This is a genomic window from Terriglobales bacterium (assembly GCA_035561515.1).
Classification (GTDB): Bacteria; Acidobacteriota; Terriglobia; order Terriglobales; family Acidobacteriaceae; genus DATMXP01.
In genome coordinates this window covers 1-57,671 of record DATMXP010000027.1, presented here as the reverse complement: position 1 = coordinate 57,671, position 57,671 = coordinate 1, and the positions used below count along the sequence as shown (strand labels likewise).

Here is a 57,671-nt window from a genome sequence, read left to right as displayed (position 1 = left end):
GCCAATTGTGTGCCGACTACTACAGCGACAACGACAAACCCCGCGCCTGTACGGCGTCTCTGAAATCGTCCGAAGGTAATCCCGGGACATTCTCCAAGTCAAGGGAAAATACAAACTTTTTGCTGTTGATACCGATATCAAGAGGGTACCGAGGCCCGCTGAGAACCGCCGGATGCCCAGTGCACGTTGCAGTGAACTGGAGCCAAAGAGTAGCGATAAGCGTGCCGAAAGGCGATTTGCCTTCATCGTTACGGCGATGTACCGAGGTACCGCATTCCGCACTTGGGGATATGCACTATCTCGGGGATGGCCGCAAACTGATATCGATATCATTGACATCCGCGCTTTGGCTATGAGACCTTTCGAATCTCCGAGCCGTAAATTGAAAATTTTGATCCACGCGAGGTTTGCAGATGATCCTCGGCTTACCGCTCGGCAGCCCTCGTGCTGCCCTGAAACGACTCGAGCTTCCAGCCTGCCTGTTGATCTTTATGATTTGCGTGTGCACATTCGGTATCGCGGCGGTGCAAAGCCGCACAATTCATGAAGGCTGGAGATTTCGCGCACTATCCGAGGAAGTACAACCGGCGTTCCGGGAATGGCGCGCTGCGTCGGTGCCGGGAGTGGTGCAAACGGACTTGTTGGAGAACAAACTGATCCCAGATCCGTTCTATCAGACCAATGAGTATCAATTGCAATGGATTGGGCTGACGGATTGGGAATACCAGACTGAGTTCACGGTGGACCAGACAACACTCGGCCGCGAGCACGTTGAGTTGGTGTTCGACGGACTGGACACATTCGCCGAAGTGTGGCTGAACGGTCATAACATTCTGAATTCGGAGAATATGTTTCGAACCTGGCGCGTGGAGTGCAAGAAGGACCTGCAAGCGGGAGCAAACACGCTGCGCATTGTCTTTCGTTCGCCGGTGATGAAGCTGCTGCCAAAACTGGAGAAGCTTCCCTATCACCTGTTGTCCGTTAATACCGCGCAAACGGGCGCGGAGAGAGGCATCCCTACAGATCCGTTCACGAGAAAAGCTCCTTATCACTACGGATGGGATTGGGGACCGCGGTTCGTGACATTGGGAATCTGGCGGCCGGTACACCTGGAATCGTGGGACGGGCTTCGTATTAGCGACGTGTACATCCGTCAGGATCGGATTCGAACGGAAGAAGCGCAGATAAGAGCTCAGGTTGAGGTGGAATCTTCTGTTCCACAGGTGGCGAAGGTCACAGTCGAATATGGCGCCCCCGGAGTCTCGACCGACACAGCCTCGGTGAGCACGAAGTTGAACGCGGGAACCAATGTCGTGGATGTTCCTATCAGGATTGCTTCGCCGAAATTGTGGTATCCGGCCGGTTACGGGAATCAGGATCGCTACAAGTTTTCAGTGGTGGTCCGGGGCTCGAAAGAGCAAGACCGTCGCGAAGTACTGAGCGGATTGAGGTCCGTGGAACTCCGTCGCCAGAAAGACCAGTGGGGGAAGAGTTTTGAGTTTGTGGTGAATGGAATTCCGGTGTTTGCCAAAGGCGCAAATGTCATTCCGTTTGATAGTTTCCTGCCGCGAGTCACACCGGAACGGTACCGGAAGATACTCCTCGATGCGCGCGCCGCACATATGAATATGATCCGCGAATGGGGCGGAGGCGCATACGAGAATGACGTGCTTTACGAACTGTGCGATGAGCTTGGAATCCTGGTTTGGCAGGACTTCATGTTCGGCGGCGCGCTCGTGCCGGGTGATGCCGAATTCCAAGAGAACGTGAGGCAAGAGGCGATCGATAACATCAAACGGCTTCGCAATCACCCGAGTGTAGTTCTCTGGTGCGGCAACAACGAGACCGAAACAGGGTGGAAGAATTGGGGAGACCGGATGTACTTCAAGAACTCCGTGCCTCCAGAGGAGCGCGAACGTATCTGGCAGGACTACGTGGTCCTATTCCGGGACATTCTGAAGAGTGCGGTGCGGGAATATGCACCCGATCTTCCATATTGGCCGAGTTCTCCGGGTTCCAACTTCGAGCCAAATCCTGATGGGCAGAGCAACGGGGATGTGCACTATTGGTCAGTCTGGCACGCCCTGAACCCCATCGAGGATTACACAAAACAACTTCCGCGTTTCATGTCGGAGTACGGGTTCCAGTCATTCCCAGAGATGGCGACGATTCGCACCTTCGCACAACCCGATGAATTTGCGATCAACTCGCGTACGATGCAAGGACACCAAAAGAACACCGGCGGCAATGAGCGGATCCTGGCCTACATGCTGCGCGAATACCGGGAACCGAAGGATTTTCCGTCGTTTGTCTACATGAGCCAGGTGTTGCAGGCAGAGGCCATCAAGACAGCTGCAGAGCATCTGCGGAGGCTGCGTCCGAGGAACATGGGATCTCTTTACTGGCAGTTGAACGACTGCTGGCCGGTCGCATCGTGGTCGAGTATCGACTACACGGGCAGATGGAAAGCACTGCATTACTACGCCGTTCGCTTCTATGACGATCAGATTGTTTCGCCCTTCCGTCATGATGGGAAGATTGAAATCTTTGTGATCAACGACAAACTGCAGCCGCTGAAGGGGACGGTTCGTCAGCGGCTCATGGCATTCGACGGGAAGTTGTTGTCGGAATCTGTACACCCGGTCGATGCACTGGCGCAGTCCAGCACCGTGATCGGCACCGTGGAGGAAAAGACCCTCCTGGGGAATGCCGACCCACGCCAGGTATTCGCAGTGTATGACTTGGTACGGGACGGAAAAGCAATAAGCCGGAACGTGGTGCTTTTCGGAGTAACGCGAGACCTTCAGCTTCCTCATGCGAACGTGGAAGCTAAACTCAGCCAGGTAGACGGAAAACCCGTGCTGAGCCTGAGTGCGCCTGTCTTTGCCAAGGCGGTTGGATTCACGTTTGGCGATTTGATGGTGCAGGCTTCAGATAATTACTTCGATCTGCTGCCGGGAGAAACACGGACCGTCACCTTAGAAACGACGGCATCCATTGACGCGCTGCAGAAAGCCTTGACCGTGAATAATGTAACTGATGCATCCGCGCCGGCCGTAACGGCGCGTACGGCGCAGTAGAGATGAACCTGGGTTCGGGAGACTATGTGCAGTTACTGACCTTCGATGTCGGCGGAAGTCACATCTCGTCGGCTCTCTTTGATTCGAGTTCGGAAGAGATCGGGCCGGTACAGTCCGTGTCGATGGAGGACACCATCACTCCCGACGGCTTCATGGCGAAGCTGAGCGAGCTACGGAACGGACTCGCTGGCAGGATCCAGGAGAGGGCAGATGTAGAAGCCATTGCAATGGCCCTGCCGAACCCGTTCGATCATTTGAGCGGAGTTTGTCGGTATCGTCACAAGTTGTCGAATCTGTACGGTGCAAACTTCCGCACGGGGATTTCTACTCAGTTTGGGATTGATCCTGGCAACATTCACTTTGTAAATGACGCTGAGGCATTCCTGCTCGGCGAACTCAGCCACCGGAAGCTGATGAACGGCGACTACACACGCGTGATCGGTGTCACGCTCGGAACCGGAATTGGGGCTGCATTCGCAGTGAACGGGATTGTGCTCAAAGAGGGCGAGGGAATTCCGAAAGGGGGAGAGATCTGGAATCTTCCTTGGGACGGGCGCATTGCGGAGGAAGTTGTCTCTACTCGCGCAATCCAGCGGGCCTACTGGCAACGGACAGGAGAAACCCGACCGGTTTATGAAATTGCACGATTAGCAGGTGAACATGCTGATGCCACAGCCGCGTTCGCTGAGTTTGGTGTTGCGCTCGGGCAAGTTCTGGCGGCTGTCAGCGGGGCATTTCGCCCGAAACGCATTATCGTGGGCGGTTCGATCGCACGGAGTTCCAAGTTATTCCTGCCTCATACCAGGAGATGCCTTCCTGCGACGTGTTCCGTTGAAGTTTCGGCGCTGTTTGACAAGGCTCCACTTGTCGGCGCCGGGATCAGTTACATGAATTCCAGAGAGCACGCAGCAGCACGGTGAAGCGGCGCTTCCGTTGGCAATCAGTTTCCTGCTGACACTGCTCCGGGTTTCTTGGGAGAAAGCGCCAGAGCTTTTACGATTCCCGTATCAACGTTCGTCTTTCCGTTCTCGCGGACGACCACTCCAAAGCCTCCGGCGTAATCCCAGATCGTCCATCCGATGCCGTTCTTCTCGAGTGCTGTGCGGACGTCGGATAACCACTTTTCGCGATCCACCGGCTCGGTGAAACGGCGGTAGACTCCAAATTCATTACAGGTCAGAACAACATGGTTGAGGCGAGTCCAGTCGGCAGCAACTCCGATCTCCTGGCTGATGCGGTCGAATCCCCACGAATCGAATCCATAATGAATGACGCCCAACTTCCCTTCGAGCGTTGGTTGCGCATCAGCCAATTTCTTCTGATCCTGAACAGCCGGATAGCGAAGACCCCGAAGCGGAATGAGCCACTTCATGGACCAAGTTGCGCCCTGATGAGTGAAAGTATGCGGGTCATAGTAATGAAAGTTGTAGATGACGTTGCCGTCCTCGGAGGGCGTTATGTGCAACAGCTCCCACATCCCAGACCATTTAGCCCCGCCAAGAATCAACGTATGCTGACGGTCTACTGCGCGAACGCCCGAGACGATCTGATTCTGATACTGGGACCATTCGTCGGAACTCTCAAATTCGGGCTCGTTGAGCAGCTCAAAAAAGACTCGCTCTGGATCTCTGCGAAGTTCGTGCAGCGCGAATTTCTGCCAGAAGATGACGAATGCCTTCCTGCTGGCGAAATCGACCGAGAGCCGCTGCTTGAACGGGCTCTCCGGATGGGCGTCCAATATGACGTTTAGACCGTTTGCCAGCACGGTATCAACCGCGGCATCCAGCGCCTGGAGCATCGCAGGCTCGAGCTCTCCGTTTGGCAGCATCAGCGGCTCAGGGTTAAACGTGAGCCGAACATGATCGAATCCTGTCCTTGCGATAAGTTCGATGTCTTTTGACGTGTTGTAGGTACCGAAGTGCCTGGCGTCGTACGGAGTTTCGCTACCGAGTTGGGCAAACCAGTGGCTAAGGTTGACCCCGTGTCGGATCCGTTCCAGCCTGCGTGCGGCAATCTCCGTACCTGGTCTTGGGAATGATGGGTTTTGGGCGAAAAGGAATGGAGCCGCGAATAAAAGTACGAGGAAGAATTTCCGCATAATTATCAGTACCCAATACTTGTAAAGTCTCTGCTCGAAGAAGACGAGCAGAGCATCATACCCGCAAAAAGAAGGCTTTGGGAACGATATCAACTAGGACATAATGTAGGCTCGATGAAATCGCTTTTGCGTTTTGAGCGCCTAACCCAACGGTCATTCGTGTTGTGGTGCCTCGTCCTAATTGCTTTGGCTGTTCCAGCCTTAGCGGATGTCACCGTTCCTGCCGTGCTCTCGGACGGGATGGTCTTGCAACGAGATCTGCCCGTGCACTTCTGGGGCATGGCCAACGCGAAAGAGCGCATCACCGTTGCTTTTCGAGACGAGGAAAAGTCAACCGTAGCCGATGAAATCGGTCATTGGAACATATATCTCAAAGCTCAACCGGCAGGCGGACCATTTGAAGCAGTTATTCGCGGTGCGAACACCATTGTCATTCGTGACATCCTTGTCGGAGACGTTTGGGTCGCATCGGGCCAATCTAATATGGAATGGCCGTTGATCAAGGCGGCAAACGGACCGGCCGAAGTGGCCAATGCGAATTGCCCGAACATTCGGCTGTTCGAAGTAATCAAAAAGTACGCGGATACTTCCCAGGAAGACGTGGCTTCCAAAGGCTGGCGTGCCTGCTCACCGGAGTCGGCGCGAGACTTCTCGGCTATTGCCTACTACTTTGCGCGCGAGACTCAATCATCACAGGGCGTACCTGTCGGAGTGATCGGCAGCTATTGGGGCGGCACGATCGCAGAGGCGTGGACGAGTTTGGCGGCATTAGCATCCGAACCAGCACTTAACCCCGTAATGTTGAGCTACGCCCTCCGGATGGAGCAGCAACCAGACTGGGCGCGTCGGGCGAAGCTCGAATCGGTCCTTATCGAAGCAGCGAAGGCAAAGGGTGCCCCGTGGCCGAAGGTTCCGTGGCGACCAGACCTGCACATCTGGCAGCCTAGCGCTCTATTCAATGCGATGATTGCACCGTTGACGCCTTTCCCGATCAGGGGAGTGATCTGGTACCAGGGTGAGAGCAATTCGAAACTCGACAGATACCCGCAGCTCTATGGCCGAGTGTTTGAAACGCTTATCCGAGACTGGCGCCGCCGCTGGGCTATCGGAGACTTTCCTTTCCTGTACGTTCAGCTTGCTAACTACACCTCAACTCCGGAAGAGGACTGGCCCACAGTTCGCGAAGGCCAGCGCAGCGCCCTTGCACTGAGAAACACCGGTATGGCGGTTACGGTGGATGTCGGCAATCCCGATGATGTCCACCCGCTGGATAAGAAGACCGTTGGCCACCGCCTGGCATTAGCTGCTCGCGCGATCACATACGGAGAAAAACTGGAGTTTTCAGGCCCGCTGTTCAGCCAGATTACTCGCGAGCCGAATGCCTTGCGTGTGACATTCGATCATGCAAAAGGATTGAGAAACACCTCGGAGGGCGTCATCGGGTTTGAGATAGCGGGACAAGACGGCAAGTTCTTCCCTGCCGATGCCCGAATTGAGGGACCATCTGTAATCGTAAGCAGTTATGCCGTTGCGGAACCAATCTCGGTACGATACGGTTGGGCAAACAATGCGCAATGTAATCTTGCGAATCAGGAGGGGTTACCTGCGTCGCCTTTTGTAGCGGAGCTAGAGTTGCTGCACTGAAAGGCGCGCTTCCCGGCAACCGATTCGCCCCAAGAAGATCGGAGCGGACCAAAGAGTTTTATGAAACGAACGCCGACAATGGGTGATGTCGCACGACTGGCACGCGTCGGGAAAATGACAGTGTCTCGCGTGTTGAACGATCATCCTCACGTCACAGAAAAGACAAGACAACGCGTCTTTTCGGCCATCGCGAAACTTGGGTACAGACCGAATGAGGCTGCTCGAGCTTTGCGCTCCGAACGATCGAAGTGCATTGGACTGATCGTTCCCTCCCTGCTTGATTCTTTTTTCGGCATTTGCGCACACGCGATCCATGAACTGGCCCGAGAACGCGGCTACACGGTTATGACAGTCGCATCAAGCGACGACCCCGAAGTGGAAGCTGCCGAGGCAGAAATCATGCTTCGCCGGAAAGTAGATGGAATCGTAGTCGTGCCTGCTAACCATCGTCGCAGTTCCCTTACCGGCAAACAATTCGGACACATCCCTATCGTCTGTTTTGATCGTCCTGTGCTTCGTAGTTCCGTGGATTGCGTTATTGTCGAAAACGAAGTCGGGGGAAACCTCGCCGCCCAGCACCTAATCTCTCACGGGCACACGCGCATTGCTTTCGTCGGACCTTCGGCAGACCTGTTCAGTATTCAGCAGCGCCAGCAAGGATTCCGCAAGACCACGAAGCGTGCCGGCCTGATTGCGCAAGAAGTGAGCGGAATGGATTCGCGGCAGCGGGCGGTTGAACTTCTAGGGCCACTTCTAAGTTCTAAAAAGGCGCCTACAGCAATTTTCACTCCGAATAATGTGTTGACCAAGTTCGTCCTGGAAGCGCTACAGACGTTGCAGATTTCCGTGCCGGAGCAGGTTGCACTGGTAGGCTTTGACGATTTTGAACTCGCAGATGTGCTTAAACCAACGCTGACCGTGGTTCGCCAGCCGGCAGAAGATCTAGGACGAACAGCGGCGAATCTGTTGTTTCAGCGACTGGATTCAAAAGACAAGAGCGCACCGCGCCATGTAACGCTTCCGGTGGAGCTGGTGGTGCGGAACTCCTGTGGATGCGGCGCGGGCCGTCATTTCACAGCATCTGTACGAGCATAGTTTTTGTTTGAAGTTATACACATCTCAGCCGAGCATGATCGGCTGTACGTAGGGGAGTTTTCCTAAGCATGCCTTCCATCAATACCGCAGCAGCTCCGCAGTCTGCGACTGTGGCCGCTCCGCAGACGAATCGCGGCGCAATGGCGATGGTGACCTCGCTGTTTTTTATGTGGGGGTTCATCACCTGCCTCAATGACATTCTTATCCCGCATCTGAAGAGCATCTTCGACCTGAATTACACCAGAGCGATGCTCGTCCAGTTCTCATGGTTCGGAGCGTATTTTCTCTTCTCATACCCTTCGGCGAAGATCATTGACGCCATCGGCTACAAGAAGTCGATGGTGACCGGACTGGTGGTAATGGGCGCCGGCACACTGTTCTTTATCCCAGCTGCGCAGGCAGCATCGTATGGACAGTTCCTGGCCGCAATCATTATCGTCGCCGCGGGAATGACGCTGCTGCAGACGTCGGCAAACCCATACGTTGCCATTCTGGGTCCGCCGGAAACAGCCTCCAGCCGGCTGAACCTGACGCAAGCTTTCAACTCGCTGGGCACGACGGTAGCTCCGATGTTTGGTGCCATTCTGATTCTTGGCGCAGTCGCCGAACCCGTTGCCGTCGAAGTTCTTCGTGCCATGACACCGGACCAATTGCAGGCCTACCGGGTGGCACAAGCAGCGTCTGTGAAGGCCCCGTATATCGGTCTTGGAGTGGCGCTGATGGTGCTTGCGACTGTGCTCGCACTGTTCAAGTTGCCGCGAATTCGCTCGGCGGAAGCGCATGAAAAGGTTCACGACTCGATATGGCACCATACCCATCTCGTCCTCGGTGCTCTCGGAATCTTCGTCTATGTGGGCGCGGAAGTTTCGATCGGCAGTTTCTTGACCAATTACCTTAATCGGCCAGAGATTGGGAATCTCTCGCTGAAGGACGCTGCCGACATGCTCAAGTACTACTGGGGCGGCGCCATGGTAGGACGATTTGTCGGCGCTTACATCATGCGACGCGTTCCTGCGAGGAAGGTGCTTGCGTTCAACGCCGTCATGTCAGGTTCGTTGGTTTTGGTCACGATGATGACAAGTGGACACATCGCGGTCTGGTCGGTGCTATTAGTGGGACTGTTCAACTCCATCATGTTCCCCACCATCTTCACTTTGGCTATCGAAGGGATGGGGCCCTTAACGGGCGACGCATCAGGACTGCTGATTGCTGCCATTGTGGGCGGAGCAATCATCCCTGTCGCACAGGGATTCATGGCCGACCACATCGGTATCCAACCGGCATTTATTATCCCGGCGGTCTGTTACGTTTACATTGCTTACTATGGGCTGTTCGGCAGCCGGAGAAAGGTGCCGGTCGTGGGATAAGTGGTGCGAATCAACAAACAGGGCTGCCGATTGGCAGCCCCTTTTTACTGCTCGCAAACTCTACCGCAACTTGACGGTCACTTCCCTGCCCGAATATTGGATCGTCTTATCTGCTTTTACTGTGGGAGCAATGCCGGCTCCCTTCTTCTCACTAACGAGAACTATACGTAATTCACGCTGGGTTACCATACCCGGGAAACTACCGGTACGCGGGCCTACGGTGAGAGTGCCAGTTGAGTCGTTCCAGTGCATACACACCAAAGCGTGCTGGCCTTTCTCGTACCGATAGCTATCGCCCTCATCTTCGTACAGCGTAAAGTCGCCATCAGCGCCGGCATATACACGGATTTCCAATGGCCCACCAGGATTTTGCGCTGCATACTCGATTTCCGGTCCCATCGTGAGAATGGAACCGGCACGGATTAATAGCGGCATCGTTTGCAGCGGAGCAGACATTTCGATCGACTTTCCGCCGTCGATGGTCTTTCCCGTCCAAAAATCGTACCAACGAGTTTTGGGCAGATAGACTCTTCGGCTGGTTGCTCCTGCTTCAGTTACGGGTGCGACGAGGATCGACGGACCGAAAAGAAACTGATCTCCTATATTGAGCACGTTGGCATCAGAACGGAAATCCATCAGTAAAGGGCGCATGGGGGTGTAGTTCTCGGTCGTAACCCGCCACGCAGTGGAGTAGATGTAAGGCAACAGCCGGTAGCGCAGACGGTCGTAATCGACGAGGATCTTCTGCGCCTCGGGACCGTACGACCAAAGCTCGTTCTGGTTCGTTGTCCTTGTTCCATGAACGCGGAAGATAGGCGAGAAGGCACCGTACTGGAACCAACGGACAAACAACTCCCGGTAGGCCGGATCGTCCGGATTTCCGGATACGAATCCGCCGATATCCGTGGTCCAGTAAGGCATTCCAGACAGAGCGTAATTGAGACCCGCCGGGATTTGACGTTTATAAGACGCCCAGTCTGAAAGGATGTCGCCCGACCAAACGGCCGCTGCATTACGTTGCGAACCTGCAAATGCCGAACGCGCCAGAATAAACACGCGTTTGTCATCTGTAACCGATCGCTGTCCTTGGTAAACGCCACTAGTCGTCATCAGCGGGTAGATGTTCGCGTAACGGTCGCCGCTGCCGATACCTAGTTTGTGGCCGAGGAGAATGCTTTCTTCCTGTCCTTCGGTCTCGGGTTCCACGGTATCGAGCCACCAGGCATCAATGCCAATGCTGAATAGGGCTTTGTTCATCAACTGCCAGTAATACTTCCGAGCCTCCGGATTCGTTGCGTCGTAGACCGCCATTCCTGCGCGATGATAGGGCAGTTTGTCGTACTTAAACTTCTCGATGAACCAGCCCTGGCGATCCATGTAGTCGTATTCCTGTGAACCTGGCTCGAAGAATGGCCAGACCGAGATCATCAGGTGCAGATTGTTTTTGTGTAGTTCCTCGACCATTCCTTTGGGATCGGGATAGTTGGAGTTGAAGATGTGCTCGCCTTTGCGGTTCCACCAGAACCAGTCCTGGACGATGTTGTCGATTGGGATGTGGAGATCACGATATTTGCGTGCGACGCCGAGCAACTCGTCTTGAGTTTTATACCGATTCTTGCACTGCCAAAATCCATACGCCCACTTCCCGAAGAGCGGGACACCGCCGGTAAGGTCGCGGTAACCGGCAACGATATCGTCCATTTCAGGACCGAAGATGAAGTAATAGTCGAGAGTGTCGGCGACTTCTGAACTGATGTAGAGATAGTTCGGAAAACGGTTATTTACCTTCGAACGTGACGCGTTGTTCCAGAAGATACCGTAACCATTGCTGGAGACCAGAAGCGGGATCGCTATGTTGGCGTTCTCCTGCGAAAGATCTACGGATTCTCCGCGGTAATTCCACACGCCGGCCTGATGCTGGCCCAGCCCATAGAGACCTTCGGGCGAACCATAAATGTTGAAAAAGCCCTCGGAACGATAGGTCTGCTCGCCGTTGACGGTGGCCGGAGTCAGCCAGCGATTCTCATCCTGAAGCAATTTCCGCTCACCCGCAAAGTACTCAATGATTCCGCTGAAACGCGTGACGACCACCCGCAACTTGGTGGTGGAAATCGTAATATCCTTCTCCGTCTCATTGACGTTGAATACGACTTTCGGCCACTGCTGCCTTATGACGACGTAGTCGGTCTGCTGGGGGAAACTGCCAGTTGGAGAAAGCGTTACACGAATGATGGAATCGGAGCACAGTTGCAGCCGCAGTGCTCCGTTCTTGAGAGTCAGTACTACAGCGTCAGGCTGCTTCTCGACGCCAGTAACGCTGTTGAACTCGCGCCATTGCGAAAAGCTGTTTATTGAGAGAGCGAAGAAGACGAACGTAACGATAAGAAATCGATTGCAGAATCGCATAAGGATTCACACTCACGCGGAGCCCGAAAGAGCGGCTCATGGATTCAACAAACACAAGCCTTCAGTGCTGATGAACTGAAGGTTGATAACGATATCATAATTGACATTAGATTCCGCCCCTCCTAGCATTACGCCCGAATGTCCAGTGCGTTAAGACGCGCTCTACGGTGACCATGTTTAAAACAAGAATTCCCCTCGCACAATTGTTGCTTGTTTCGGTTTTGACTGGGATTGCGATCGCACAGGCATCCCCATCCAACAGCAGCCCGAAATCGACCCCGAACGTTCAGAACGTTTCTGTTTCGCCACTCTTTATTGGCGTTGCATGGTACCCAGAACAGTGGCCAGAAGAACGTTGGGAAAAAGATCTGGCACTCATGCAGGCCGCAGGGATCACAATGGTCCGCGTAGGCGAATTTGCCTGGAGCCGCATGGAACCAGCCGAAGGCAAGTTCGATCTCGACTGGCTGGATCGCGCGATCAAGATGGCGGCTGCGCGCAACATCAAGGTAGTTGTTGGTACGCCCACTGCCGCGCCTCCCGCATGGCTCACCAAGAAATACCCGGAAGTGCTGCCGACGTGGGAAGACGGTCGTCGGGCAACACACGGGAATAGAGGCCACTACCGGTTTACCAGCGAGCGATATCTTCAGCTATGCCGGCGCGTTGCAGAAGAAATGGCGAAGCGCTTCGGACATAACCCGAACGTGATTGGATGGCAGATCGACAACGAATACGGCCCTGTTTCCTATGATGACGAAACGAAAGTGCGTTTTCAGGCATTTCTTCGGCAAAAGTATCAGACTCTCGATCGCTTGAACGGTGCGTGGACTACGTACTACTGGAGCCAGACCTACGATTCATGGGACGAGATCCCGATTCCCGTGGGCTATCACAATCCCGGGCTCATGCTGGAGTGGAAGCGCTTTATCTCCGTTACATTCCGCGATTACCAGCACAACCAGATTTCGGCTATCCGCGCGAGCAGCGACCCGCGACAGTTCATCACTCATAATTTCATGGGTTTCTACCCGGGTTTCGACCACTACACCGTTGCTGCCGAACTGGATTTCGCTTCCTGGGATTCGTACGTGGGGCAAGGGCAGCTTGATTATATGTGGAATGCGCAGACTCACGATCTGACGCGCGGCTTCAAGCGCCGGAATTTCTGGATCATGGAAACGCAACCGGGCTCGGTAAATTGGGCGGGCATCAACAATACTCTGGACCGCGGAGAGATGCGCAAGCTTGCCTGGCAGGCAATTGGTCACGGTGCCGACACGGTTAGTTACTGGCAATGGCGTAGCGCATTGGGAGGACAGGAGCAGTATCACGGGTCGCTTGTGGGCGCCGATGGCAATCCTCGTCCGGTTTACGAAGAGATATCTCAGATCGCCCGGGAAGTGGCCAAAGCGGCCTCTGCGCTGAAAGACACCACGCCCGCACCTGAAACGGCTGTATTGTTCGATTATGACAGTCGCTGGGCGGTTGATTTCCAGAAGCACAACCGCAACTTCGATCCAATCGGATACCTCTCATCTATTTATCGCCCTCTGCGCGAACTCACCCAGGATGTCGACATCGTTCATCCTTCCGCTCCGCTCGATAAATACAAACTGGTTGTTGCTCCGGCGCTGAACCTTATGCCTCGCGAACGAGCGGAACATTTGGCAGCTTACGTTCGCGGAGGTGGTCACCTCGTCCTTGGTGTCCGCTCCGGCATGAAGGATGAGAACAACGCACTGCTCCCGTCGCGCCAACCGGGAACCATCCTTTCTGAGCTCCTTGGAGGAGATGTCGTCGATTTCTACGCGCTCGATAAGGACTTCTCCGTTACGGGCAAGGTGGGCAGCGGTCAGGTTAAGAATTGGGCAGAAATGCTTGAAGCGAAGCAACCGGGCGTTGACGTTGTATTGAAGTTCGGCACCAGCAACGGCTGGCTCGACGACAAGCCAGCCGTTATCACCCGTAAGGTGGGCAAGGGCAGCATCACGTACATCGGTGCATGGCTCGACGAAAAGCTGACCAGGGACGTGCTTGCATCGGAAGTATCTGGCAGCGGCGTGAAGCAGATCCTGCCGGGACTTCCGAGCGGAGTGGAAGTGAGCCGGCGTGTTTCTACCGATGGAAAAACCGTCCTGATTGTCATCAACCACACGCGCCAGCAGCAGCAGGTGACGCTGCCGCGGCCGATGCGTAGCCTTTTGGACGGACAGCAGAAATCGAGTCTTGACCTACCGCCAAGCGAAGTTGTCGTTCTCGCAAGCGAGTAAGTAAACGAAAGGGTGAGCCCGTGGGCTCACCCTTCACTTTGGTCCGGAGATTTACTTCGCCGATTTCTGCGCTGCACCCTCCAGGCTGTATTCCATTGCCCAAATCGCTCCTGGTCTCATGTACATGCTCGCCCGATAGAAGCCTTGGGCGTTATATGCCTCGGGCGTTCGGAACCAATACCCGCGATCAACCCAAACGACATTGTTGACGCCTTTTGCCGTCGCGAAGCCTTGTTCCTTTAGACCCTCGGAGATCATGTGGGAAGCAACGCTGAAGGTGGTACCAACCCAGACTTCTTCGACCTGCTCATTTTCCTTCAGGCCCTCACCGTCGGCTCCGATTCCATTTACGGCACCCATCTTCCCGTTCTGAAATTTCATGACGTTGTAGTCGTAAACGCGCTGCAACGCTGATTTCCGCATTTCCGGCGGTACGAGGTCACCGAGTCCGGTCAGACTTGCGTACCACTGCCCCGCCAACTGTTCCGCCATGATGTCCTTCTTATAGGGACTTGCCGTGTCGTAGTCGAAGTAGCTGTTGTTCCAGAGTTTCTTGATGAACGCTGCCTGTACTTTCTTGAAGAGAGCATCGTTGCTGTTAGCTATGGCATTGTCACCGACAATGCGCGCCATCTCGGCCGTGGCACGAAGGGCAGCGACATAGAGACTTCCTGAATACGAACTCTCGCCACGAGCCACCCAATTATCGTAGGTCTGGTCAGGGAAGCCACCGTTCTCGATCAGGCCGTCGCCGTCTGTGTCGAACTTCAACAGGTGCTGCATCGCCAGTTTTACGGCCGGGTATGCATAGCGAAGGAAGTCGATGTCCTTCTTACCGCTGAGGACATAATCCCGCCAGATGAGCAATACGAACTTGCTGTTGAGATCGCGCCAGTCAGTTACGTTCTGGTAGTTGTACTGGTTCACATTTGTGAACGCGTCTTCGAGCGGCGAGCCCAGGTCGTGCGGAGCGACACCAGCAGCCTTGCGCGGCATCAGTACCAACTTGCCTTCCTTCGTGCTTTTCCAGGACCACATCGTGTTCTGGTTTAAGGACTCGCCGATGGTGTCTGCGAACTGGCGCATCTCCTGTTTTTCCAGATCCGGCCAGAATTTAATGAGCGGGAAAGAACCGTAAAAGCGTACGTCAAGGGTTCCGTAATAGAGGTAGTCAAAACACTCGAGGAAACTGAAGGTGTCTGCCAACTGGGCTGACTTGTGCTTCGGATTAGAATTCCCAGAAAGTTCGTGCCCCCAAGCAGTTCCACCATCAGCCAAAATGTAGAGCTCATTGAAGAGCTCGCTGCGATACCAGGCAGGTTTTGATTCGTCCCCCAGAATGGGCTTTTGCCAAGCGTCAATCTCCGCACTCCACTTTTCCCCTTGTTGCAACGCGACTTTGGCGATGTTCCACGCGTTCGTTCCGGACTCGTTGAAGAACTTCGTGTAGTGGCGCACCCACTTTCGCCCGCTTCCAAACTGGTAGATCGGCAAATCCCACGAGAGTGCCATGGGTATTACCTTCTTCCCTCCCGCAGGGACTGTGATCTTCACGGCGATGGCACCCGCAATGGTCTCTCCACTGCTTTCAAAATCCAGCGCTGTGTTCGGAAGCGTACCGTCCTTCGAGAACGTGTTCCAAGTATCGGCCCCGGGACCACTTGGATCATACGTAGCAACGTAGCTGACCTGCGCATCGGCGCCAGCTAGCGTGGCAATCGCAAACTGTCCATCCCATTCATCCTGCACGGGAGAAAAGCGCAGGCGATCGAAGACGATTCCTTGCATGCTTCCGTTTGCGAGCTTCTCGCTGCGGTATGCGTTCTTGTTCAGCGTGCTGAGACCCGCTCGAAAATCCCGTGAAAAGTCACGGAACCAGCCCACCATGTTGGTCCACGAGAAGAGGACGGACACGGTCACCGGCTTGCCGGTGGGATTCTCGACATACCAGTTGAACACTGCGACCGGATAACTGGATTCGCGATAGTTGTTCGGAAGCACCGGCGAAAATTGCTCAAGTGTGAGCTTCACTGGTAATTGCTGCGAGTTGTATACGTACCAAGCCTTCGGATAGACCGCGGCGTATTCGCCCTTTCCTGCGGGGTACGACCAGTTCCAAGACGAGAGTTCACCGTGCTCCGGCTTGCTGGTGGACAAAACCTGTGCGACGGCAGGTTGACCTTCCGCCTGTGCGAAAACGGCGAACTGATTCGCCGGCACATTCTGATACTTGTGAACGCCGGCCTTCAGGTGCCAACGCTCGAAATTGCCTCGGGTTGTTCGAGAGAAGGTGCCCGCGCCAAAGCCTCCGACGGGAGCCCCTTGGAAGGGCCCATCGTCGATATTGGTCACCAGTTCGGGCTTGCGACCTCCGACTGTATCGGGGATGGTACCCAGGGGAATGCGCCAAGCGGCGTTTGGAATTTGATCACCTGCCCAAGCGGTACAGAGCAGCGCAAAAATGGCGAACAGCCGAAGAATATGACGACTCATCAGGTCAGACTCCTTGTCGCCACAATGTACTCGTGCGTGCAATTCCTGTAAACGAACTTTTGATATCGATATCATTACGATTAGTCGCCTCTGCGTTACAATGGCGGCCTCGCAACGGCGGCCGACTTTTACGGGCCGTGTCAGGAGCTAAATCGTGCCGATCTCACGCAAATTAGCGCTTCTGTTCTGTTTCGTCCTGTTTTGTTCAGCACTGTGGGGAGAAGGATCCGAACCGGTATCCAAAGCACGCCTTGAAAGCCGGCAGCGGTTCCAGGACATGAAGTTCGGGATGTTCATCCACTGGGGTATCTACAGCGAACTGGCGGATGGCGAGTGGGTGATGGAGACCCGACATCTCCCAATTCGAGATTACGAAAAGCTTGCGCCGCAGTTTTACCCGATTCGCTACGACCCGAAAGGATGGGTAGCGCTGGCGAAAGCGGCTGGGATGAAGTACATCACCATTACCTCCCGCCACCACGACGGCTTTTCCATGTTCCAGACGAAGCAGACCGACTGGAACATCGTAGATCGCACGCCATACAAGAAGGACGCTCTCAAGATGCTCGCTGACGAATGCCATCGTCAGGGCATCAAGGTCTTCCTTTACTACTCGCAACTTGATTGGCATCATCCGGATTATTTTCCTCGCGGCAACACTGGCAAATCCGCAGGACGGCCCGAAACCGGCAATTGGAACGGTTATCTCGATTTCATGAATGCTCAACTCACCGAGTTGCTCACCAACTACGGCAAGATCGACGGGATCTGGTTTGACGGCATGTGGGATAAACCAGATGCCGACTGGCAACTAGAGCGCACTTATCAGCTCATCCACCGTTTGCAGCCGGAAGCGCTGATCATTCCGAATCATCACAAGAAGCCCCTACCCGGCGAAGATGTTCAGACATTTGAGAAGGATTTGCCCGGCGAGAACAAGGCGGGGTTCAGCGCAAGCGCCGAATTAGGAAATTTGCCATTCGAGACGAGCGATACTGTGAATAAATCCTGGGGCTTTAACCTGACCGACAATGCCTGGAAATCGCCGAAAGAGATCATTCACTACCTGGTGCGGGCGGCCGGAAGAAATGCGAATCTGCTGCTGAATATCGGTCCGATGCCAAACGGTGAGATCCCGCAGCCAGCGCAAACTAACCTGCGGGACGTTGGCAAATGGCTACTGAAGAACGGGGACTCTATCTATGGGACTCGAGGTGGACCCGTTCCGCCGACAAATTGGGGCGTAACTACACAAACCGCCGATCGCATCTTCGTCCACGTGCTCGAACCTGCTTCCACAGTGACCTTATCGGGGCTGACAGATGCTTGTTCACCGATGCTGCTCGGTACCCAGACGCCTGTTGCAATGAAGGCAGGAGGAAGCGGATTGGAGTTCGACCTTGCTTCCGTACCGCGCGATGAGATTGACACGGTAGTTGTTTTGCAGAGGCACTGCGAACACAAGTAGCATCAGCGGCCAGCGAGCCAACGGCCGGAGACGTAGCCAAGGGTAGCGCCAACCAGAATGTCGGAAGCGTAATGTTTCCTTGCCGGCTGCCGAAGTACCGCAACTGCAAAGGACGAGGTGAACACTGCAACGGTAAGCCATCGATGCCTGGGATTCCGTCTCGCTATGGCACTTGCCATACCGAACGCGGCTGCTGAGTGCCCGGATGGGAACGATTTACCGCCGCCCCAAAACTGGCCGTGTCCATTCCACTTATCGGGATATTCGCGGTTGAATGCGGCCTTCAGAAGCAAGTTGTTACCCACCGCGTATCCCATAGCAGCCAAAGCTGAAAATGCGGTGTCACGAAGGCCGTCGCGGTTAGTGGCACAACCCACACCATAACTTAGAATGGCCAGACCAACTTGCGCACCTAGAAGCGCATTGGCTGCTGTGTCTGTTCCTTTCACTGTCGAGGGGGATAAAGGTGCAGACGGCATCGGACGATCGACGGCTGCGATCAGCACTCCGGTCGTGGCTGCAACGGGTATTTCCCACTTTAGATTGGAAGGCCGAACGATCCCGGCGGGAGCGCCCTTATAACCCTCCCATCCGCGCACCAGACTACGACGCAGTTCCTGGACGGTTCCTCGCAGGCAGCCACCGTCTCGTGACTGTTGGGCCGTTGTGTAGGTACTCAAGAGTCCTACAAAAAAGAGAACCGCTGCGACGCGCATGGCGACGAAATGAATCTTCAAGTGGTGACGGCATCCGAGACCTGGCCGTACCAGTTCAGCCATCAGCGCCAAGGCGTGCATAAATTTGACTCCTTCGTTAACCAGCGGTAGGTTGAGCTACTTCAGGTAGTTTGTCACAGACACAAGCGTATTGTTGAGGATAACGTTTCGGCTGCTTCATCTGCTTTCCTGGAGGCTGTTGTCATGGCCGGCTGTCGTATTTTGGGATGCGCTATTTTTCGTTCCGCGACTATCGTTTGCGCGGCACTCTTGCTGTTCCCTGTTTTCGTGCCTGCTCAACTGCAACAAGGTAGCAGCGCTCCGCAACCGGTGAGAACTGAAGCTCCCCCTGATCAGCCTCCGACGGCGGCGCTGAGGACCATCTTTCTCGAAGGGTTGGTTCTCATCGATGATCCGGATTGGCAAAAGGCAGCTACCCTGCGGCCGCTTATCCAGGCAAACTGCGGCGGAGTTCGCGCGAGCAATTACGCCGGAGATGATGGCACATTTTCGCTCACCGTTGATATGAAGCAGAACATGCTGCACACGCAGGATGTTGCGTCGGGAATTGGTGACATTGGCCTTCGCGGCACACCAGTTCGGGAAGGCTTCACTACTTGTGAGTTGAAGGCTCATCTCGAGGGCTACATCTCAAACGTGCTGGAAGTCTATCGGGCGGAAAACAGAGACCCCAAAGGAGTCGGCACGCTAATTCTTAGTCGTGTGGGCGCTCCCAAGAGGAATGACGGAACAGTTAGCGTCACGACATTGAGCGCTCCGAAAAAGGCAACGAAGTACTACGAGGAAGCACTGAAGCTCGCCGCGAAGGGTGACTTGGACGGTGCAGAGGGAAAATTGCGTAGTTCCGTAAAAGAAGGTGCGACCTACGCGCTTGCGTGGGTGGCCCTCGGAGAAATTCTGGAACGGCGCAACAAATTGGCCGAAGCTCGTGACTGTTACGAGAAGGCCAGTGCCGCCGACCAGTATTTTGTCATCCCCTACGTTCGGCTGGCCGCCCTTGCGATACGCCAGCAAGACTGGAAACAGGCGGTCAAATGGTCGCAACAGGCTGTCGCAAACGATTCGTTGCAGTTCCCCGCCGCGTATCTCTATGGTGCGGTCGGGCATATGAATCTACGCGAGTTCGACCAGGCGCAGAAAGAGGCGCTGCACGGGGTATTCATTGATAAGCGCTCGAAAGAACCTCGTCTTTTCTTGATTCTTGCTCAGATCGCTTACAACACCGGCAACCAGGCGCAGGAAGAGCAGCAGCTTCGGACATATCTGAAGCTCGCGCCTGGAGCGGCAGATGCCGATCGTCTTAGAGCGCGACTTTCCGAACTTGAATCACAGCACGCCGCTGCAGGAAAGTCGCCGGAGAACGATCAAGCAAAATAACGCGAATCTCATGCCTGGACTGGATGGCTGCGCATTGCCGACAGGTCTGACGGCACAAATAACTCAGTTTCTCAATGTGGTTTCTGCGTAGGCTGCACATTTCTATCCAGAAACTGGAATACCTGCTCATACGCACTTTGGTAGTCCGCATCGGAAAAGCCACCGTGCTTGCCGCCTTTGATCGTGATCAACTTGTTGGTCGCGCCAACCTTGTCCAGCGCGGCATGCAGACGCGTAGCGTGCGAGTACGGGACGACATCGTCCGCATCCCCGTGGATCGTGAGAATTGGGGGCAGGTCTTTTCGGACGTACGTCAACGGAGAAACGCGCTTGGCGACATCCACACGGTTCGCCTGTGTCCCAAGCCACATGTCCGCATAATTCTTATAGTTCGGGCCAAACAGCAGGTCGGTCACGTCGCTGATACCGTACCAGTTCACGACGGCAGCAACCTTGAGCGGTTCAGTCCCTGGACAATTGCTATCAAGCCCTGCGGACTGATCGAGCATGGCGGTAATGAGGGACAGGTGTCCGCCGGCGGAGTGCCCTGTCAGCACGAGGCGGTTGGCATCAATTCCGTACTCTTTTGCATGCTGGATAACCCAGCGTAAAGCGCATCGGCAATCCGCAACGGCAGCAGGAGCAAGCGAAACATTCGCCATCCGGTATTCGACATTAACCGCGTTCCAACCCTTCTCAAGATAGGGAAGGAGTTGCGGAACTGCACCGGTGCGATCACCCCAAATCCACCCCCCGCCGTGAATGTAGATGACAGTCGGCAGTGGTTCCTTGGCATTGTGCTGTTGCCACACGTCAAGCTTCAGTTGATAGTTGTTCGCAACACCGTAGACGCGATCCGGATGGACCCAGTAATCGGCGCTCGCTTTAACGGCCCATGCCGCCGGGGTCTGTTGCTGGGCCAGCGCAAACGTCGAGGCAAGAATTAAGAGAAGAAATGCAGCGATACGAGCTTTCATCATGGTTCCTTTAGGTCAACTTCATTGTTCTGCGAAGGTGTTGCGCTACCTCGGCTAGCGGAGTCGTCACGGGCTTACGTGGTGAGAACCCGCCAAGTTCGTCATCGTGCCAGCGCGGCACCAGATGAACGTGGAAGTGAGGCACCGTCTGCTGAACGACGGTGTTCGAAGCAATCAGCATTCCCTCCGCGCCCATGGCCTTCATCAGGGCCATGGCAAGCGTTTGCGTCCGGGTGAATGTAAACGCCAGCAGGTCTGGTGGCATTTCCAGAAGGCTTTCGAAATGCTTACGTGGAATCAGCAAGCAGTGGCCTGAGGTGAGCGGAGCGTGATCAAGAAAGGCGACCAAGTTATCGTCTTCGTAAACGACTTCCGCGGTTGCACTCCCCTGAACGATTTCGCAGAACCGGCATTTCATAGAGTCGTACATCACCACTCCCACCAGCGATGAGAACGTGTCTTGCTCTCGTGCGGAATAGTGAGTCTTAGCGTCAGAGTCTGGTGCGGCTTGATCCGGAGGCGGATCGGATTGGCCGCGAACGACCGAATGACTTGGTCCTCCGTCATCGTGGTCTCTTCCACAACCGTAGGCTTCAATGGTGAAGTGACGGTAACGTCTGATTCCTTGCCGGAGATCTCTTGCAGCCGAAGCATGAAGTGGTTCGGATCGCGATCATTGCTCGGCTTGAATGCGAGCACTTGGACATTGGGAGCATCGAGCGAAATGTATGATCCAACGGGTTCCGATGGCCGGGTTCCGGGGAGCGGGCTTGATACCAGCAGCGGCACACTTTGCTCCCAGCCCGCACGATATGCCTGGACAGGGTCAAGCGGACCTTCGCCAGATGTAAGCGCGATTGAAAACTTCAGCGGAGTATCCAGCCCAGGTTCGACAGTTTCGAAGTTCACCATACCGAGATCTTTGGTGTCTCCCTGATCTTGTTTGCGCAGGGCGGCTACTCGAACCTCATTCATGAAGGCGCCGGTAGCTCCCTTGCTGCCGGGCATGCCGATCAGGTAATTGAAGAATGACTCTCGCTCACTGATCACAACGTGGTGGATTCCGTTCTTGTCTGCCCCCGAAAGAACAAGCGAATGCTGCGGCACGGCGCTGTCGGTTCTCGCACCATCGAGATAGTCGTCAGGGATTCGGTGGAATCCGATGCCGCTGTCGAGCCACACCTGCGCTGAGCCGTTGAATTGGAACGGGAATGAGAAACTATAGTATTCACCCGCCTGAAGACTCGCGACGAAGGGCATCCGTGAGCGGTCGAGAGTATTTGTAATTCGGATCGTTTTCTTGTTCGCGGGTAGCTCAATCACCGTCTCCGGCCAATAGCTTCCGGGGCGAACAACGCGTAGAGAGTCGGTTACAGATCCTTGTCTATGAGTAATGTTGACCGTTCCGACCCCGTTTGGGAACGCTTCGAACAGAGTCCAACGCATCAACTCGCCCGCGGCGCGCGGGTTCTTGGGGTCAAGTAATTCCTTTTTTGACTGCTTATCGAGAACTCTTGTTATGGATCCATCCGACGGACGTATCTCCACTCGGTAGAACTGGTTCTCGAGTGCAGTCCCCGGAGCGTCCGTTGCCGATACTTTTTGCATCGCCGGTTCCAAGACGAAATGCCGGTAGCCCAGCGATGGCACATCCTTCGCGAAGAACTCTATCTCATCTTTGGAGAGCCGCTGCGATGGGACTACTACGTTCGCAGCAACGTCACGCACCTGCACGTTGGCCTCGGTTTTCACTTGTACGGTGCCGTTGCGCATCCAACTCAACGGATTGAAGACAACCAGGGATTCTTTGACTTTGGAATCCGGCTGCTGTGAAAAGAGCGACATCATGCCCGAATCCAGAAGATGGCCTATGTCGAGTCGTGCCGATCGGGCATACTCCACGTATTCGCGGTTCTGCTGATCCACCTCCGCGCGGGTCATCAGTTTCGGCCATCCGACCTGACCGGAGCCGGAGTGCTCTGCATATTTCAGCAGGTTGATTCTTGTTTCTTCGAAATTGCCCCAGGGGTAACTCACGCCGGGCTTGAAGCTCAGAAGCGACCAAATGGTCTCCGCCGCAGAGGTATGGTCCTGTGCCCAACGGGCATCGGCGCTGATCCGGGGCGAGTTGGTCTTTACTTCTGACCACAGCCCTGTCCAGTCTCCGCTGTAGGTCTTGAAATCCTGCGCGTGCCTGTTTTCCATTTCACGGAAGAATTCAGCTGGAGTTGCAACTACCAAACGCGGCGTTTTCCCGGCGGCGTTCCACGCTCGCACCGAAGGCAGCAGGTGGTCGCGCTCCAAGTTCGAAGAGATGAAATCGTGCAGGTACATCACCGCGACGGCGTCGTATGGATAGTTCGCGTTGTCGAACTTGGCGAGGAGTTGGTCGACGCCGCGCCGCATGATTTCGAGAGGCGGAAGTCCGTTCAGCTCCTTCGGATAAAACTGCTCTTTCGTATACGGCTCAGCGGAAATCGGATCGAGGTAGTAATCGGCAAGCGCCTCGGTGTAGCCGCCAAACTTGCTTTGTGTATGCCACAGCAGTACCTGGCTTCCGTCCGGAGACTTCCAGTAGAACGGAACCTTCCCCGGATAAAGCGAGGTGCCTCCGCCAATAAACAAGTTGGAGCCATTCAGAAAATATCGGACCCCACTTCGCGCGAGAACCTGTGGGAGGCGAAGTGTGAAGCCCGGAACGTCGTTCATCATCGCAAAGTCGGTTTTAACACCCAGACGCCGTTCGACCTCTTTCATGTCGTAGACGATCCGGTTCAACTGCTCGGTGCCCATGAATTCCGTATGCATGCTGCCGAACACAGCCGATATCTGAATCTGACCTTTCTTGACCAGCGCTACGAACCTGTCAATCTGCTTTTGGTCTTCAGTGCGTGACAGCCATTCTCGAATCTGCCATACACTCTCGATTGTCCAGCGGAACTCCGGATCGGCTTCGCAGTTTGCGATCACTTCATCGATGTGCGGCTTCAGCCGTGGCAGCACCTCTTCCGGAGGTGCAATGAAACCGAGGTCCCAATGACTGCTGGGAAAGATGTAGATGGTTTTGATGGAGCTTGGCCGAGATTGCGGGGAAGACTGCGCGAGTGCAAATTGGATGCCGACGAAGAAGAACAGCGCTACGAGGATTGCCGAGGTGCGTATTTTCATTTGGCAGTATTCGAATTCCTGAAGAAAAGGGCTTCCCGAAGGAAGCCCTGTCCGTTTTGGTTTTGTCTAGAACACCAGCTTCATAGCCACCTGGGCCTGACGCGATGTGCCGATGCCGACATGATTACCGATCGTCGACGTGCTACGGCCGAAATCCTGGCTATCCATGTAGCCAACCGGATTGGCAAAGTTAGGGTGATTGAAGAGGTTAAACATCTCTCCACGAATCAGCAGTGACAGACGTTCGTTTAGCTTTGTCGACTTCTGAAGCGCGAGGTCAATGTCATGGTAGCCGGGGCCACGGCCATAGTTTCGGGGAGTGTTTCCGAAAGTTCCGGCAGCAGGCTGCGAGAATGCGTCTTTGTTGAACTGGCGGGCGCCCTGATTGTATTGATCGCCGGGTACCGTGTAATTTGCCGGCTTCAGCGAAGCACCGGGCACCAAGTTCGGCCGGAGTTGGTCGATTCCCAGGAATGGTGCTGCCAGAGCGATGTTGACGGGCAGCCCCGTACGAGTGGCAAACATAGAGCTGACCTGCCATCCGGAGCCGAGCCGTCCGGGAACGAACTTCGGGATGTCGTAAACCAAGCCGAGTGTGAAGTTGTGACGAACATCGATGTCACCGCTTCCATAATCGCCCTTGGGGTTATGGGAGTTCTGGAAAGCACCAGTCAGGATGTTGACGGCATCGTCGATTTCATGCGACCAGGTATAGTTCGCATCAAGATTCAAACCCGCTGCCATATGCCGGCGAACACTGACCTGTAACGCGTTGTAGTTCGAATCCAGGAAGTTGCCTAGTCGGCGAATCTGGCCGAAATCGTTGGACAGTTGCTTGCCCCCGAAAGGCGAATAGTTCAGTTCCATTCCAGCGTAAGCCGCGCCAGCGGGCAGCTTGATGCCACGGTTGCCGACGTAGGTAGCCTCGAGGACGGTATTGCTGACCAATTCGCGCTGCACGCCAAGGCTCCAGTGGCCGGAGTACGTATCGCGCATGTTCGGGTCAAGCGAGTTCACGCTTGCCGGCAACACCTTGTTGCAAGTGGGCAACGGATTGTTCACCGGGTAGCCCCAATTCAACGGAGGATTGCAGGAGAAGTTCGGATCGAACAGGTCAAACAAATTGACGCTGAACGACTGTTGATAATTGCCGGCGAGCGATAGCGCAGCGCCGGTGAGCAACGGGTTGAAGAAGATGCCTGCTCCGCCACGCAGTACAGTCTTGCCGTCGCCTAACAGGTCATACGCGAAACCAACACGCGGAGCAAAGTTGTTGCGATCCGGCTTATACAAATCAATACCCTTCGGTTGAAGCTTGAGGCTGGCAATATCGAAATTGCCCATCTCGGGTCCGCTCAGGACGGTGTTGTATTCGTAACGCAGTCCAAGGTTCATAGTGAACCGCGAAGTCAACCGGATATCGTCTTGCATGAAGAACGCGAGGTTTGAGTTCTCGACTCCAACCATCGTATGGCCCAGCGTGTCTACCTGAATCAAACCGTTAGTGAGGAAATCATTTGCGTTCGCGTAACTGAGGAACTGCTGGGGATCAAGAGCGTCGTGCGTGACGTTCTTGCGAATATCGAACCCGAAACGAATGGTGTTTCTACCCTTCACCCAGCTTGTGGTGTTCGTGAAGGAGATCGAGTGCTGAGGCCGGCGATTCGAGAACAGCGCAGGCCCTGGCGTTGCGCCAAAGTTGTTGCCTCCATTGCAACCCCAAAAAGTGCTGCACTGGAAGATTGGGAAGTCGCCGCCTCCTCCGAGCGAATCGGTCTGGGGGCGGTTGAGGGCGACGCCCAACTCATTCAACAAGTTCGGGCGGAACGTGTGCGTCCAGCTTATCTTCGCCAGATGGTTGCGGCTGCTGGAAGGCGAAACCTGTCCGGCTGCGAAACCGTACTGCGTGCTGGTGTAGGAATCGGAAATGTTGTACCGCAGTGCAAACGAATCGGAGCTGCTGGGGGTGAAGTCGACTTTGATCGAACCAGTATCTTCGCGAAGGCGGTTCTCAAGCAGACCGCTGTAGAAGCCAAGATAGGGGTTTACCTTTTCCAGGCCGTCCAAGGGATCGACGTATGTAACTGCGCCCGGGCGATTAGGCAGTGGTATCGCGCTGATGACGGGCTGCATGCTCGCGACCGCCGACGCGCGGCTGGTTGAATTGAGAACCGTGGTGGTAGCGGGAACATTTACAACCTGCCGCACGCCCTCGTAGTTGACGAAGTAGAACAGCTTGTTCTTGATCACCGGCCCGCCGACGTTGCCGCCGAATTGATTCAGGCGCAGAGGTGACTTTTCGCCAGTGGTGTTGAAGTAGTTCTTCGCATCCATGGCGTCGTTGCGCAGAAACTCAAAAACGTTTCCGTGAACTGTGTTGCCGCCGGATTTCGTAATGACGTTGACGATATCGCCCATCGAGCGGCCATATTCCGCCGAATAAACACCAGACAGAACACGGAACTCCTGGATACTATCGACGCTGGCGCGGCTAATACGCGACTCCTGCCGGCCCAACTGGGTGCTGGTTGCGTTCACGTCAATGCGTGTCGCGTCGGTTCCGTCGAGCAAGATGTTGACGCCGGCAAGACTGGTCTCGTAACCACCGAGACTCGTCTGGCCGAAGCCTGCGGTCGTCACGGAGCCTGGGACCAACGCCAACAAGGACGTAAAATCGCGACCGTTGAGAGGGAGATTCGTTACCGCCGTCGATCCGATAGCGGCGCCGAGATCGCTGGTGGTCGTGTTCACTGTCGCCTGCTCGGCAGTGACCGTCAACTGCTCCGCCGCAGCGCCGATTTCGAGCTTCAGGTCGGCACGAACAGTTTGTGATGTGTTCAGAAAGATGTCAGATACGACGCCGGTCTTGAAGCCACTCCGCGAGACTTCTACCTGGTAAGGCCCCACGGGAAGAGCAGGAACGCTGTACTCCCCGAGGGAGCCGGTCTTCAGATCCCACGTACGACCTGTCTTCGTGTTAGTCACTTTCACAGTTGCATCGGACAGAACCGCACCGGTTTTGTCCTGAACGATTCCGGTGATAGTTCCGGTATCAAGCTGCGCCACGCAGGTAAGCGAAAGCAGCAGCATGGCAACCAGCACGATCATCCAGCGCGCGATATTCATGAGTCTCGCCATTGTTGTTTCCTTGTGATCAGTTACCGCGTACGCCTGCGGCATTGCCTCGCAGTGCGGCGGGTTGGGGTTTTGTTTCTTTTGAGGTCAATGCTCGCTCGCGATCTTGTGCCATCTCTTCGCGAATGAGCCTTTCGGCATACTTCAGATCTTCAAGAACCGCCTTGGCAGCCAGGTTGGGCCGATGGTCCCGGATGAAATGAAAAATCTTCTCGTGGCGCTCGTAGTGAAGCTGCATGTCGTCGATGAGTGGTAGAACGCGACTGCGCGCTTCCAGCATGGCGTCGTACAGCATCCGTAGCGTTGTCTGAAGAGCGACATTCCCCGATGCCTGGGCCAGCGCATCATGCAACTCGATGTCGTAACTCAGGAACCGCTCGGGCCGGTCGATACTCTCGCTCATCTCGGCCAGTGCGCGCTCCATGCGCTCGATGTCGTTGCGTGTAGCTCGCTGTGCGGCAAGGGCGGCTGCCCGAGGCTCAATGATCTGCCTCAGTTCGTAGATTTCGAGGTACTTGATTTCCTGCAGGACCACCATCCACTGAAAATGGCGGCTCATGACGCGAGATAAGGAAGCGCCCTGAATGTAGGTACCATCGCCGGGCCGGGCCTTGATCAGGCCTACGAACATCAATCCCTTCAACGCTTCGCGCAAAGAACTGCGGGAGACCCGCAACATCTGTGCGAGCTCAGGCTCTGGAGGAAGACGGTCGCCTTTCCGAAGGTCGCCGTTACGGACGAGAGTTTCGATTCTCTTGGCCACAGTGTCCATGACCGTTTCCCGGCGCACTGGCTCAAGCGCATTCAGTAATCCCGAGAATCGTTGCGACGCCTTTTGGGACTTTGGCATTTCGCTACTCTGATTTGTCATACATTAGGACAAAATTAAAAAGTGTCAAGCGAAACCTCTATCACGCTGTTATCGCGGCCTGTCTTTGCTCGGCGATAACGGGATTCTTTAGAACTCCCAGTTTCTCGATGCCCGTCTCGACCACATCACCAGGTTTGAGGTAGATCGGCGGCTTCCGAAATACTCCGACGCCGGGAGGTGTCCCGGTTGCAATTACGTCTCCTGGTTCAAGCGTTATGCTCGCGGAGATATAGGAAATCAGCCTAGAAACACCGAAAATCAGGTTTTTCGTCGAGGAGTCCTGTAGGGTTTGTCCGTTCACTCTCGTGAAGACGGCAAGGTTCTCTGGTTGCGGGACTTCGTCGGCCGTGGTCAGCCACGGCCCCATCGGCGCGAAGGTGTCGCACGACTTCCCGCGGGTCCACTGTTTGTCAGCGAATTGCCATTTCCTGGCCGAGACGTCATTCAGCACCAGGTATCCCGCGACATAGCGAAGCGCGTCCGCCTCAGAAACCCGTTTCGCGCGACGTCCAATCACAACTCCAAGTTCAACTTCGTAATCAACCTCCGGGTCTTCTTCCGGAATAATAATCGGGTCGTACGGGCCCGTAACGCTGTTAGGGAACTTGGCAAACAGGAGGGGCGCAGCAGGTGGATCAATTCCCTGCTCAACGCAGTGGTCAAGATAATTTAGCCCCACAGCGATGATCTTGCCGGGGTTGGGCACCGGCGAAAGCAATCGAACGGAGTCAAGCCGAACCCCTCTGATCTTTCCCAACAGACTTGTGTTTTGAGACAGACTGCGTGCGCGATCCAGTGCCTCTCCGGTACGCAAGACTTCTATCATCGAGGTGAAGCGGCTTCCGTCCAGCCCGCCCAAACTGGCAAGTTCCGCCAAGTCAATAATCTTGTCGTTCAGCACCACGCCGAGCCGCGCAGGCCCGTCTGCCATAAAGGTCGCAAGCTTCATATTGCTCCGGCTGCCGGTGTGACTTTTCCTTGACACCGTCGAGAATAGAAGTTTATATGTTCGCTTGTCTGACAAATGCAAGTGAATTCGTCACACGATGGTGAGGCATGAGGCCTGCAGTCTCGATCGACAAGTTCGAAGTCTTCGCCGATGGATTGGACCATCCCGAAGGTCTTGCCTTTGATCGTGACGGTGACCTGTGGGTCGGGGGCGAGCAGGGACAAATCTACCGAATCACGCCCAAAGGCAAGATACTCGAGGTTGCTCAACTCGGCGGGTTTTGTCTAGGCCTGACGTTTTCTGCAACCCAGGAACTCTGGGTATGCAATCTTAAGAAATCGTCGCTGATTCGACTGGATCGCAAGGGCCGTATTCTCTCTTCGATTGAAAGAGTTGGTGGCGTCAGACTCCGCACACCGAATTTCTCCGTCTTCGACTCTGAAGGCAATCTTTACTTCTCGGATTCCGGAGAATGGCAGAAGAACAACGGCGCTGTCTTTGTGCTTCGAGCAGATGGCAAGACTTCCAGGATCGCCGACTCTCTCTCATTTCCAAACGGAATGGCATTAAGTGCGGACGAACGCACACTCTATGTCGTTCAGAGCACGGCCAACAATGTGCTCGCTCTGGAGATCGCCAGCCCGGGTGTGGTTCGCTCCAAACGCATTTATGCAAAGAGCCTGGAGCGTGTTCCCGATGGTGCTGTACTCGACGCGCGCGGGAATCTGTACGTAACCTGCTACGCTTCCGATCACATTTACAAGGTCACATCGCAGGGAAAAGTTTCCGTGTTCGCATGGGATCCATGCGGAACTATGCTATCCAGTCCAACGAATGGCGCCTTCGGAGGCGAAAATTTCGAATACCTCTACTTTGCGAATCTGAGTCGTTGGCACATATGCCGAGTCAGGGTCGGAGTAAGGGGATTGCCGCTGGTGAATTTGCGCTGATGGCCTAAGGGGGCCACGCAATAATGAAGATTACGGATGTACGCTGGACACCTTGTTTTATTCCGATCGAGGCGCCACTCCGCTACGCCTTTGGTTCTCATCCCGGATTTTCCCGGATCATAGTGGAAGTTGAGACCAACGAAGGAATTGTCGGCCTCGGTGAATGCTACGGCGGAGCCAGCCGAGAAGGCCAACTCGCCGAGATGAAGCCCCTGTTGATCGGCGAAGATCCATTTCAACTTGAACGCATCCGCTGGAAACTCGCCGCGCCCACGTCGCTCAAGCTCTTCGGGCACACACTTGGCTGGGCTGCGCTTGAGTTTGCTTGTCTCGATATCCAGGGGAAAGCACTGAACAAGCCTATCTGCGACATCATTGGCGGCAGGGTGCGCGAAGTAGTCCCATTCTCCGCATACCTTTTCTACCGGTATGCAAATGATCGCGGCGAAGGAGAAGTCTCGAACGTTGAACAGATGGTTGGCTTCGCCAAATACCTGGTGAAACAGTATGGTTTTCAGACGCTGAAGTACAAGAATGGCGTTCTGCCTCCGGACGAAGAGATCGAAACGTTCGTCACTCTTCGCGACAAATTCCCGGCTTCGAAAATCCGCCTCGATCCGAATGCAGCCTGGTCGGTAACTACCGCCGTTCGGGTTGCGCGCAAGCTGCACGAGTACGACGTGGAGTATCTGGAAGATCCAGTTTGGGGCATGCGGGCGATGGCCCGCGTCAACGAGAAGGCGCCGTGGGTTACGCTGGCCTCAAACATGTCGGTTTTCGCTTTCGAAGATCTCGTACCCACCACGATGATGAAGATTCTCGACGTCGTGCTTATCGATCCACATTGGTATGGTGGCATCACGAGAGCCCGATTGGCGGCACAGATCTGCGAAACCATGGGCATCGACGTCGGAATGCATAGTGGCGCCGAGTTTGGTATCTCGCAAGCCGCGATGATCCACCTCGCCGCGAGCGTACCTAATATGACCGTAGCGCCGGACTCGCACTATCATCACTTGACCGACGACATCCTTGAGGGTGGCAAACTTCAATACGGCCCGGGTGGAACTATGAAGGTTCCTGCCGGCCCCGGTTTGGGCGTCAGCCTCGACCGCGACAAGATTGCCAGATATCACGAACTTTCCCGCAAGAAAGAAATGGGCTCGTGGATCGAAGATCCGAGACGCCCGGGAGTAATAACCACACAACCAAAGTGGTAGAGGGATACAAGTTGAAATCGCTGCGCTTTGTAGTGCTCGGACTCCTACTGGCAGGCACTTGTTTTGCTGCAGAAAAAACAGTCTGGCGGATTGGCACCTTCAACCAGTCCTCCGGCGAATTCAAATCGCAGAACATCAACTACAACGATCCGAAACAGGATCCTGTTTATCGTGTTGGCCAGAGCCGTGATTCAGCAGACTGGCAGCGATTCCAGCCCGGCCCTGCGAACGGGATGACCGGTGGCCGAGAGCATCCGTTCACGGTCATCTTCAGCTTGCCCGAAAAACCGACCGGAGTATTTCGCCTGAAGCTGGCAGTGATGTATGAGACGCCGAGGCTTTCTTTCCTTCGCATCAATGTGAACGGGCACACAGGACTCGTTTATTTCCATCCCAAGCTGGACTACGCGGCAGGGGACTGGGAAGGCACGTTCGTTCCGCAAACCTCCGCGGATATCAAGATCGTGACTTTGTCACCGTCCTGGCTGAAGCAAGGCTCAAACACGATCATTCTTACCGCTCTCGATGATCCGTCGGCTGTTGAGACCTCGTTGGGGTCCATTGCACCGGGGCACACCGGCATCGTCTACGATGCTCTCGAACTCATACACGACGCAAGCGCCAGTTACGACGCATCCCGCATCGATGCACTCGTAACTCCGACCATCTTCTATCGCGCCGCTAACAATCAGACCTTCGAAATCGTGGATGTGTTTCCCAGTTTTGCCACTCTTCCCAAGAGTGCTTCCGTTGAACTAAACGTTCAAGGAAAGAGCTACCGTCAGTCGCTCACATCGAATGATCGCTTTGGTGAACAAAAATTGTCTTTTGAAGTTCCAGAATGGACCGGCACGGTGTCGGCCAGTCTGGCCTTAGGCGGCAAGCGGTTTCCACTGCAACTCACCGCCGCGCGCAAGTGGACGCTGTACGTTGTTCCGCACGAGCACCTCGATATCGGCTTCACCGATTATCCCGCTCGCGTGTCCGAACTACACTCCGAATCGATCGACCAGTCCATCGATATCATGCATCGCATTCCCGAGTTTCGTTGGACGCTCGACGGCTTCTTCGTGGCGCAGCAGTACATGCTGGGACGCTCCGAACGCGAACAACAAAAGTTTCTGCAATACGTTCGCGAGGGCAAGATCGTGATCCCGCCGGAGTTTGCGAACCAGCACACCGCAACTGCATCGCTGGAAGGACTGATCCGTTCCCTGTACGGCAGCCACCAATTCTCGAAGAAGTACGATGTACCAATAGGGGCTGCTCAGATCGTGGATGTCCCTGCCTACTCATGGTCCTACGCGACGGTACTCAATGGCGCCGGTCTGAATCATTTCGCCGCCGCGAGTAACAGTTGGCGGGCGCCAGTGCAGTTGATCGGGCGCTGGAATGAAAAGTCGCCATTCTACTGGGAGGGACCGGATGGTAGCCGCACGTTCATGTGGTACTCGCGTGCATACCTCCAGATGCACACCATGTTCGGCTCGCCAGCGCGCATGGCTGCAGTTCGTGATGCCTTACCTGTTTTCCTCCAGGCCTATACGCGTCCGGACTACACCGCCGATGCCGCCATCATCTTCGGAAGCCAGCTTGAAAACACCGCGCTTGCTCCGGAACAGGCCGAAGTTGCCCGTGAATGGGCGAAAACGTACTCCTGGCCAAAGTTCGAGTACACGGATTTCAAGACCGCTCTTACGTCCCTTGAGAAGCAGATGCCAAATCGTCCCGTGTACCGAGGCGATTTCGGACCCTACTGGGAAGACGGCTTTGGTTCTGACGCTGCTTTCACTGGCATCCATCGTCGTAACGAACAGCGAGTGGTCACTGCCGAGATCATGAGCACTCTGGCAACTGCTCTGAGCCCTGGCGTCAACCTTGATCGCGAACGGATGGCCGATGCCTGGAACAACATCCTTCTTTATGACGAGCACACCTGGACGTACGTCAGCGGCACCACGCAGCCTCAGCATGAACAAACCACCACTCAGACCGCACTGAAACGTGCGCGTGCTACAGAAGCAGACCGGCAGATCAGTGAAACCATTCACCGTACATGGGGACAGCTCGCGACGATTCTCAGTCCGAAGGAAAACACGCTGGTGGTCTTCAACTCTCTGGGTTGGCCACGAAGTGGTGTTCTTGAGTACGACCTTCAGGATGGCACTGAGCTCTATGATCCTGCTACTAACGCCGCAATTCCGTATGAAGTGCAGTACATCGGCAAGGGCACGCCTCTTCCCGGCTTTGGCAATGGCTATCGCCGCATCCGTTTCGTAGCGACCGATGTTCCGGCGTTCGGATACAAGATGTACCGACTACGGTTCGGCAAAAGGCAGGCAGTCACACCATCGAATACCGGCAGCTCCGTCGTTGAAAATCAACATTACCGCGTCACTCTTGATCCCGCGACCGCAGCAATCAGGAGCATCTTCGACAAGGAGACCGGCAAGGAGATTGTCGATCAATCCAGTCCATACCGCTTTGGCTCCTACCTTTACGTCACCGGTGGTGACGATATTCCGAACAACAGCCTGTATCGTTACGGTGCGGGACTGAATGCACCGAAGCTGCAAACTCATCCTGCAGGCAACGGACGGGTAATTGCCGTCCGAAAGGAAGCATTTGGGACGGTCATTGAGATGGAGTCCACGGCTCCAAATACTCCCGTTATCAAGTCAGAGATCATTCTGTTCGATCAGCAGAAGAAGATCGGATTCACTTTCCGCATTCGGAAAGAAAGCGTGCTGACGAAGGAAGCCGCATATTTCGCCTTCCCATTTGCAGTCGCTGATCCTACGTTTCTGTATGACACCCAAACAGCATGGGTGAATCCGGCGAAGGACACCTTGCCTGGGGGCAGCCGTGAATGGTTTGCGGCTACCCGCTGGAGTTCGGTCCAAGGTGTCGACTTCGGTGCAGCCGTTTTCCCGATTGACGCACCACTTGTCGCATTTGGTGACATTGTCCGCGGCAATTGGCCTGAAAAGTTTGCGCCCACCTCTGGAACGATCTTCTCCTGGGTCATGAACAATTACTGGAATACCAATTTCATGCCCGAACAGAGCGGCGATATGACGTTCCGCTATGCTGTCACCAGCGGGCAGAAACTCGATCCCGTCGAACTCACCCGCAACGGGATGTCGGAACTGACGCCTCTTGAACTTGGTCAGGCAGGTCCCGCGCGCGAACAGGGCCCTATCACCGCGACAGCCAGTTCATTCCTGAACATCAGCAATCCCAACGTCGGGGTCGTCACCTGGAAACTGGCCGAGGACGGCAACGGCAGCATTCTTCGGCTGCAGGAACTCTCTGGGAATGCAGGCAAGGTGCGGGTTTCAAGTCCTTTCTTTAGTATCCGTGAAGCCTGGGACTGTAACCTTCTTGAAGACAATCGCGCAAAGCTCACAGCTGAGCATGGCAGCGTCGAGGTGAATGTAAAGCCGTTTTCCGTTGTTACCTTGCGGATTGTCTCGGACCCGGTGAAACCACCGCTAAGTGCGGCGGGAAAGTAGAGGCTGAATGAACATACGCTTCGACAATCAGGTTGTAGTCGTCACGGGTGGCGCGATGGGAATCGGTGAAGCCACGGCGCGCGAGTTCGCTGCTTCTGGCGCCAGCGTTGCTATCCTCGACGTTAACGCAGATGCCGGCCAGAAAACCGCCGCAGGGATACCGAGGTCGAGATTCTACCCCTGCAACGTGGCCGACCCTCAGCAAGTGGAAGCCATCATGGAGAAAGTCGCCGAAGATTTCGGTGGGCTTCACGTGCTGGTAAGCAACGCAGGCATTCAGCGCTACGGTGACGCAATTGGAACCAGCACCGACGTCTGGTCGGAAGTAATGGATACAAACCTGAACGGTGCCTTCTACGCATCGAAATTCGCTGTGCCTCACATTATCGAGAGTGGGGGCGGATCCATCGTCGTCCTCGGGTCGGTTCAGACATTCACCGCAATCGGCGGTTCCACCGCGTACGTCACGGCTAAACATGGCTTGTTTGGTCTAGTACGCTGCCTTTCACTAGACTTCGCGAAGAACAACATCCGCGCGAACTGCGTCTGCCCCGGAGCCATCGACACGCCAATGTTGCGTTGGGCTGCCAGTCTCGACCAGAATCCCGACAAAGTGATCGAGACCTGTAACCGCATGCATGTGCTAGGTCGCATTGGGAAACCGGAAGAAGTTGCCAACGCCATCGTTTTTCTCGCCAGTGCTCAGGCTTCGTTTATTACCGGAGCGGCGCTGCTTGTAGATGGCGGCATGCTCGTCCCTACTGGGGGCATGGGGTTCCAGGAAGGCGGTACCGGCGCGGCGGCGCGGTGATTATGAAACTGAAAGACCAGGTAGCGATCATCACCGGAGCAGGTGCGGGTATCGGAGGCGCTTCCGCCAGCCTATTCGCACGCGAAGGGGCGCGAGTTGCCGTCGTGGATCTTAATCAGAAAGCTGCTGACGAAACCTCGAGCGTAATCACTTCGAATGGCGGTACTTGCAGAGTCTTCGCTGTCGATGTTTCTCGGTCGTCCGATGTCCAGCGCCTGGTCGACGGCGTGATAAAGCTCTGGGGTAGGATCGACATCCTTTTTAACAACGCAGGAATTGTTCCACACGGAAAGATCCACCAGACCACTGAGGAAGAATGGGATCGTGCGATGGCCGTCAACGTCAAAAGCATGTACCTGACGTGCCATGCAGTTATTCCCATCTTCAAACAACAGGGTGGCGGTACGATCATTAATACTTCTTCCGCCACTGTGCTCCGGAATGTGGTTGACCGTGCTGCTTATACGGCTTCGAAGGGTGCTGTCCTTGCTCTCTCTCGCAGCATGGCAATGGACTACGTTGGCGAAAACATCCGTGTGAACGCGATCTGCCCCGGGACCATCGACACGCCTTCTCTCCGCGCCAGGCTGGCGGCACACGCCGACCCCAAGGAAGCACGCAAGCGATTCATTGCTCGGCAGCCAATGGGACGTCTTGGAACCGCGGAGGAGGTGGCGCAGGCTGCCCTCTACCTCGCTTCCTCGGAAGCGGCATTCGTTACCGGGACCGCCTTATCGATCGATGGAGGTTTCACTCTCTAGTGCGGAAACCATCCATCTCAATGCAGCAAACCCGCTGGCGAGGTCGCGATGCATGGCTGCTCAGTAACGGACTGCTCGACATCGTGACGCTCCCCGGGGGCGGCCATGTCGCCGATGTACGCTTTCAACCCGAAGCCGGCTATCCAACCTGCAACGTTCTTTGGGAAGCGCCGTGGAGGTCCATCGATCCTGAACGTTTTCGGTCACGTGATGCGGCTGTCTATGGCGTGCCCTTTGTCGGAAAGTTCCTCAGCGGCTTCACCGGACACGCCTTATGTTTGGATTACTTCGGTGCACCGTCACCCGACGAGATTCAGCAAGGACTGACACTCCACGGCGAAGCGCCCGTTGCTCGCTGGACGATGAAGCCCGAGCAGCGTAAACGGTTGAACGCAGCAGTCGAACTTCCGCATGCAGGGCTGAACTTCGTCCGCACAATCGAATCGCTGCCGGGAGAGTCTGTCGTTTATTTCCGGGAAACAGTCAAGAACCAGCGCACGGTAGATCGCTTCTGTGGCTGGGTTGAGCATGCGACCTTCGGTCCTCCGCTGATGTCCCCAGGTGAGAGCGATTTCTTCGTTAGCGGTTCGCGTGCAAAAACTTGGGCGCTCGGATACGAGGGCAAAGCCATCCTTCGTGACAATGCAGAGTTTCATTGGCCCCATGCACCGGCATTGAAAGGAAGATCGGTTGACCTCAGGAAGCCGTTCGCGAATGATGGCAAAGGTTTCGTAGCCACGGTTCTAGTAAACAGCAAGAATGACTACGGGGTAATCGCGGTCTTGAACTGGCGTCTTGGACTCGCCGCAGGATACGTCTTCCGATCAGCCGATTTCCCCTGGGTAACGCTGTGGGAAGAGAATATCGCTCGCTCCGGCGCGCCATGGAATGGCGTGACGCGGGCACGCGGCGTGGAGTTCGGAACAACACCCTTTCCCGTCGGCCATCAGCAGACGATCAGCGACGGTCCACTGTTCCAGACTCCCACATTGACTCGAGTCCCTGCAAAGTCGGCCTTGTCTACCGTTTACGCTATGTTTCTGACACCGGTATCAAGAGAATGGCGCAAGATCAGCGATATCCAAGTAAAGCGAAACGAAATTGTGATTCGCGGTGGAAGCAGAAACCAACGTCTTGCAGTAGTTGGTAGTAAATTGCAGTCAATCTTGGCCTGATCGGCCTTTGCGACAGAGGTGTCTTTTGAACGAAAGCACAATCGGTCTTCTGATTTTGCTTGTTGCTGGTGTGACTAATGCCAGCTTCAGCCTGCCAATGAAGTTCACCCGCCGCTGGGCTTGGGAGAATACCTGGTTCGTCTGGAGCATCTACTCGCTGATACTTCTGCCGCCAATTATCGCTTTCAGTACGGTTTCCGATGTAGGCGGAGTTTACGGAAAGGTCGGCTACGGAATTGTCGCTACTGTCGCCGCTTTTGGCGCCGGATGGGGTATCGCTCAGGTTCTGTTCGGTCTTGCCATTGATGCAATCGGCATCGCATTGTCGTTCTCAATCGTTCTTGGTTTGTCGGCAGCTCTTGGCAGCCTCATTCCGTTTATTCGACTTCATCCCGAGAAACTTCTAAGCTCCGCTGGATTCACGATCATCACCGGAGTGGTGCTCGTGGTTGTTGGTGTCGCGATTTGTGCCGTTGCGGGACGACGTCGCGAACATGCCCAAGCCAAGGATGCTGCCACGGCCGGGAAACCGTCTTTTGCAAGAGGACTAGCCATCGCGATCACCAGCGGCATCTGCGCATCCTTCATGAACTTCGGCGTGGCATTCGGTGGCCCCATCATCGATGCCGCTGCCAATTCCGGCACCAAGCCGGTGTGGGCGATTAATGCTATCTGGCTACCGCTCATGATGGCTGGCTCAATCCCCAATATTTTTTATTGTGTTTACCTGATGCGAAAGAACAACACCGGGAAACGGTTCAGCGAACAAGGAACCGGCTCGTACTGGGGTCTCGCATTTATCATGGCTGCATTCTGGTTTGGCAGCACCCTTTTGTATGGCATCTCGACGGGCAAGCTGGGTGAACTCGGTGCAGTACTGGGTTGGCCTTTGTTCATGTCCTTGATTGTGATCACCGCGAGCCTTCTGGGAATTCTCACTGGCGAGTGGAAAGGAACGGGGAAAACGCCCCTTCGTATCCAGATCGCGGGTGTTGCGGTTCTTGTGCTTGCGGTGTTCGTGCTCGCCAAGGCGAGCCGCATGGTTTAGTGGAAAATAGGTTCAGGAGTATTCATGAAGGCTCTTAGCATTGATCTCGGCGGCACGCACGCGACGTGTGCCGTCATCCAGGATAAGCAGATCGTCGCGTCCGAAGTAGTAGACAGCGATTCTGGCCGCGGCCTGGGTTCCGTACTGCCGCAATTTGCCGATACGCTACGCAAACTCGCCAAGCAGACCGATATGCCGCTTTCGCAGTTCGCCGGTGTTGCTCTCAGTTTCTGCGGCATGGTTAACACAAAAGAAACTCGTGTCACTTCGACGAACCAGAAATACGATGACGCCACGGCCATCGACTTCTGCGCGTGGTCCCAGCGTGAGTTCGGTTTGAACTTTCGCATCGAAAATGATGCCCGCATGGCCCTGCTCGGCGAATGGTATGCAGGCGGCGCACAAGGTTTTGACAACGTCGTTATGTTCACCCTCGGAACCGGCATCGGCGGAGCGGCCATGATTGAGGGTCGCCTTCTGCGCGGAAAGCACCACCAGGCCGGATGTTTAGGCGGCCACTTCCCTGCTCTGTTCAACGGACGCAAATGCACTTGTGGTGCTATCGGTTGCGCAGAAGCCGAGGCTGCCGGATGGTCGTTGCCCTTTGTCTGCCGTGAAACTCCCGGCTTCGAATCGAGCCAACTCTCGAAGGAGCCGAGCCTCAACTTCGAATGTGTGTTCCGCCTGGCGAAAGCCGGCGACTCCGTTGCTCTTGCCGTCCGGGATCGCTGCATACGTGTTTGGTCTGCCAATACCGTTGCCGCCATTCATGCATTCGATCCTGAAGTGGTCGTCTACGGTGGTGGTGTTATGCGAAGTGCGGATGTAATTCTGCCTGCCATCCAGGCGTATGTAAACGAACACGCATGGACTCCTTGGGGCAAAGTTCAGGTCCACGCGGCTCAATTGGGCAACAATGCCGGTCTTCTCGGAGCAATACCTCTGCTCAGCGAAGGTCATGCCGTCGGAGTCGCCTGATGTACGACAAGTTCCCTTACGTTCAGGTTAGCTCTCGTTCATCAGATTGCTCTGTTGGGTGGACCGCAATTGCCGAAAGGCTCCGCCCCGAACTGTGGCATCCGCGCGTGGTCGTTTGCGTCGAATGCTATCCCGGTGCATTCGTCGATGAGATTGCCACTGCACTCACGCGCGTGTTACAGCCCAGTCTCCTGATTCGGGCCGAACAGGCATATCGCACACCCGAAGAGATGGCGCCCATTGTTGATCACTACCTGGGAGACGATCCTGTCTTCGGACGCATGAACGGCCTCTCTCTGGAAGACTTCCTCGACGGTGCCAAGGTCCGGGAAGCGCGTTGTGCGATCGAGAACCAGAAGTCTGGTGTGATTGTTGTGATCGGTACGGCAGCGGCTCTCGTCGCTGCGGAGTACGACGTACTAATCTATACCGATATGGCGCGGTGGGAGATTCAGCGCCGCCAACGCCATCACTTGATCGATGGACTGGCAGCCAAGAATCGCAAAGACCGTCCGTCGCTTCAATACAAGCGCACCTTCTTCGTCGATTGGCGTGCTGCGGACCGATTGAAGAAGAAACTGCTGCCCGCGCACAATTACCTGCTCGATACCAATGATCCCAATGCGCCTAAGCTGATTAGCGGCGAGGCTCATCGCGACGGACTGCGGCGAACTGCGCACCGCCCATTCCGAGTCGTTCCGTATTTTGACCCCGGTCCGTGGGGTGGTCATTGGATGGAAGAAGTCTGCGGACTTCCCAAAGATAAGCCGAATCACGCCTGGTGTTTCGATTGCGTGCCGGAGGAAAACTCGCTTCTGCTCGGGTTTGGCGATCATCGTGTCGAGGTCCCGTCCATCAATGTTGTCTTTTCACATCCACGGGAACTTCTGGGTGACCCTGTTCACGCGCGTTTCGGAACAGAATTCCCAATTCGCTTCGATTTCCTGGATACCATGGGGGGCGGAAATCTTTCCCTTCAGGTTCACCCGCTGACCGAGTACATCCAGGACAAGTTCGGGATGAATTATACGCAGGATGAAAGCTATTACCTGCTCGATGCTGGCTCCGACGGATGCGTGTACCTGGGGTTGAGGGAGCAAATCGATTCGGTCCAGATGATTGCCGAACTCGAAGCTGCGCAGGAAGGCGGCGCGCCGTTCGACGCCGATAAGTTCATCAATAAGTTTCCCGCGAAGAAACACGATCACTTCTTGATTCCCGCCGGTACTGTTCATTGTTCCGCTACGAACAGTATGGTGCTCGAGATTAGTGCAACACCATACATTTTCACTTTTAAGTTGTGGGATTGGGGTCGGCTTGGTCTCGACGGCCGTCCGCGACCGATTCACCTGAAACACGGAGCGGCGAACATCCAGTGGGATCGCACCACAGACTGGGTTAGCCGTAACCTGGTGAATCGCATTTCGCCAATTGCGGAGGGCAGCGGCTGGCGCGAAGAACGCACCGGACTTCACGAGCGCGAGTTCATCGAAACCCGGCGCCACTGGTTCACGGCTTCTGCGCCACACCATACCGGCGGCGGCGTAAACGTTCTGAATTTGGTGGAAGGTGCTGAGGCCGTTGTCGAAAGCTCTACTGGCACGTTCGAGCCGTTCGTTGTGCACTACGCCGAAACCTTTATCATCCCTGCATCAGTCGGGGAATACACAATAAAACCGCACGGTCCGTCCGTCGGCAAAGAATGCGGCACGATCAAGGCCTTTGTTCGCACAAAGGCCTGATCGGCTCCAACATTTGCTTATTTCGGTAATTCGAGGCGGACGACTTTCGGGAAATAGATGTGCGGCATGGTTTCGAGTTTCTTCACCGCTCGTGTGTTGCAGGCATACGTAATCAGGATGGTATTGCCTTCGCGTAATTCGGGATGTTCCTTCCCTGCATAGCAGAAATTGTCCTTGTCCCAGCTTGGATGTGATTTCTGCATTTCCGGAATCGTATAGATCACCTGTCCATCACTCCACGGGCCGGTCAACTTGGGCGCAGTTCGCAGGAGGATATTGCCAGTTTCAAGCTGAGGATCGTTCATCACGGCCAACCACTGCTTCCTTCCTTGGTGATACCGCACCGTCATCTCCGTATTGCCTTTGTCCATCACGTGCCTCGCCTTGGCCGGTTCGAATCCTGCCCTCCAAGTTCCATCCTTAGCGAGATATTGCATGCTGGCCTTAGGATCCTTATCCAAGCCGCTGAGCGGAATCCGGCTCAGAACCATGGGCCGCGAGCCCTTCTCGTAAAGAGCGAAGATGTACACAAAGTCGCCGTCAACCACGGCGGTCGCCGACGGATACGCATGAACACCGTCGCTGACTAGCGGGTAAATCTTCACTTCCCACTTTTGAGGGTCTTGCTCGAGACCGGTTACGCGCGCTAGGTCCGTTCCGCAGGTGGCGAAGCCCAGGGTGAAAGAACCGGAGTTCGGCACACTGCGAAGACATAACAATGTCACCCAGAGTTGCTCGCCCTTTACAAAACCATCCAGCGCCCAATACCAGTACGGACTTTTGGCTTGGAAAAAGTCGATCAGTTGCCCAGATGAATTCTTCCGCATCACGTATTCGATATCCCACTTGCCACCCTTGCAGGTCGAGATTCCTATCGCATTTCTGACCATTCGCGGCTCGTTCTCTACGACAATGCGTTTGTCTCCATACAGGGTGTCTCCGAAGATCCAGACCGATCTACCGTCATTAAGCGGAATGGAATATGCTGCGTCGCTGCCCAGCCACCCATTCTTGAACGGAAATTCAGGCTGGCATGTCTCTGCCGTAATGGGAATGGCAGAAGCTATCAAAAGTATGAAAACAAATGAGAGAAAACGATGTACGCTCATACACCAAGTTTAACAATGAACGAGAGGCTGCTCAGCATCCAGTTACATCCGCGCAGTTAGCACGATGGATGCGAAAGGATCGGTGGCACAGACAGACTTACTCCAGCCCGGCCTTCGCGAGCAGAGCGTGGAATCTTGGGTCTGATCGAAGTGGGTCGTAGAGGGGATCTACTCTGAGCCAAGGTATGACCGTCGCTCGTTCCGAAAGGCCCTGTTCACACCATTTCAGCGCCTGCTCGTAATCCCCGACACCTAAATTGGCAGTTATGAGCCTGGAGCTGTTGACGTATCGCCTGGATCTTTCTTCTTCCAGTTTGTGCAGGAAACGCTTTGCTTCGCTCTTTTGACCTGCTCGTCCATGTGCGTATGCCTGCAACGCCCAGGTGAAGGGCCCGTCTTCAACCTTTTGTGATTCGGCCGCTTCTCGCAAGGCATCCTGTGTCAAGCCCTCTGCCGCATAGGCAAACACGATGATGCGAGCTCTCCGAAAATTAGGCTCCATTTGAAGGACTTCGCGGAATTGCTGGATAGCCTCACGGTACCGACGAGCGCTATAAAGAATGGCGCCTCGGTCTGAAGAGATGATAAGAGAACGGGGATCCAACAGCCGAGCGCGTTCAATCTCATCCAGGGCCTCGGAGAACCTACTCTGGAGCGTCAAGAACTCGGCGTACCAGTGATGTGCCGTAGCGTAGTTTGGATCGAGCTCAATCGCTCTCTTATATTCTGCTTCGGCCTTCGGCCAATCCCAATCGTAGTTCTGGACTATCAGTGCCATCGAAGCATGGGCTTCCGCAAGCTTGTCGTCGAGTGCAAGCGCTTTGGCCGCTGCCTCACGAGCCTTCGGCATACTTTCACTCTTCGGAGCGATATCGAATGCGCTGAGCAGTGCGTAAGTATCCGCGAGGCCGACGTAAGCAAGTGCGTAATCGGGATCCTTTTCGACGGCCTCCTCAAAAGCCTGGATGGCCTGCTGAAATCCTTCGACCGTTCTCCTGTTCCAGAAGTATCGGCCGCGGAGGTACGCGTCGTATGCCGCATACTCTCTCGGACTCATAGTCCTTGGCGCTCGCGAATTGGCGTCTCTTTTCTTTATCAAGGTCAGCGTAATCTCCTGCGCTACCTCGTTCGCAAGCTCATTTTCGAGTTCAAGGATGTTCGTTAGTGCTCTGTCATACTGCCGGGCCCAGATGTGCGTTTGATCCTTCATGAGGATCAATTGTGCCGTGATTCGAACCTTCCCCGATTCGCGGCGCACACTTCCTTCGAGCACGTAATCTACGCCGAGTTCCTGCCCCACGCGGCTTAGTCCATCCCTATTATTCTTGTACTGCATGACAGACGTACGAGCGATCACCCCGAGATGTTCGGGGTCCAGATTTCCCAAATGGCTAATCATCTCTTCCGTCAGTCCGTCAGTGAAGTAATCCTGATTAGGATCCCCGGTTAGATTCTCAAAAGGCAGTACCGCCAACATGTACTTGCGGTCTGAGATCTCCGGACGACGGGCGGACCGCGACGTAGCAAAATATGCGGCCATGGCGACCACCACCAAAACCGCTGCTGCCGCGAATGGCACCCACTTGGAGCGAACCTTGTTGGGCTGAATTTCCTGAGGACCCTCGGGTTTCGGCTCAACGGTTGTTACCCTCGGCTGGATTTCCGCAATAAACCGATACCCTTTGTTCGGAATGGTCTGAATGTACTTAGGTTCCTCTGGATTGTCCTTCAGGACCTGCCGGATTTTGCGGATTGCCCCGTTGATCGCATTGTCAGTATCGAGGTAAGTGCCTGCGCCCCAGACACTTGCAACCATCTCTTCCCGCGAAACAACCTCGCCGCGTTTCTCGGCCAGAAGAATAAGGATGTCGAGGGGGATTCGTTCCAGCCGGACAAGCTGGCCATATCGGCGCAATTCGTGCCGCTCGATATCCAGTTCGAAGCTTTCCCCGAACCGGAACGGCCCAGCGTTATTGATGGTTCCCCTACTCATTCTTCTTTCCGGGTGACGAGGCATTCTACATCGGCCTGTAGAAGGCCTGCATGTGCTTTATTGTCAGCAGTATACGGGAACATACGAATCAATGACCATTTGCGACTCCCGCTATTGATCTGCGAATGTTCCGGACGCAGGATCGGAGCACTTTGTGGGTGAGGATGCTCGCTCCTGCTTGTGCTTAACCGAAAGCCAAGTCCAGAGCGTTGTGGGGTTCATAGTCCCGGTCCTCTCTCCGCGAACTTACACATTCAGAAATGGAGAAGACGATGTTGAAGTTAAAGTTCACACCCCGGACGGGCTGTGCGATCCAAGGTGCGATCGCCACCGCTCTCGTTCTGGCATCGGCCGTGTTTGGGGCCGTTCCGGCAAACGCGCAGAGTCTGACCGCGCCGCAAACCCCTGCCACGATTACTCCTCCGGCAGGAAACGTGTTGTACGCCCTAGGTGCCGCTGTCGGCACCCAGGGATACGTGTGCTTGCCAACGAGCACCGGTGCGTCTTGGACCGTCAATGCTAGCCGACCGGAAGCGACACTGTTCGTAAAAATCTTGGGACGTAACGTCCAAGTAATGACGCACTTCCTGAGTCCAGACACGAGCCCCAACGAGAATGCACCGAACCCGCTGCCATTCGGCAGCCCGACGTGGCAAAGCTCGTTCGACAGCAGCATGGTATGGGCCAAAGCCCTGGCTTCCATTCCCGCCGGATCGGACCCGAGCTGTTCGAATGCAGGCTCAATTCCGTGTTTGCTGCTGCAATCCATTGGTTCGCAGCAAGGTCCGTCGGGCGGCGGTCTCATGACGCCTACCACTTACGTTCAACGGCTTAACACGACCGGTGGTGTGGCGCCCTCAGAGGGTTGTTCTACAGCGACCGATGTGGGCAAGCAGAAACTCGTGCCCTACACAGCCGATTATTACTTCTTCCGCGCGCGATAGCGCGCGCATACGAGTCACCCCCATCGCACTGGCGCTCCTTTCGCCGTAAACGGACCGCGGTGTGTACGGGTACGGGCCAATGATCACAAGTCAAATGAGGAGAAAACAGAAAGTGAAACAGTTATTGAAAATCGCCAAATACACCCTTCCAATTATCGGAATCCTTGCCTGCATGCTCGTGGCAAGTTCCGTTGTAGCGCTTGCCGATGACTCGGAAAATCCGGTGATGCGCCGTTCCTACCCTGGCGAAACGCACAAAGGTATGTGCTGCAAGAGCTGGGAAGCTTCGGTCACGATCAATGAGCCAGTGAGGAATGTGCCGATTGTCGTCACGTTCAGCATGGACTACCGTGCAAACGCACCGTTCTATGTCGGCGCGCGACTGAATGACGGCCCGTGTGTTTTCAACGGTCCATCGACGATACCTGCCTATGAGCCGGAAGTCTGGAGCCGTACCACAACTACATTCCAATGGGTGTTCATGCCGGGTGATTACAAACTTGCAAAAGGGCTCAACGTAATCACGGTTTGTGGAGGTGGCGTGTATTCACTCAATGACACAATCGAACTCGGTTACTACACGCTGTCAGCACGCCTGCAAACAAACTAGGCGACGTTTTCGTTTCGCGAATGCCAGGCGCGCTGTAAGTCTGGCATTCGCTTCATCGCCGCTGAACTCTCTGTTGAGACAAACATGTCTTCCAGGTGGCGGCCGGCAAGAATACTAAGCACTTGCGTCTTGGAATCTCCTGCTAGTGCCCAGAATCGCTGCCGGAGTGCAGCGCAATTGAAGTGAGGAAAAACATGTTCGGTAGAATCACCGCGTTTGCATATGGGGTATTTTGTTACCTCGTGTTCCTGGCGACCTTCCTCTATGCGATTGGCTTCATAGGGAACGTCGCTGTACCGAAATCGATTGATTCAGGCCCGCTGGTCGCGTTGCCCGTCGCTCTAGCCATCGACCTGGCTTTGCTTACGCTATTTGCTTTGCAGCACAGCATCATGGCGCGACAGTGGTTCAAGGCGGCGTGGACCCGCTTAGTTCCGAGTTCCGTGGAGCGGAGTACGTATGTGCTCTTCTCCAGTGCTGCATTGCTCCTGTTGTTTTGGAAATGGCAGCCGATTGGCGGCGTCATTTGGGATGTTCAGAATGCTTCCGGTCGCATGATGCTATTGGCCCTGTATGCACTGGGGTGGCTCATCGTGCTAGTCGCGACCTTCCTGATCAACCATTTCGACTTATTTGGACTGCGACAGGTCTGGCTGAACCTTCGAGGCCACGCCTATACACCTCTGAAATTCCGAATCCCAGCGTTCTATCGGGTCGTTCGCCATCCGCTGTACGTCGGTTGGTTGCTCGTATTCTGGTCGGCACCGCTGATGACCGTTACACATCTTGTGTTCGCAATTGCAACAACCGGTTACATCCTTGTTGCCATTCAGTTCGAAGAACGGGACCTTCTGCGAATACACGGTGAATACGAAGAATATCGCCGGCGGGTGCCAATGCTTCTGCCCTTTAGGAAATCGCAAAGCACAAAGCAATTCAAGGAACTCGGATGGGGAGATTAAGGGCGCCTGCGCAACGGGTTCTTGCCCAAAACGTTCCGATGACGAAGTGCTAAGCTCGACCACCTTCTTTGCTTGGGGCCGCCGATAACGGCGGCCTCAGCTATTCATGCGCAACGAAACGTCATCGTGCTCTAACCGTCAGCACGGCACTGCAGGCGCCACAAACTACTTTGTAAGCGGTCGACCACGGCAGATGTGCGATTGTATCGATATGTTTCTTCCGCTTTAGTCCCATAATGATTCCTTCGACGCCCAGTTCCGCAGCTGCGCGAATGATCACATCCGCTCGATCTCCGTACCCAAACTCTGCCATGCAGATTGGATCAACGGCCAGTCCGAAATTCGCCACGAGTCCGCGCAGTCGATCGAGGCAATCTTGCCTGGCCTGCTTTCTGATCTGAATGACATCCTCCGCTGTGTACCAGCGATTATCGAGGGTTTCGGGCACAGGAGATAAGATGTGAAGCAGGACCAACCGAGTCTTCTGCTCATTTGCAAAGGAAACGGCATGAGGCAGGGCCTGTAATGACTCGTCGCTAAAGTCGGTTGGAAACAGGACCGGGCGGATCAGTTCTGGCGCATCCAGTTGTGGCTTTGTTGGGCAGCACGGTCCAACAGTGAGAACTGGACAAGATGCACGCCGGAAGATCTGTTCTGCGGCTGATCCCAAGACGAACTTCGCGATGCCAGCACGGCTGTGAGTGCCCACAACAATCATCTCTATGTGCTTCTCTCGGACTACATCATCGATCTGTTCCCAGATCTCACCGTCCCTGATGATGGCCTGATGGTCCAGCCCGGCGACGGCTCCAGTTGACTCGAGCCGTCGCTCGAGCGTTCTTAAATCTCTCCAGGCTAACTCCGATGCTGAGGTAACGGAATCGGGGCCAGCCATTGTAAACCCTAAAGACGATACGACGTGCATCAGGTAAAGCTTCGACCCATAATGGCGAGCAACTACAACGGCATGGCGCAAGGCCTTTTCCGAAACTGCTGAAAAATCCATCGCCACCAAAATAGATTTCAATTGCACTCTTACAACTTGATCCTCCCCTGTAAGCATCTTCCCTCCACCTACCTTACGTTAGAGACAATCTGAGCCAAGAGCCCAATTTGCATAAACGGGCACCGGCGGAGTTGCGACTCCGTCGATCGCAACTCGCTCCACAGGCGCCCGGAGAATACAAGATCGCCAAACCGATCAAGTGTTCCCAGAACGTTATGCCCCTCCTCCAAGGACCTTGTACAAGGTAACGAGGTTCGTCATGCGTCCCATACGCACCGAGACTAGTCCTTGCTGCGCCCGATAAAAGGACTGTTGCGCTACGAGTACACTCAAGTAACTGTCGATACCTGCGTTGTAGCGAGCCTCCGCCAAGTGATACGAAAGCTCCAACGCGTTTACTAACCTTTCTTGTGCGTTCTGCTGATCAAACAGTGTGGAGCGAAGCGAAAGTGAGTCGCTGACCTCTTTGAACGCCGACTGGATTGACTTCTCGTACTCCGCCACCGCTATGTCTCGCTCCACTTTGGTGCCTTTCAAACTTGCTCGCCGCGCACCCGCGTCGAAGATCGGCATTACTATTTGAGGCGCGAAGCTCCAGGTTTGAGAGTCACCCTTGAACAACTTCGAGAGATCACCACTCATGAGGCCTGAGCCGGCCGTGAGAGCAATTCTTGGAAAGAAGTTGGATCGGGCAGCACCGATGTTGGCATACGCCGTTTTGAGCTGATGTTCAGCAGATAGTATGTCTGGGCGCCGCAGGAGTACATCGGAGGGCAATCCCGCCGAGACTTCTTTCAGTGAAGAATCGGCACCAAGTTCATTCGGCAGCAGATTGGCTGGGACGGTCATTCCGACCAGCAGGTTCAGTTGATTCTCGTCTGTTGCGACCAACCCGCGGTATCGTGCAATATCGACTCGAGCAGCCTCTACCTGACTCTGCGACTGGCTCAGGTCGAGATCGTTGCCAATGCCGGCATCCCGTGATTTCTTAATCAATTCATACGATTTCTCCTGCACATCAACGGTAGTTTGGGCTAGCCGTAGGTTTTCCCTGTCTGCTGCGAGCACCAGATAAGTGTTGGCCACTGCTGCGACGAGCGAGATCTGCACAGCATTGCGAGCTTCATCGGTGGCCAGGTATTGTTCGAGTGCAGCGTGCTTCAGGCTTCGAATACGGCCAAAGAAATCAAGTTCCCATGCAGCCACGCCGCCTACGTTAAATTGCTCGTAAGTGTATGCCTGGCCGGTTGTGGACAACTTCGCCGGTACGCGGTAAATGTCCGCGGTGGCTGTGGCGTCAAGCGTCGGAAACTGCTCCGCACGCCGAATACGATACTGCGCTTGGACTTTCTCGACATTCAGGGCAGCAATTCTTAAATCACGGTTGTTCTTCAGCGCGAGCTCGATCACAGATTGCATTTGCTTATCAGTGAAGAACTCATTCCACTTTATGTCTGCAGCCTGAGGTGCGGCTGGAGAAAGCTTCACCTGCGCGGTGCTCTCAGACCATGTCGGAGGAACGGGCAGTGCAGGCCGGCTGTACTTCGGTTGAAGACAGCCGGTGAGACACGCGATCAATGGAATAACTAATAGCGTTCGTTTCATGTTATTGCTCCTCCACAGCTGGAGTCGCATGGGAATGGACCTGCTGATTCCTGCGGGTCTTTTGGAATATTTGAACAACCATGACGTAGAACAATGGGATAAAGAAAATTGCGAGAAAGGTGGCCGTGATCATGCCACCGAGGACGCTTGTTCCAATGGCCTTCTGGGCACCAGCGCCAGCTCCAGTCGCAATTGCCAACGGAAGAACGCCGAAGCCAAATGCCAATGAGGTCATCACGATAGGACGGAGCCGCAGCTTCGCAGCTTCCAGAGTAGCTTCGATCAACCCAGCCCCTTGTTCCAGTCTGATCTTTGCGAACTGAACAATCAGAATCGCGTTCTTCGTCGTGAGACCGAGAACTGTAAGTAGACCAATTTGAAAATACACATCATTCGGCAATCCCCGAGAGGTTGAGGCGACTACACCGCCAATCACTCCCAGTGGCAGCGCCAGCAAGATCGAGATTGGCACCGACCAACTTTCATATAGAGCCGCCAAAACAAGGAAGATGACAAGAATCGAGAACGAGTACAGTAGAGTCGTTTGGGCCTGGGCCATACGTTCCTGGTAAGAGAGTCCTGTCCACTCAAAGCCAATGCCTTGGGGGAGCTTAGAAGCAGCCTCTTCCATGGCTCTCATGGCCTCGCCCGAACTCTTCCCTGGAGCTGGTTCGCCCAGGAATTGAAGTGACGGGAAACTGTTGTACCGCTCCAGGCGGGGCGAGGCATAAATCCAATGTTCCGAGATCAGTGAGGATGCGGGCAGGATTCCGCCCTTGTTGTTCCGCACGTAAAGACGCGAGAGGTCATTCGGGAGCATCCTGTAAGGCGCATCTGCCTGCACGTAGACGCGTTTAACGCGCCCACCCTGGATGAAATCATTGACGTAGGCACTACCAAAATTGGCTGAAATAGTGCTGTGGACTGCATTGATAGGAACACCCAAGGTTCCGGCCTTCCCCTGATCTATATCCGTGTGATATTCGGGTACATCATCTAAGCCATTGGGGCGAGTCCGTATCAGCCTGGGATCCTTGGATGCCGTCATCAGTAACTGACCGCGGGCTTGCATCAGCTTCTCGTGTCCAAGACCACCTCGATCCTGAAGCATGAAGTCGAAACCAGTGGACATGCCGAGCTCCGTCACAGGGGGAGGCGGAACAGCAAAAACCATTGCATTTCGCAGACCCGCAAACGCCCTGGTGGCCTTCGCTGCAACGGCCTTTACGCGAAGATCCTCGCGATTGCGCAGTTCCCAATCACGCAACATGACGAATGCCATACCCTGGTTCTGGCCATGCCCAGAAAAACTCACCCCTGACACGGTCATGCAGGAGGCCACAGCTTCCTTCTGATCTTCGAGCATGTGCTTCCGAACCTTTGTCATGACCTCCTCAGTTTGCTCAACCGTGGAGCCGGCTGGAAGTTGGACAGCCACCATCAACACGCCTTGATCTTCGTCCGGCAAATAGGCGGTAGGCATTCGGTGAAACAGAAAGCCAAGTGCGGCAACAATCAAGACGAAGGCGAGGACATAAGGAGTTTTTGAAGCGAGAATGTGACCGACCAGAGATGTGTATTTGCTTCTTATCCAGTAAAACGCCCGATCAAACCAAAGGAAAAATGGGCGTAGAAACCGAGATCCGCTCTCGGCGGCTTCGTGTCCTTTTTCAACTGGCTTTAAAAGAGAAGCACAGAGGACCGGCGTCAAGATCAACGCGACCAGCACCGACAGCAGCATGGAAGCGATCACAGTCGCAGAAAACTGACGGTAGATAACGCCGGTGGAACCCGGAAAGAAGATCATAGGTGCGAACACGGCAGACAGAACGAGTCCTATCCCCACCAACGCTCCCGTGATCTCGTCCATGGACTTACGGGTCGCTTCCAGCGGTGACAAGCCTTCTTCACTCATCACTCGTTCTACGTTCTCAACGACGACGATAGCGTCATCCACCAACAATCCGATGGCCAGCACCATGGCGAACATGGTGAGCATGTTGATCGAGAATCCCAGAAGCCCGAGAACCCCAAATGTGCCCAGAATGACGACTGGAACCGCGATCGTGGGCACTAGAGTAGCTCGCATGTTGCCGAGGAACAGGTACATGATGAGGAAGACCAGGATGATGGCTTCAATCAGGGTCTTCACCACTTCGCCGATGGCGACTCTCACAAACGGTGTCGTGTCGTACGGGTAGACAACCTTCATTCCTGCAGGAAAGTACCGCGACAACTCCTGCATCTTGGCCTTTACGCCGTCAGCGGTGTCCAGAGCGTTCGCGCCCGCTTCCTGTCTTACGGCAAGTATGGCAGCCGGCTTGCCATTAAACTTCAGGCGGGCCATATCAAACTCTGTACCCAGCTCAGTTCGTCCAATATCGCGCACGCGCACGATCGAGCCGTCTGGATTGTTTCGAATGGGGATAGCCCCGAACTCTTCCGGAGTCTTCAACAGCGACTGCACGACGATGGAAGCATTCAAGCGCTGGCCGGGTACGGCTGGCATTCCCCCGAACTGCCCGGCGGAGACTTCGACGTTGTAAGCTCGAACGGCTGCGACTACGTCATCCGAGGTCATGTTGAATTGCGTGAGTTTGTCGGGATTCAGCCAGATCCGCATCGCATACTGCGATCCGAAAGCTTCCACCTCTCCGACACCCGGTACGCGAGCCAGCGATGGCTGAATCTGCGAAATCCCGTAGTCACTTAGGTCATTCTGACCAACGTTCGGATTCTCTGATACGAGCCCCACTAACATCAGATAGTTGCGAGTGGATTTGCTCACGACAACGCCCTGACGCTGCACGACCTCCGGAAGCATGGGCATCGCCAATTGCAGTTTGTTTTGCACCTTTGACCATGCGAGGTCTGGATCGGTTCCGGGTGAAAATGTAAGCGTAATTGCACCCTGGCCAGACGAGTCACTGGTCGCGGACATATAGAGCATGCGGTCAAGTCCGGTCATCTTCTGCTCGATGATCTGGACCACACTATCCTCAACCGTCTTTGCGGAGGCGCCGGGATAAGTAGCTGTAATTGATATCGAAGGAGGTGCGATCGGTGGATACTGCGAAATCGGCAGATTGTAGATCGCCAATCCACCTCCTACCATCATCGCGATCGCGATCACCCAGGCAAAAACAGGCCTGTTTAGGAAGAAGCGGGACAGCATTACTTGCCCCCTTCCACCGCACTTGGGTCAGCGGTTTTGGTCGGACTATCGAATGCGACTGCACGGACGGAAGATCCAGGGGGAACTTTCTGAGATCCTTCCATCACCACCCGGTCACCCGCAGCTAGTCCGGTGCTCACTAGCCACTTGTCGCCGATCGCGCGATCGAGTTCAAGAAAACGCTGCTCGAGCTTATTATCCTTGTTCACCAACCACACGACGGGTGTGCCCTTTGCGTCGCGCGTTACTGCCTGTTGCGGAATCATTAATGCTTGCTGGTCCTCTCCCTCTTGCACAATTGCTCGAACGAACATGCCAGGAAGAAGAGTCTGATGGGGATTGGGGAAAATGAGCCGCAGCGTAACGGAGCTCGTTGTCGGATCGACCGTTACGTCCCTAAATTGCAGCTTGCCCAAATGCGGATACTCTGTGCCGTCTTCCAGGATAAGTTTCACTTTGGCTTGAACTGCACCATTGCGTTTAAGGCGGCCGCTTTCGAGCTTCTCCCTTAGGCGGAGCAGGTCGGCATTCGATTGAACGACATCGACGTAGATCGGATCTAGCTTCTGAACAACCGCAAACGGGGTAGGTTGGTAAGCGGTCGCCATAGCACCGACCGTCACATTCGAAATACCGATGCGGCCTGAGATAGGAGAACGGATCGGCGTGTAAGCGAGGTTGATGCGAGCGCTTTCAACTGCAGCTCGGCTCATAGCGACTGCTGCTTTGCGTGCCTCGACAGTCGCCTCGGCCTGCCGCAGTGCCGCACTCGCATCGTCGTAATCCTGCTGCCCGACGGCATGAACGGACGCAAGCCCCTTCAATCTTTGTTCGCGCAACCTGATCGCAGGCAGATTTGCCTCCGCGGTGGCGAGTTCAGCTTCGGCTGTTGCGAGCCCCGCTTTTACCTGCTCGTACGCAGCTTTGTATGGAGCTGGGTCGATCTGGTACAGAAGGTCACCGGCTTTTACGCTGCTGCCTTCCTGGAACAACCTTTCCTTAACGAGCCCATTTACCTGCGGACGAATCTCGGCTACTAGAAAGGCCGCTGTACGGCCTGGCAACTCGGTCGTCAGCCCTAAACGCTCTGGAGTGACATTTACAACCGCAACTTCCATAGGCCCCGCAGCCGGTGTGGCCTGGGACTTTTTGCTGCAACCGGTTGTTCCTATGATTGCGAGCAGGACGAGAAGTGAAAGTAATGATGAATAGCGTATGAAGTTATTTTTGTGGAACAACATGAGGTTGGTCCTTTCGACGGAATAAAGGATCGAGATCGGTTTGACTTGATCCGAATGAAATTGAATCAGTGGCATTAAGGTGTTGCTGTGCTTCAAGCTGTAACTGCTGGGCGGTGTCGTCGTACCACTGCATTGCCTTGTTGTACGCACTCAACACAGATCGAAGAGGGACCTTCAAGACGAGGGTGCATTCGTAGATCGAAACGCGTAGACAGCCACGAAGTATCAGGGCCGATCTGGCCAATGCGTCCAGATCGTAATGGAGTTGGCGCAGATTCAGCGCCTGAAGAGCTGTAATCTGCTCGTCGGAGAGGCTATCCTGCCTGTACTCCGAGCATGCCAGTTGCCCATACTCTCGCTCCGCCAAACTGATTTGCCGCTGGCATTTCTCCACAGCGACACGGGCCGTTGCCACCTGAGCCCAATGGTTCAACCAGTCGTGAAAAACGCAATTGTTCGACTCGGCAAGGCTCGCCGCATCCACGATGGATGCAGTTGCAAGTTCTTCGTCAGCAGTAATGGCAAGAGCGATCCAGTACAGGGCCTTGTGCTGTTGAGCAAACGCCGTTTGCATCTCCTCCGCATCGGCGAACCGAGCATCCTTGGATTTCTTACGAGTTTTCGATCTTGGCCAAAACATGCAGTGCCTGCTCAGCGCGCCCGAACCATTCGGCCCGGGCGCTGCTTTGGGGGAGGGTACGAACGATCACATCACCCAAGAGTGTTGTCTGAATCGCTTTGTCACTGGTAGATCCAATCGTTCGCAAACATCAACGGAATACGCAGTGTCTGCTAGGAACAAAGCCCCGATTCGGCCGAACCACCTCAACACGTCCTCGCCGACAGCATCCACGAAGCTCACGTCCGATAGATCCACAATGAGCCCCGAAGGAACCTTGCAATGGAGAATCAGATCACGGGCATCTTCTGCAAATTTCGCGACGAATCTGCCCTCCATGTGTAGCGTGAGCACACCGCCAGCTTCATGGAACTCAACCTTGAGCATCGATTGAACCTCCGTGGTTCACTCGTCTCTCAAGAGTGCACTTCCCATGCCACGTAGTTTCGGCTGTAAGTCGTTGAATTTACGAGATGTCGCGAAGGGTATCTACCGCAGGTCTGCCCATTTGAGGTCAATGCCGGAATGCGGGCATTTGAGGAGGGTGCAAGCGCTCTCAGCGATATGAGAGCAGGAGGGGAATACAGCGTAATCTAGGTAGCTAATGAAGATAGAACAGGATTCATTCTGACTAATAATCGGACCTGGTAATTTTGAGTCGTCTCATCTTGTTCTGTAGTGTTGTGCGCTTCAGTCCCAAGCGCTCGGCCGCACCATCCGGGCCCGATACTCTGCCTGATGTCGCCTTCAAAGCCTCTATGATGGCGTGACGCTCGGCGTCGTAAAAGGTCGCTCCTGTATAAGAAGAGACGTTGGCCGCTGAGGATCTTTTCAGTTCCCGAACAGGAACAACCAATTCCTCACCCTGCGTAAGAATAACAGCGCGCTCCATGAGATTCTCCAGTTCGCGGATGTTCCCAGGCCACGGAGCGCTCACTAGCGCATCCATCGCCTGCTTCGGGATGGACTTGATACGCTTACGCATTCTTGCGGAGAGCCGCGCGACAAAATAGTGCACCAGTAATGGAATATCTTCACGTCTCTCTCGGAGCGGAGGTATTTCGACGGGGAATACATTCAGCCTGTAGAAAAGATCTTCCCGAAACTGCCCATTGGCTATCATCTCGAGAAGGTCACGATGGGTTGCAGCGATCAATCGGACATCAACATGAATTGTCCTTGTGCTTCCGAGCCGTTCAAATTCTTGTTCCTGCAAAGCTCGCAGTAACTTCGGCTGCAACTCAAGATTGATATCGCCGATCTCGTCTAGAAACAGCGTTCCGTGATCCGCGAGTTCAAACCGTCCACGCTTTTGCATCAGCGCGCCCGTGAACGCGCCTTTCTCATGGCCAAACAGTTCACTTTCGACAAGACCGGACGGAATCGCCGCACAGTTCAGTCTTACGAAAGTTCGGTCTCTGCGCGGACTTAAGCTGTGTATCGCGCGTGCGATAAGTTCTTTGCCGGTGCCGGTTTCGCCGTGAAGCAATACAGTTGAATCGGTGGGAGCAACAATCGCAATCTGCTCAAGGACTCTTTGCAGAGCGGCGCTCTTCCCCACGATATCTTCAAAGTTGTACTCAGAGCGTATTTCCGATTCGAGATAGAGTTTCTCTTGCTCCAATTGGGCCTTCGACGCGGAAAGTCGTCCGTAAGCCAAGGCGTTGTCAACTGCTAGAGAAAGCTGTCCGCTTATTTGCGACAAGAGATCAAGGTCTCTTTGCCCGAAGCTGTTCGCCTTTCTACTGCCAAGTGTAATCACTCCGAGCGGGCCACCCGATGTAACTAATGGTGCGACAGCGAGGGACACGATCGATTCTGCTTTCAACCGGTCGCGACCCGGATTCGGGATCTTCTCTATATCTGCCGCAGACCAAAGTTCTGGTGTTCGCGCACGCATTTTCTCCAGCGATTCTTCTGTGATCTCCGTGGTAGGAAGATCCTCAAGAAAACTCGCTCGCCCCGGGAATTCCAGAAAAGCACATTCCAATTTCTTGGACTTTTTGTCGATTAACCAGAATCCTGTGAAATCATGCGCAAAATACCGGATAAGAGCTGCAGACGTGGATCGAAACAGGTCCTTGATCTCTAAATGAGAGGCAACGTAATTATTGATCTCAAGGAGAAGCTTGAACCGATCCCTTTCTTGCGACAGTTGCCCCTGATAAAGGATCGCGGCGTCGTTTGCCAAGGCACAATCAAGTGCAACTGCAACGTGTGCAGCCACCGACCTCATTAGTTCAACTTCTTCGGTCTTGAACTCCTTGTGATTACCCCGGGCAAACAATAATGCGCCAAGCTTTTTCTCTGAAACCGATATTGGAAATGCGTAGACAGAATCTGAAGTGCTGGCATGCCGTGATGCCAGTTCCGGAACTTTCTCTATCTCTTCAGCGACATTCGGGATGTATATAGCCTCTTGATCGTCGATTACCTTTTCGACAGCCGTTTCAGCAAAAGCAACCGTTGTTCCGACCTCGATCTCCGGACTTCCCGGAGTTTTGTCGAATGCCAAAACACGTACGTGCCGCTTGTCAGGTTCTAGCAATAAGAGAGTGATGGAATTGAAAGCAACAACTGAAGAAAGCAAAGCTCGAAGGCTGCGAAGAATGGCATCTACGTTCGACTGGGCAGCAATTGCGCTCGACACCTCGAGCAATGCTCGGTATCTGTCCTCTGTCGCAGTAAATGTATGATCGCTCCTACCCGACATGCGGCTAACTTAGCATAGCCGGGCTAATTTGGATGTGAGGTGCACCGATCAATCGTGCCCGGAACGTTTGTCCATGACCGCGGTGGGCTTGAGAAAAGGAGGAACAACAAGTTAGCCCTGAGTGCCACGGCCCCTGTTCACCCACACAATTTGAGATTTTGCTGCGACTATCTGGAACGCCGGTGCTTGCCTAAAATATTTTGCTGACCTACTCTGCCCCGGTTTGGAACGTCCAAATATAGTCAGCACCCATGGCATTTCCTGCCAGATCTTTCACGGTTCCTTTGATGACTGCCATATAGATGCTATTGGGCTGAAGTCGTGTGCCTGGAGTCAAGGTGGCGGTTTTCGTCCCT

General features: G+C 54.8%; 38 protein-coding genes. 20 read left to right on the top strand and 18 right to left on the bottom strand.

The window, feature by feature from the left end:
- Positions 1 to 413 precede the first annotated feature (413 nt).
- Positions 414 to 3,080: a glycoside hydrolase family 2 protein gene (locus tag VN577_12990; protein ID HWR15737.1), complete on the top strand. Its 2,667-nt coding sequence runs from the start codon at positions 414 to 416 to the stop codon at positions 3,078 to 3,080.
- Between the two features lie 2 nt (positions 3,081 to 3,082).
- Positions 3,083 to 4,000 carry an ROK family protein gene (locus VN577_12985; protein ID HWR15736.1) on the top strand — a complete coding sequence of 306 codons (918 nt, stop codon included), beginning with the start codon at positions 3,083 to 3,085 and terminating at the stop codon, positions 3,998 to 4,000.
- A 20-nt stretch (positions 4,001 to 4,020) separates the two neighbouring features.
- Here VN577_12985 and VN577_12980 read toward each other — a convergent pair whose 3' ends face one another.
- Positions 4,021 to 5,178 carry a cellulase family glycosylhydrolase gene (locus VN577_12980; protein ID HWR15735.1) on the bottom strand — a complete coding sequence of 386 codons (1,158 nt, stop codon included), beginning with the start codon at positions 5,176 to 5,178 and terminating at the stop codon, positions 4,021 to 4,023.
- Between the two features lie 114 nt (positions 5,179 to 5,292).
- On the opposite strand from VN577_12980, the gene VN577_12975 reads away from it, so the two are divergent.
- From VN577_12975 to VN577_12965, 3 genes are all read left to right on the top strand, one after another.
- Positions 5,293 to 6,822, top strand: a complete 1,530-nt coding sequence (locus VN577_12975) for a sialate O-acetylesterase (protein HWR15734.1) — start codon at positions 5,293 to 5,295, stop codon at positions 6,820 to 6,822.
- A gap of 60 nt (positions 6,823 to 6,882) precedes the next feature.
- On the top strand, positions 6,883 to 7,917 hold the full coding sequence (locus tag VN577_12970) for a LacI family DNA-binding transcriptional regulator (protein ID HWR15733.1): 1,035 nt from the start codon (positions 6,883 to 6,885) through the stop codon (positions 7,915 to 7,917).
- A gap of 68 nt (positions 7,918 to 7,985) precedes the next feature.
- Positions 7,986 to 9,284, top strand: coding sequence for a sugar MFS transporter (locus VN577_12965; protein ID HWR15732.1), 1,299 nt, complete (start codon positions 7,986 to 7,988; stop codon positions 9,282 to 9,284).
- Positions 9,285 to 9,344: 60 nt separating this feature from the next.
- On the opposite strand, the gene VN577_12960 is transcribed toward VN577_12965, so the two are convergent.
- Positions 9,345 to 11,690: a glycoside hydrolase family 31 protein gene (locus VN577_12960; GenBank protein HWR15731.1), complete on the bottom strand. Its 2,346-nt coding sequence runs from the start codon at positions 11,688 to 11,690 to the stop codon at positions 9,345 to 9,347.
- 173 nt (positions 11,691 to 11,863) lie between these two features.
- Between VN577_12960 and VN577_12955 the strand changes: the two genes are divergently transcribed.
- Positions 11,864 to 13,963 (top strand): beta-galactosidase, encoded by a 2,100-nt coding sequence (locus tag VN577_12955; protein HWR15730.1) that lies wholly within the window; start codon positions 11,864 to 11,866, stop codon positions 13,961 to 13,963.
- Between the two features lie 51 nt (positions 13,964 to 14,014).
- Here the strand turns inward: VN577_12955 and VN577_12950 are convergent, their stop codons facing one another.
- Positions 14,015 to 16,456 carry a non-lysosomal glucosylceramidase gene (locus tag VN577_12950; protein ID HWR15729.1) on the bottom strand — a complete coding sequence of 814 codons (2,442 nt, stop codon included), beginning with the start codon at positions 16,454 to 16,456 and terminating at the stop codon, positions 14,015 to 14,017.
- A gap of 154 nt (positions 16,457 to 16,610) precedes the next feature.
- Here VN577_12950 and VN577_12945 point away from each other — a divergent pair, with 154 nt between their 5' ends.
- Entirely contained in the window at positions 16,611 to 17,924 is a 1,314-nt protein-coding gene (locus VN577_12945) for an alpha-L-fucosidase (GenBank protein ID HWR15728.1), read from the top strand.
- 2 nt (positions 17,925 to 17,926) lie between these two features.
- Here the strand turns inward: VN577_12945 and VN577_12940 are convergent, their stop codons facing one another.
- On the bottom strand, positions 17,927 to 18,721 hold the full coding sequence (locus tag VN577_12940; GenBank protein ID HWR15727.1) for a phosphatase PAP2 family protein: 795 nt from the start codon (positions 18,719 to 18,721) through the stop codon (positions 17,927 to 17,929).
- A gap of 123 nt (positions 18,722 to 18,844) precedes the next feature.
- Here VN577_12940 and VN577_12935 point away from each other — a divergent pair, with 123 nt between their 5' ends.
- Entirely contained in the window at positions 18,845 to 20,038 is a 1,194-nt protein-coding gene (locus VN577_12935) for a hypothetical protein (GenBank protein ID HWR15726.1), read from the top strand.
- Positions 20,039 to 20,109: 71 nt separating this feature from the next.
- On the opposite strand, the gene VN577_12930 is transcribed toward VN577_12935, so the two are convergent.
- From VN577_12930 to VN577_12905, 6 genes are all read right to left on the bottom strand, one after another.
- On the bottom strand, positions 20,110 to 21,018 hold the full coding sequence (locus tag VN577_12930) for an alpha/beta hydrolase (protein HWR15725.1): 909 nt from the start codon (positions 21,016 to 21,018) through the stop codon (positions 20,110 to 20,112).
- Positions 21,019 to 21,025: 7 nt separating this feature from the next.
- Positions 21,026 to 21,445, bottom strand: a complete 420-nt coding sequence (locus VN577_12925; protein ID HWR15724.1) for an HIT family protein — start codon at positions 21,443 to 21,445, stop codon at positions 21,026 to 21,028.
- Complete coding sequence (locus VN577_12920; GenBank protein HWR15723.1) at positions 21,445 to 24,183, bottom strand: glycosyl hydrolase-related protein; 2,739 nt, start codon at positions 24,181 to 24,183, stop codon at positions 21,445 to 21,447. Before VN577_12920 ends, VN577_12925 begins: the two co-directional genes overlap by 1 nt.
- 66 nt (positions 24,184 to 24,249) lie before the next feature.
- A complete protein-coding gene (locus VN577_12915) occupies positions 24,250 to 27,321 on the bottom strand; it encodes a carboxypeptidase regulatory-like domain-containing protein (GenBank protein HWR15722.1) in 3,072 nt (1,023 codons plus the stop codon).
- A 16-nt stretch (positions 27,322 to 27,337) separates the two neighbouring features.
- A complete protein-coding gene (locus VN577_12910; GenBank protein ID HWR15721.1) occupies positions 27,338 to 28,168 on the bottom strand; it encodes a FadR/GntR family transcriptional regulator in 831 nt (276 codons plus the stop codon).
- Between the two features lie 61 nt (positions 28,169 to 28,229).
- Positions 28,230 to 29,138, bottom strand: coding sequence for a fumarylacetoacetate hydrolase family protein (locus tag VN577_12905; GenBank protein HWR15720.1), 909 nt, complete (start codon positions 29,136 to 29,138; stop codon positions 28,230 to 28,232).
- Between the two features lie 107 nt (positions 29,139 to 29,245).
- Here VN577_12905 and VN577_12900 point away from each other — a divergent pair, with 107 nt between their 5' ends.
- The 9 genes from VN577_12900 to VN577_12860 are packed head-to-tail and all read left to right on the top strand — an operon-like array spanning position 29,246 to position 41,338.
- The gene (locus VN577_12900; GenBank protein ID HWR15719.1) at positions 29,246 to 30,088 is read left to right on the top strand and encodes an SMP-30/gluconolactonase/LRE family protein; all 843 of its coding nucleotides are present in this window, start codon (positions 29,246 to 29,248) and stop codon (positions 30,086 to 30,088) included.
- Between the two features lie 23 nt (positions 30,089 to 30,111).
- Positions 30,112 to 31,308 (top strand): enolase C-terminal domain-like protein, encoded by a 1,197-nt coding sequence (locus VN577_12895; GenBank protein ID HWR15718.1) that lies wholly within the window; start codon positions 30,112 to 30,114, stop codon positions 31,306 to 31,308.
- A complete protein-coding gene (locus VN577_12890; GenBank protein ID HWR15717.1) occupies positions 31,254 to 34,823 on the top strand; it encodes a polysaccharide lyase family protein in 3,570 nt (1,189 codons plus the stop codon). Before VN577_12895 ends, VN577_12890 begins: the two co-directional genes overlap by 55 nt.
- Positions 34,824 to 34,830: 7 nt before the next feature.
- Positions 34,831 to 35,634, top strand: a complete 804-nt coding sequence (locus tag VN577_12885) for an SDR family oxidoreductase (protein ID HWR15716.1) — start codon at positions 34,831 to 34,833, stop codon at positions 35,632 to 35,634.
- A gap of 2 nt (positions 35,635 to 35,636) precedes the next feature.
- A complete protein-coding gene (locus tag VN577_12880) occupies positions 35,637 to 36,395 on the top strand; it encodes an SDR family oxidoreductase (GenBank protein HWR15715.1) in 759 nt (252 codons plus the stop codon).
- 20 nt (positions 36,396 to 36,415) lie between these two features.
- Positions 36,416 to 37,570 carry a hypothetical protein gene (locus VN577_12875; GenBank protein ID HWR15714.1) on the top strand — a complete coding sequence of 385 codons (1,155 nt, stop codon included), beginning with the start codon at positions 36,416 to 36,418 and terminating at the stop codon, positions 37,568 to 37,570.
- A gap of 25 nt (positions 37,571 to 37,595) precedes the next feature.
- Positions 37,596 to 38,618 (top strand): L-rhamnose/proton symporter RhaT, encoded by a 1,023-nt coding sequence (locus VN577_12870; GenBank protein ID HWR15713.1) that lies wholly within the window; start codon positions 37,596 to 37,598, stop codon positions 38,616 to 38,618.
- A gap of 24 nt (positions 38,619 to 38,642) precedes the next feature.
- Positions 38,643 to 39,596 carry an ROK family protein gene (locus tag VN577_12865; GenBank protein HWR15712.1) on the top strand — a complete coding sequence of 318 codons (954 nt, stop codon included), beginning with the start codon at positions 38,643 to 38,645 and terminating at the stop codon, positions 39,594 to 39,596.
- Positions 39,596 to 41,338 carry a class I mannose-6-phosphate isomerase gene (locus tag VN577_12860; GenBank protein ID HWR15711.1) on the top strand — a complete coding sequence of 581 codons (1,743 nt, stop codon included), beginning with the start codon at positions 39,596 to 39,598 and terminating at the stop codon, positions 41,336 to 41,338. Before VN577_12865 ends, VN577_12860 begins: the two co-directional genes overlap by 1 nt.
- Before the next feature lie 17 nt (positions 41,339 to 41,355).
- Here VN577_12860 and VN577_12855 read toward each other — a convergent pair whose 3' ends face one another.
- Both VN577_12855 and VN577_12850 read right to left on the bottom strand, forming a co-directional pair.
- Positions 41,356 to 42,447, bottom strand: coding sequence for a DUF4185 domain-containing protein (locus tag VN577_12855; GenBank protein ID HWR15710.1), 1,092 nt, complete (start codon positions 42,445 to 42,447; stop codon positions 41,356 to 41,358).
- Positions 42,448 to 42,544: 97 nt separating this feature from the next.
- Entirely contained in the window at positions 42,545 to 44,440 is a 1,896-nt protein-coding gene (locus tag VN577_12850) for a winged helix-turn-helix domain-containing protein (protein HWR15709.1), read from the bottom strand.
- A gap of 272 nt (positions 44,441 to 44,712) precedes the next feature.
- On the opposite strand from VN577_12850, the gene VN577_12845 reads away from it, so the two are divergent.
- The 3 genes from VN577_12845 to VN577_12835 all read left to right on the top strand — a co-directional run bounded on the left by VN577_12845 (position 44,713) and on the right by VN577_12835 (position 46,956).
- Positions 44,713 to 45,384: a DUF3455 domain-containing protein gene (locus VN577_12845; GenBank protein ID HWR15708.1), complete on the top strand. Its 672-nt coding sequence runs from the start codon at positions 44,713 to 44,715 to the stop codon at positions 45,382 to 45,384.
- A 112-nt stretch (positions 45,385 to 45,496) separates the two neighbouring features.
- Entirely contained in the window at positions 45,497 to 45,994 is a 498-nt protein-coding gene (locus tag VN577_12840) for a hypothetical protein (protein ID HWR15707.1), read from the top strand.
- Between the two features lie 194 nt (positions 45,995 to 46,188).
- Positions 46,189 to 46,956 (top strand): isoprenylcysteine carboxylmethyltransferase family protein, encoded by a 768-nt coding sequence (locus VN577_12835; GenBank protein HWR15706.1) that lies wholly within the window; start codon positions 46,189 to 46,191, stop codon positions 46,954 to 46,956.
- 121 nt (positions 46,957 to 47,077) lie between these two features.
- Here VN577_12835 and VN577_12830 read toward each other — a convergent pair whose 3' ends face one another.
- From VN577_12830 to VN577_12805, 6 genes are all read right to left on the bottom strand, one after another.
- A complete protein-coding gene (locus VN577_12830; protein HWR15705.1) occupies positions 47,078 to 47,983 on the bottom strand; it encodes a universal stress protein in 906 nt (301 codons plus the stop codon).
- Positions 47,984 to 48,175: 192 nt separating this feature from the next.
- Positions 48,176 to 49,567, bottom strand: a complete 1,392-nt coding sequence (locus tag VN577_12825; GenBank protein HWR15704.1) for an efflux transporter outer membrane subunit — start codon at positions 49,565 to 49,567, stop codon at positions 48,176 to 48,178.
- A gap of 1 nt (position 49,568) precedes the next feature.
- Positions 49,569 to 52,742, bottom strand: a complete 3,174-nt coding sequence (locus VN577_12820) for an efflux RND transporter permease subunit (GenBank protein ID HWR15703.1) — start codon at positions 52,740 to 52,742, stop codon at positions 49,569 to 49,571.
- Entirely contained in the window at positions 52,742 to 53,860 is a 1,119-nt protein-coding gene (locus VN577_12815) for an efflux RND transporter periplasmic adaptor subunit (protein HWR15702.1), read from the bottom strand. Before VN577_12815 ends, VN577_12820 begins: the two co-directional genes overlap by 1 nt.
- Positions 53,861 to 53,963: 103 nt before the next feature.
- Entirely contained in the window at positions 53,964 to 54,623 is a 660-nt protein-coding gene (locus VN577_12810; protein HWR15701.1) for a hypothetical protein, read from the bottom strand.
- Between the two features lie 610 nt (positions 54,624 to 55,233).
- Positions 55,234 to 57,315 (bottom strand): sigma 54-interacting transcriptional regulator, encoded by a 2,082-nt coding sequence (locus VN577_12805; protein HWR15700.1) that lies wholly within the window; start codon positions 57,313 to 57,315, stop codon positions 55,234 to 55,236.
- Between the last annotated feature and the right edge of the window lie 356 nt (positions 57,316 to 57,671).

What these genes read in the sequence shown, in the direction of transcription:
- VN577_12900 (HWR15719.1), top strand. Translation starts at nt 29,246, where the DNA reads ATGAGGCCTGCAGTCTCGATCGACAAGTTCGAAGTCTTCGCCGATGGA.
- VN577_12990 (HWR15737.1), top strand. Translation starts at nt 414, where the DNA reads ATGATCCTCGGCTTACCGCTCGGCAGCCCTCGTGCTGCCCTGAAACGA.
- VN577_12810 (HWR15701.1), bottom strand. Translation starts at nt 54,623, where the DNA reads ATGTTTTGGCCAAGATCGAAAACTCGTAAGAAATCCAAGGATGCTCGG.
- VN577_12835 (HWR15706.1), top strand. Translation starts at nt 46,189, where the DNA reads ATGTTCGGTAGAATCACCGCGTTTGCATATGGGGTATTTTGTTACCTC.
- VN577_12925 (HWR15724.1), bottom strand. Translation starts at nt 21,445, where the DNA reads ATGTACGACTCTATGAAATGCCGGTTCTGCGAAATCGTTCAGGGGAGT.
- VN577_12860 (HWR15711.1), top strand. Translation starts at nt 39,596, where the DNA reads ATGTACGACAAGTTCCCTTACGTTCAGGTTAGCTCTCGTTCATCAGAT.
- VN577_12950 (HWR15729.1), bottom strand. Translation starts at nt 16,456, where the DNA reads ATGAGTCGTCATATTCTTCGGCTGTTCGCCATTTTTGCGCTGCTCTGT.
- VN577_12955 (HWR15730.1), top strand. Translation starts at nt 11,864, where the DNA reads ATGTTTAAAACAAGAATTCCCCTCGCACAATTGTTGCTTGTTTCGGTT.
- VN577_12885 (HWR15716.1), top strand. Translation starts at nt 34,831, where the DNA reads ATGAACATACGCTTCGACAATCAGGTTGTAGTCGTCACGGGTGGCGCG.
- VN577_12965 (HWR15732.1), top strand. Translation starts at nt 7,986, where the DNA reads ATGCCTTCCATCAATACCGCAGCAGCTCCGCAGTCTGCGACTGTGGCC.
- VN577_12850 (HWR15709.1), bottom strand. Translation starts at nt 44,440, where the DNA reads ATGAGTAGGGGAACCATCAATAACGCTGGGCCGTTCCGGTTCGGGGAA.
- VN577_12920 (HWR15723.1), bottom strand. Translation starts at nt 24,183, where the DNA reads ATGAAAATACGCACCTCGGCAATCCTCGTAGCGCTGTTCTTCTTCGTC.
- VN577_12910 (HWR15721.1), bottom strand. Translation starts at nt 28,168, where the DNA reads ATGCCAAAGTCCCAAAAGGCGTCGCAACGATTCTCGGGATTACTGAAT.
- VN577_12855 (HWR15710.1), bottom strand. Translation starts at nt 42,447, where the DNA reads ATGAGCGTACATCGTTTTCTCTCATTTGTTTTCATACTTTTGATAGCT.
- VN577_12845 (HWR15708.1), top strand. Translation starts at nt 44,713, where the DNA reads ATGTTGAAGTTAAAGTTCACACCCCGGACGGGCTGTGCGATCCAAGGT.
- VN577_12980 (HWR15735.1), bottom strand. Translation starts at nt 5,178, where the DNA reads ATGCGGAAATTCTTCCTCGTACTTTTATTCGCGGCTCCATTCCTTTTC.
- VN577_12815 (HWR15702.1), bottom strand. Translation starts at nt 53,860, where the DNA reads ATGGAAGTTGCGGTTGTAAATGTCACTCCAGAGCGTTTAGGGCTGACG.
- VN577_12930 (HWR15725.1), bottom strand. Translation starts at nt 21,018, where the DNA reads ATGATGAAAGCTCGTATCGCTGCATTTCTTCTCTTAATTCTTGCCTCG.
- VN577_12880 (HWR15715.1), top strand. Translation starts at nt 35,637, where the DNA reads ATGAAACTGAAAGACCAGGTAGCGATCATCACCGGAGCAGGTGCGGGT.
- VN577_12915 (HWR15722.1), bottom strand. Translation starts at nt 27,321, where the DNA reads ATGGCGAGACTCATGAATATCGCGCGCTGGATGATCGTGCTGGTTGCC.
- VN577_12935 (HWR15726.1), top strand. Translation starts at nt 18,845, where the DNA reads ATGGCCGGCTGTCGTATTTTGGGATGCGCTATTTTTCGTTCCGCGACT.
- VN577_12875 (HWR15714.1), top strand. Translation starts at nt 36,416, where the DNA reads ATGCAGCAAACCCGCTGGCGAGGTCGCGATGCATGGCTGCTCAGTAAC.
- VN577_12805 (HWR15700.1), bottom strand. Translation starts at nt 57,315, where the DNA reads ATGTCGGGTAGGAGCGATCATACATTTACTGCGACAGAGGACAGATAC.
- VN577_12895 (HWR15718.1), top strand. Translation starts at nt 30,112, where the DNA reads ATGAAGATTACGGATGTACGCTGGACACCTTGTTTTATTCCGATCGAG.
- VN577_12865 (HWR15712.1), top strand. Translation starts at nt 38,643, where the DNA reads ATGAAGGCTCTTAGCATTGATCTCGGCGGCACGCACGCGACGTGTGCC.
- VN577_12975 (HWR15734.1), top strand. Translation starts at nt 5,293, where the DNA reads ATGAAATCGCTTTTGCGTTTTGAGCGCCTAACCCAACGGTCATTCGTG.
- VN577_12985 (HWR15736.1), top strand. Translation starts at nt 3,083, where the DNA reads ATGAACCTGGGTTCGGGAGACTATGTGCAGTTACTGACCTTCGATGTC.
- VN577_12825 (HWR15704.1), bottom strand. Translation starts at nt 49,567, where the DNA reads ATGAAACGAACGCTATTAGTTATTCCATTGATCGCGTGTCTCACCGGC.
- VN577_12820 (HWR15703.1), bottom strand. Translation starts at nt 52,742, where the DNA reads ATGCTGTCCCGCTTCTTCCTAAACAGGCCTGTTTTTGCCTGGGTGATC.
- VN577_12960 (HWR15731.1), bottom strand. Translation starts at nt 11,690, where the DNA reads ATGCGATTCTGCAATCGATTTCTTATCGTTACGTTCGTCTTCTTCGCT.
- VN577_12940 (HWR15727.1), bottom strand. Translation starts at nt 18,721, where the DNA reads ATGCACGCCTTGGCGCTGATGGCTGAACTGGTACGGCCAGGTCTCGGA.
- VN577_12905 (HWR15720.1), bottom strand. Translation starts at nt 29,138, where the DNA reads ATGAAGCTTGCGACCTTTATGGCAGACGGGCCTGCGCGGCTCGGCGTG.
- VN577_12970 (HWR15733.1), top strand. Translation starts at nt 6,883, where the DNA reads ATGAAACGAACGCCGACAATGGGTGATGTCGCACGACTGGCACGCGTC.